General features: G+C 50.0%; 52 protein-coding genes and 1 pseudogene (1 of these 53 running past the window's edge). 41 read left to right on the forward strand and 12 right to left on the reverse strand.

The genetic code is table 11. The annotated features are described in order from the left end of the window. Nucleotides 1-132 precede the first annotated feature (132 nt). The 10 genes from GCU39_RS03920 to rsmB all read left to right on the forward strand — a co-directional run bounded on the left by GCU39_RS03920 (nucleotide 133) and on the right by rsmB (nucleotide 11061). Nucleotides 133-2007 (forward strand): bifunctional homocysteine S-methyltransferase/methylenetetrahydrofolate reductase, encoded by a 1875-nt coding sequence (locus tag GCU39_RS03920; protein ID WP_152392310.1) that lies wholly within the window; start codon nucleotides 133-135, stop codon nucleotides 2005-2007. A 203-nt stretch (nucleotides 2008-2210) separates the two neighbouring features. Continuing rightward, complete coding sequence (locus GCU39_RS03925) at nucleotides 2211-3095, forward strand: YicC/YloC family endoribonuclease (RefSeq protein ID WP_152392311.1); 885 nt, start codon at nucleotides 2211-2213, stop codon at nucleotides 3093-3095. 27 nt (nucleotides 3096-3122) lie between these two features. Beyond that, a complete protein-coding gene (gene remA, locus GCU39_RS03930) occupies nucleotides 3123-3383 on the forward strand; it encodes an extracellular matrix/biofilm regulator RemA (RefSeq protein WP_005548256.1) in 261 nt (86 codons plus the stop codon). Nucleotides 3384-3396: 13 nt separating this feature from the next. Continuing rightward, nucleotides 3397-3972 carry a guanylate kinase gene (gene gmk / locus GCU39_RS03935; RefSeq protein WP_152392312.1) on the forward strand — a complete coding sequence of 192 codons (576 nt, stop codon included), beginning with the start codon at nucleotides 3397-3399 and terminating at the stop codon, nucleotides 3970-3972. Between the two features lie 50 nt (nucleotides 3973-4022). Beyond that, nucleotides 4023-4232 carry a DNA-directed RNA polymerase subunit omega gene (gene rpoZ, locus GCU39_RS03940; protein ID WP_152392313.1) on the forward strand — a complete coding sequence of 70 codons (210 nt, stop codon included), beginning with the start codon at nucleotides 4023-4025 and terminating at the stop codon, nucleotides 4230-4232. A gap of 248 nt (nucleotides 4233-4480) precedes the next feature. Continuing rightward, nucleotides 4481-5710, forward strand: a complete 1230-nt coding sequence (gene coaBC, locus GCU39_RS03945; RefSeq protein WP_152392314.1) for a bifunctional phosphopantothenoylcysteine decarboxylase/phosphopantothenate--cysteine ligase CoaBC — start codon at nucleotides 4481-4483, stop codon at nucleotides 5708-5710. Continuing rightward, nucleotides 5707-8226: a primosomal protein N' gene (priA, locus tag GCU39_RS03950; protein ID WP_152392315.1), complete on the forward strand. Its 2520-nt coding sequence runs from the start codon at nucleotides 5707-5709 to the stop codon at nucleotides 8224-8226. Before coaBC ends, priA begins: the two co-directional genes overlap by 4 nt. 40 nt (nucleotides 8227-8266) lie before the next feature. Then, nucleotides 8267-8749 carry a peptide deformylase gene (def, locus tag GCU39_RS03955; protein ID WP_152392316.1) on the forward strand — a complete coding sequence of 161 codons (483 nt, stop codon included), beginning with the start codon at nucleotides 8267-8269 and terminating at the stop codon, nucleotides 8747-8749. Then, nucleotides 8750-9679: a methionyl-tRNA formyltransferase gene (gene fmt, locus GCU39_RS03960; protein ID WP_152392317.1), complete on the forward strand. Its 930-nt coding sequence runs from the start codon at nucleotides 8750-8752 to the stop codon at nucleotides 9677-9679. Beyond that, nucleotides 9676-11061 carry a 16S rRNA (cytosine(967)-C(5))-methyltransferase RsmB gene (rsmB, locus tag GCU39_RS03965; protein ID WP_152392318.1) on the forward strand — a complete coding sequence of 462 codons (1386 nt, stop codon included), beginning with the start codon at nucleotides 9676-9678 and terminating at the stop codon, nucleotides 11059-11061. Before fmt ends, rsmB begins: the two co-directional genes overlap by 4 nt. Nucleotides 11062-11154: 93 nt before the next feature. On the opposite strand, the gene gerQ is transcribed toward rsmB, so the two are convergent. Then, nucleotides 11155-11694 carry a spore coat protein GerQ gene (gene gerQ / locus GCU39_RS03970; protein WP_152392319.1) on the reverse strand — a complete coding sequence of 180 codons (540 nt, stop codon included), beginning with the start codon at nucleotides 11692-11694 and terminating at the stop codon, nucleotides 11155-11157. Nucleotides 11695-11741: 47 nt separating this feature from the next. Next, a complete protein-coding gene (locus GCU39_RS03975; RefSeq protein ID WP_152392320.1) occupies nucleotides 11742-12167 on the reverse strand; it encodes a cell wall hydrolase in 426 nt (141 codons plus the stop codon). A 187-nt stretch (nucleotides 12168-12354) separates the two neighbouring features. Here GCU39_RS03975 and rlmN point away from each other — a divergent pair, with 187 nt between their 5' ends. The 7 genes from rlmN to spoVM all read left to right on the forward strand — a co-directional run bounded on the left by rlmN (nucleotide 12355) and on the right by spoVM (nucleotide 18471). After that, nucleotides 12355-13398 (forward strand): dual-specificity RNA methyltransferase RlmN, encoded by a 1044-nt coding sequence (gene rlmN, locus GCU39_RS03980; protein ID WP_152392321.1) that lies wholly within the window; start codon nucleotides 12355-12357, stop codon nucleotides 13396-13398. Nucleotides 13399-13411: 13 nt separating this feature from the next. After that, nucleotides 13412-14185 (forward strand): Stp1/IreP family PP2C-type Ser/Thr phosphatase, encoded by a 774-nt coding sequence (locus GCU39_RS03985; protein ID WP_152392322.1) that lies wholly within the window; start codon nucleotides 13412-13414, stop codon nucleotides 14183-14185. Continuing rightward, nucleotides 14182-16356 (forward strand): Stk1 family PASTA domain-containing Ser/Thr kinase, encoded by a 2175-nt coding sequence (gene pknB / locus GCU39_RS03990; protein ID WP_152392323.1) that lies wholly within the window; start codon nucleotides 14182-14184, stop codon nucleotides 16354-16356. Before GCU39_RS03985 ends, pknB begins: the two co-directional genes overlap by 4 nt. Nucleotides 16357-16410: 54 nt before the next feature. Further along, on the forward strand, nucleotides 16411-17340 hold the full coding sequence (gene rsgA, locus GCU39_RS03995; protein ID WP_152392324.1) for a ribosome small subunit-dependent GTPase A: 930 nt from the start codon (nucleotides 16411-16413) through the stop codon (nucleotides 17338-17340). Between the two features lie 4 nt (nucleotides 17341-17344). Further along, the gene (gene rpe / locus GCU39_RS04000; protein WP_152392325.1) at nucleotides 17345-18007 is read left to right on the forward strand and encodes a ribulose-phosphate 3-epimerase; all 663 of its coding nucleotides are present in this window, start codon (nucleotides 17345-17347) and stop codon (nucleotides 18005-18007) included. 12 nt (nucleotides 18008-18019) lie between these two features. Continuing rightward, nucleotides 18020-18271: a hypothetical protein gene (locus tag GCU39_RS04005; protein ID WP_152392326.1), complete on the forward strand. Its 252-nt coding sequence runs from the start codon at nucleotides 18020-18022 to the stop codon at nucleotides 18269-18271. Between the two features lie 119 nt (nucleotides 18272-18390). Then, complete coding sequence (spoVM, locus tag GCU39_RS04010) at nucleotides 18391-18471, forward strand: stage V sporulation protein SpoVM (protein WP_018751565.1); 81 nt, start codon at nucleotides 18391-18393, stop codon at nucleotides 18469-18471. A 169-nt stretch (nucleotides 18472-18640) separates the two neighbouring features. Here spoVM and rpmB read toward each other — a convergent pair whose 3' ends face one another. Then, nucleotides 18641-18829, reverse strand: a complete 189-nt coding sequence (rpmB, locus tag GCU39_RS04015) for a 50S ribosomal protein L28 (RefSeq protein ID WP_018756532.1) — start codon at nucleotides 18827-18829, stop codon at nucleotides 18641-18643. Between the two features lie 166 nt (nucleotides 18830-18995). Between rpmB and GCU39_RS04020 the strand changes: the two genes are divergently transcribed. The 8 genes from GCU39_RS04020 (at nucleotide 18996) to GCU39_RS04055 (ending at nucleotide 28989) form a co-directional block, all read left to right on the forward strand. Next, entirely contained in the window at nucleotides 18996-19355 is a 360-nt protein-coding gene (locus GCU39_RS04020; protein ID WP_018756531.1) for an Asp23/Gls24 family envelope stress response protein, read from the forward strand. A 15-nt stretch (nucleotides 19356-19370) separates the two neighbouring features. Further along, a complete protein-coding gene (locus GCU39_RS04025; protein ID WP_193726758.1) occupies nucleotides 19371-21113 on the forward strand; it encodes a DAK2 domain-containing protein in 1743 nt (580 codons plus the stop codon). 55 nt (nucleotides 21114-21168) lie between these two features. Next, a complete protein-coding gene (locus GCU39_RS04030) occupies nucleotides 21169-22044 on the forward strand; it encodes a DegV family protein (RefSeq protein ID WP_152392327.1) in 876 nt (291 codons plus the stop codon). A 2-nt stretch (nucleotides 22045-22046) separates the two neighbouring features. Then, the gene (recG, locus tag GCU39_RS04035; RefSeq protein WP_152392328.1) at nucleotides 22047-24104 is read left to right on the forward strand and encodes an ATP-dependent DNA helicase RecG; all 2058 of its coding nucleotides are present in this window, start codon (nucleotides 22047-22049) and stop codon (nucleotides 24102-24104) included. 72 nt (nucleotides 24105-24176) lie between these two features. Further along, nucleotides 24177-24464, forward strand: a complete 288-nt coding sequence (locus GCU39_RS04040; protein ID WP_152392329.1) for a stage VI sporulation protein F — start codon at nucleotides 24177-24179, stop codon at nucleotides 24462-24464. 254 nt (nucleotides 24465-24718) lie between these two features. Beyond that, nucleotides 24719-25708 carry an NADPH:quinone oxidoreductase family protein gene (locus tag GCU39_RS04045; protein WP_152392330.1) on the forward strand — a complete coding sequence of 330 codons (990 nt, stop codon included), beginning with the start codon at nucleotides 24719-24721 and terminating at the stop codon, nucleotides 25706-25708. Nucleotides 25709-25868: 160 nt separating this feature from the next. Further along, nucleotides 25869-26069 (forward strand): hypothetical protein, encoded by a 201-nt coding sequence (locus GCU39_RS04050; RefSeq protein ID WP_152392331.1) that lies wholly within the window; start codon nucleotides 25869-25871, stop codon nucleotides 26067-26069. Nucleotides 26070-26322: 253 nt separating this feature from the next. After that, nucleotides 26323-28989, forward strand: coding sequence for a YhgE/Pip domain-containing protein (locus GCU39_RS04055; RefSeq protein ID WP_152392332.1), 2667 nt, complete (start codon nucleotides 26323-26325; stop codon nucleotides 28987-28989). 100 nt (nucleotides 28990-29089) lie between these two features. Here GCU39_RS04055 and nhaC read toward each other — a convergent pair whose 3' ends face one another. Beyond that, on the reverse strand, nucleotides 29090-30466 hold the full coding sequence (gene nhaC, locus GCU39_RS04060; protein ID WP_152392333.1) for a Na+/H+ antiporter NhaC: 1377 nt from the start codon (nucleotides 30464-30466) through the stop codon (nucleotides 29090-29092). Between the two features lie 358 nt (nucleotides 30467-30824). Between nhaC and GCU39_RS04065 the strand changes: the two genes are divergently transcribed. From GCU39_RS04065 to GCU39_RS04075, 3 genes are all read left to right on the forward strand, one after another. Continuing rightward, a complete protein-coding gene (locus GCU39_RS04065) occupies nucleotides 30825-32093 on the forward strand; it encodes a DNA polymerase IV (protein WP_152392334.1) in 1269 nt (422 codons plus the stop codon). Then, the gene (locus GCU39_RS04070; RefSeq protein WP_152392335.1) at nucleotides 32090-32572 is read left to right on the forward strand and encodes a YhjD family protein; all 483 of its coding nucleotides are present in this window, start codon (nucleotides 32090-32092) and stop codon (nucleotides 32570-32572) included. The genes GCU39_RS04065 and GCU39_RS04070 overlap by 4 nt, the downstream gene beginning before the upstream one ends. 282 nt (nucleotides 32573-32854) lie before the next feature. Further along, nucleotides 32855-36277 carry an S-layer homology domain-containing protein gene (locus tag GCU39_RS04075; protein ID WP_152397078.1) on the forward strand — a complete coding sequence of 1141 codons (3423 nt, stop codon included), beginning with the start codon at nucleotides 32855-32857 and terminating at the stop codon, nucleotides 36275-36277. 133 nt (nucleotides 36278-36410) lie between these two features. Here GCU39_RS04075 and GCU39_RS04080 read toward each other — a convergent pair whose 3' ends face one another. From GCU39_RS04080 to GCU39_RS04090, 3 genes are all read right to left on the reverse strand, one after another. Then, nucleotides 36411-37100, reverse strand: a complete 690-nt coding sequence (locus tag GCU39_RS04080) for a DNA alkylation repair protein (protein WP_152392336.1) — start codon at nucleotides 37098-37100, stop codon at nucleotides 36411-36413. A gap of 1 nt (nucleotide 37101) precedes the next feature. Further along, complete coding sequence (locus GCU39_RS04085; RefSeq protein ID WP_152397079.1) at nucleotides 37102-37734, reverse strand: DNA-3-methyladenine glycosylase family protein; 633 nt, start codon at nucleotides 37732-37734, stop codon at nucleotides 37102-37104. A 172-nt stretch (nucleotides 37735-37906) separates the two neighbouring features. Beyond that, nucleotides 37907-38476, reverse strand: a complete 570-nt coding sequence (locus tag GCU39_RS04090; protein WP_018756514.1) for a helix-turn-helix domain-containing protein — start codon at nucleotides 38474-38476, stop codon at nucleotides 37907-37909. Nucleotides 38477-38676: 200 nt separating this feature from the next. On the opposite strand from GCU39_RS04090, the gene tdh reads away from it, so the two are divergent. The 11 genes and pseudogenes from tdh to GCU39_RS04140 all read left to right on the forward strand — a co-directional run bounded on the left by tdh (nucleotide 38677) and on the right by GCU39_RS04140 (nucleotide 49435). Then, nucleotides 38677-39717: an L-threonine 3-dehydrogenase gene (tdh, locus tag GCU39_RS04095; RefSeq protein ID WP_407671636.1), complete on the forward strand. Its 1041-nt coding sequence runs from the start codon at nucleotides 38677-38679 to the stop codon at nucleotides 39715-39717. A gap of 43 nt (nucleotides 39718-39760) precedes the next feature. Further along, nucleotides 39761-40939 carry a glycine C-acetyltransferase gene (locus tag GCU39_RS04100; protein ID WP_152392338.1) on the forward strand — a complete coding sequence of 393 codons (1179 nt, stop codon included), beginning with the start codon at nucleotides 39761-39763 and terminating at the stop codon, nucleotides 40937-40939. Nucleotides 40940-41135: 196 nt separating this feature from the next. Next, entirely contained in the window at nucleotides 41136-41828 is a 693-nt protein-coding gene (locus tag GCU39_RS04105; protein WP_227793598.1) for an AAA family ATPase, read from the forward strand. Nucleotides 41829-41935: 107 nt separating this feature from the next. Beyond that, the gene (locus tag GCU39_RS04110; protein ID WP_152392340.1) at nucleotides 41936-42451 is read left to right on the forward strand and encodes a GNAT family N-acetyltransferase; all 516 of its coding nucleotides are present in this window, start codon (nucleotides 41936-41938) and stop codon (nucleotides 42449-42451) included. Between the two features lie 57 nt (nucleotides 42452-42508). Further along, nucleotides 42509-43093 (forward strand): DUF4269 domain-containing protein, encoded by a 585-nt coding sequence (locus GCU39_RS04115; RefSeq protein ID WP_152392341.1) that lies wholly within the window; start codon nucleotides 42509-42511, stop codon nucleotides 43091-43093. Nucleotides 43094-43342: 249 nt separating this feature from the next. After that, entirely contained in the window at nucleotides 43343-44638 is a 1296-nt protein-coding gene (locus GCU39_RS04120; protein WP_152392342.1) for an MDR family MFS transporter, read from the forward strand. Nucleotides 44639-44793: 155 nt separating this feature from the next. Next, nucleotides 44794-45486 carry an HAD family hydrolase gene (locus GCU39_RS04125; RefSeq protein ID WP_152392343.1) on the forward strand — a complete coding sequence of 231 codons (693 nt, stop codon included), beginning with the start codon at nucleotides 44794-44796 and terminating at the stop codon, nucleotides 45484-45486. Between the two features lie 143 nt (nucleotides 45487-45629). After that, nucleotides 45630-46115, forward strand: coding sequence for a DnaJ family domain-containing protein (locus GCU39_RS04130; protein ID WP_193726759.1), 486 nt, complete (start codon nucleotides 45630-45632; stop codon nucleotides 46113-46115). A 275-nt stretch (nucleotides 46116-46390) separates the two neighbouring features. Then, nucleotides 46391-47671, forward strand: a pseudogene (locus tag GCU39_RS31730) (glycosyl hydrolase family 8); the annotation flags it as partial. Between the two features lie 72 nt (nucleotides 47672-47743). After that, nucleotides 47744-48910, forward strand: a complete 1167-nt coding sequence (locus tag GCU39_RS31735; RefSeq protein WP_265333529.1) for a CBM96 family carbohydrate-binding protein — start codon at nucleotides 47744-47746, stop codon at nucleotides 48908-48910. Between the two features lie 201 nt (nucleotides 48911-49111). Continuing rightward, nucleotides 49112-49435, forward strand: a complete 324-nt coding sequence (locus tag GCU39_RS04140) for a hypothetical protein (RefSeq protein WP_152397080.1) — start codon at nucleotides 49112-49114, stop codon at nucleotides 49433-49435. A 75-nt stretch (nucleotides 49436-49510) separates the two neighbouring features. On the opposite strand, the gene GCU39_RS04145 is transcribed toward GCU39_RS04140, so the two are convergent. The 3 genes from GCU39_RS04145 to GCU39_RS04155 are packed head-to-tail and all read right to left on the reverse strand — an operon-like array spanning nucleotide 49511 to nucleotide 52085. Next, the gene (locus GCU39_RS04145; RefSeq protein ID WP_152392346.1) at nucleotides 49511-50293 is read right to left on the reverse strand and encodes an ABC transporter permease; all 783 of its coding nucleotides are present in this window, start codon (nucleotides 50291-50293) and stop codon (nucleotides 49511-49513) included. A gap of 5 nt (nucleotides 50294-50298) precedes the next feature. Beyond that, complete coding sequence (locus GCU39_RS04150; protein WP_152397081.1) at nucleotides 50299-51102, reverse strand: ABC transporter permease; 804 nt, start codon at nucleotides 51100-51102, stop codon at nucleotides 50299-50301. Further along, on the reverse strand, nucleotides 51102-52085 hold the full coding sequence (locus GCU39_RS04155; protein WP_193726760.1) for an ABC transporter ATP-binding protein: 984 nt from the start codon (nucleotides 52083-52085) through the stop codon (nucleotides 51102-51104). The genes GCU39_RS04150 and GCU39_RS04155 overlap by 1 nt, the downstream gene beginning before the upstream one ends. A 252-nt stretch (nucleotides 52086-52337) precedes the next feature. On the opposite strand from GCU39_RS04155, the gene GCU39_RS04160 reads away from it, so the two are divergent. Both GCU39_RS04160 and GCU39_RS04165 read left to right on the forward strand, forming a co-directional pair. Next, complete coding sequence (locus tag GCU39_RS04160; protein WP_152392348.1) at nucleotides 52338-53150, forward strand: class I SAM-dependent methyltransferase; 813 nt, start codon at nucleotides 52338-52340, stop codon at nucleotides 53148-53150. A gap of 157 nt (nucleotides 53151-53307) precedes the next feature. Beyond that, a complete protein-coding gene (locus GCU39_RS04165) occupies nucleotides 53308-55023 on the forward strand; it encodes an ABC transporter ATP-binding protein (RefSeq protein ID WP_152392349.1) in 1716 nt (571 codons plus the stop codon). 72 nt (nucleotides 55024-55095) lie between these two features. Here the strand turns inward: GCU39_RS04165 and GCU39_RS04170 are convergent, their stop codons facing one another. Both GCU39_RS04170 and GCU39_RS04175 read right to left on the reverse strand, forming a co-directional pair. Beyond that, the gene (locus GCU39_RS04170; RefSeq protein WP_227793433.1) at nucleotides 55096-56745 is read right to left on the reverse strand and encodes an AraC family transcriptional regulator; all 1650 of its coding nucleotides are present in this window, start codon (nucleotides 56743-56745) and stop codon (nucleotides 55096-55098) included. A gap of 123 nt (nucleotides 56746-56868) precedes the next feature. Next, nucleotides 56869-57671, reverse strand: partial view of an ABC transporter substrate-binding protein gene (locus GCU39_RS04175; RefSeq protein ID WP_407671695.1) — the 3' portion only. 142 nt of this gene lie beyond the right edge of the window; the window shows 803 of its 945 coding nt (coding positions 143-945); its start codon lies off the right edge, out of view; its stop codon occupies nucleotides 56869-56871.

Raw genomic sequence — 57671 nt, forward strand, 5'->3', positions numbered from 1 at the left:
GTGGGTAGGTCTCTGCTGCATGCTAGAATCGGCAGTGAAGTTAAGAGTCTACTGTGCGAGGGCATTTTGTGCTTATTTTTTCATATGAATTATGATACAGTTAGCTTACTTAATAATAATGGGGTGGAGTTCATGAAGATTGATTTACGTCAAGCATTACAGCAGCAAATTCTCGTAGGGGACGGAGCGATGGGAACCTACTTATACAATATGGGCTTTCCCGTGGGTATTTCCTATGAAGAGTTGAATTTGCTCCACCCGGACGTTATCGAGAATGTTCATCGGGAGTATGTTCAAGCAGGAGCACAGCTCGTAGAGACCAATACGTTCTCTGCGAATGCTGATAAGTTATCGAAGTATGGCCTCGAAGGTAAAGTCGAAGAAATCAATCGCGCCGGTGTGCGGATTGCGCGTCAAGCGGCAGGGGAGGCGGCTTATGTCGTTGGTGCTGTCGGTCCGATTCGCGCAGGTCGTCGTAAAAATATTTTGATAGATTATTTGCAAGATTGCTTCGAAGAGCAATTCCGCGCGCTGCTCGCGGAAGGTGTCGATGGGATTTTACTAGAGACGTTCTATGATGTAGAAGAAATGAAGATCGCGCTAGAGAAGTTACGAGAATTAAGCGATCTGCCTGTCATTTGTCAATTTGCTGTAGAAGCCGGCGGAACGACGATGGATGGGTTCACGTTAGAGGAAGCGTTCAAGATCATTGAAGATGCGGGTGCAGATGTGATCGGGTTTAACTGCCATACCGGCCCAAGAGGAATCCTCAACTCGGTTGAGAAAATTCAAGGATTTTATCATTTGCCTGTCTCCGTGTTCCCGAACGCAGGTATTCCTGACTATGTTGATGGAAAATATATGTATATGACTTCGCCGGAGTATTTTGGTGAATGCGCTATTAAATTTGCTAACATGGGCGTGAAGCTGATCGGCGGATGCTGCGGAACAACGCCTGCGCATGTCGAAGCAATGGCCAAAGCGCTTGTCGGCTACGTGCCGAACGCAGAAGGAACGGTACAGGTAAAGGAGTCGTCGAACTTAGGCGCGTCTGCGTCGAAATCAGCAGCAGCTGAACCGCCTGCCGGAACGACAGGGGGCCCTAGTATCGTAGATCTCGTCAAGCAGCGCCATACGGTCATTGTGGAGCTGGATCCTCCGCGTGACCTCGATATCACGAAATTTATGAAGGGTGCAGCAGCCTTGAAGGAAGCGAAGGTGGATGCCTTAACGCTGGCAGACAATTCACTTGCCGTTACACGTATGAGTAATATGGCGCTCGGCAATAAAGTTAAAGAAGAGACGGGATTGCGCCCGCTGATCCATATTGCTTGCCGCGATCGTAACCTGATCGGAACGCAGTCGCATCTGATGGGATTCGATGCATTGGATATCGACCATGTGCTCGCCGTTACTGGAGATCCTGCACGATTCGGCGATTTACCGGGTTCGAGCTCGGTCTATGATTTAACATCTTTCGAAATCATCCGCATGATCAAACAGTTAAATGAAGGCATTGCTTTTTCTGGGAAACCGCTGAAGCAGAAAGCGAATTTTATCATAGGCGCAGCGTTTAATCCGAATGTAAAATACTTGGACAAAGCTGTGCAGCGCCTCGAGAAGAAGATTGAGGCCGGCGCGGATTATATTATGACACAGCCTGTCTATGATCCAGCATTAATCGAACGAATCTATGAATCCACGAAACATCTGGATATCCCGATCTTTATTGGCATTATGCCGCTAGCAAGTGGCCGTAACGCCGAATACCTTCATAATGAAGTGCCAGGAATTCAGCTATCCGATGAGGTTCGCAAACGGATGGCTGGCTTGGAAGGGGAAGTAGGAAGGAAAATGGGTGTCGAGATTGCGAAGGAATTGCTCGATACGGCGATGCCGCGGTTTAATGGAATCTACTTCATGACACCGTTCATGTTCTATGAAATGAGCGTGACGCTCACATCGTACGTCTGGGAAAAAGCAGCAGTTCTTCATTCCCCCGTGTAGAAGAGATTCCAAAAGTTATCTTAGCGTTTTTCGAAGAAAACTCGCTGCGGAAGCGTATGCGCTTCGGCTATTCGCGACCTGAGCCTATGCTTACGTTGTAAGTTTACTTCGAACACGCTCAGGTGATTGTAAGTAGACTTTTTGAACGCATACTTGTAACGATTATTAGAATCAATTATTATAGTGTAATGGATGTGGTCCCCATGGTTTTCAGTATGACAGGATTTGGTCATTCCGCGAGACATTTTGGCGGCTATAGAGTGCAGATCGAGATTAAATCCGTTAATCACCGCTATTGTGAGACGGTTATCCGTCTTCCGCGGGAATGGACATGCTACGAAGATGTACTGAAACGTATCGTCCAGCATCGTCTTGGACGTGGACGAATTGATATTTTTATCAACAAAGAGAAAGAAGAGGATGCTCTCAATACACCGCATGTCAATTGGTCGGCAGCCCATTCTTATGTGCAAGCGGCCAGTGCGCTCAGAGAGCGGTTCGGATTCACGGATACGTTAACATTAAATCAACTGATGCAAATGCCCGACGTTCTCTCCTTGCGAGACGATTCAACTCTTGCAAATGAAGAAGTCGAGGAGCATTTGGTAGCTGGCTTACAAGAAGCACTGAACGGATTATGCGAGATGCGCGCCAGAGAGGGGTTCCATCTCGCAGAAGATACAGGATCTAGATTGACCACTTTAGAGGCAATTCATCAAGAACTTGTCCTCCTCGCCCCAACCGTCGTCTCTGAATACCGAGCGAAGTTAAGACAGCGGCTGGCGGATTTGCAGGATGCTACCTTCAAATTCGATGAGCATAAATTCGGTATGGAATTAGCCTTGTTCGCGGAACGTTGCAATATTGATGAAGAACTGACACGGCTTAAGAGCCACTTCGGACAGTGCCGTAATTTATTACAGATGCATGAGCCGGTAGGACGTAAGCTGGACTTTCTGATTCAAGAAATGAATCGTGAAGTGAATACGATTGGATCGAAAGCGAATCATCTAGCGCTTGTAAATCGTGTGGTTGACATGAAAGCCGAACTGGAGAAAATTCGTGAACAGGTCGCGAATATGGAATAATGCATTTATTATAGGGGGAAACCAGAAATGGCTATCAAACTGATTAACATCGGTTTCGGGAATATCGTATCCGCGAATCGAATTATCTCGATCGTAAGCCCAGAGTCCGCACCAATTAAGCGGATTATTCAAGAAGCGCGCGATAGGCATATGCTGATCGACGCAACCTATGGTCGCCGTACACGTGCGGTTATTATTACAGATAGCGATCATGTCATTCTATCTGCAGTACAACCTGAAACTGTCGCGCATCGGCTCTCAACCAAGGATGATGACAACGACGAATGAGATGGAGAATACTATGAGTAAAGGTTTATTAATTGTTTTATCCGGCCCTTCAGGCGTAGGTAAAGGTACAGTATGTACTGCCCTGCGCAAAAAGATGCCTAATCTAATCTATTCAGTGTCTGCCACGACACGTCAGCCGCGTATGGGCGAAGAAGAAGGCGTGAACTACTTCTATAAGAGCCGCGGACAATTTCTGGATATGATTGAGCATAACCAACTGCTCGAATATGCGGAATATGTGGGGAACTATTATGGGACGCCGCGCGATTTCGTAGAGCAGACCATCAATGAAGGCAAAGATATTATCCTTGAGATTGAAGTTCAAGGTGCTCTGCAAGTGAAAAAGTCTTTCCCGCAAGGGGTCTTCATCTTCTTATTGCCGCCTTCCTTGGATGAGCTCAAGGATCGCATCAAAGGCCGTGGCACGGAGAATGATACCGTGATTGATCATCGGATGTCTGTCGCAGAAGAAGAGATCAATATGATTGAGTATTATGATTATGCCGTTGTCAACGACGAGATCGAACATGCATGCAGACGGATTGAATCGATTATAACCGCTGAGCATTGTAAGATCCCTAAAGAATAACTTCACCAAGGCGTTATTGGATTTTTACTTGAATAGAATGAGGTGTTCAGATGCTATACCCTTCAATCGATGAAATGATGAACAAAGTAGACAGCAAATACTCCCTAGTCGTTGCAGCTTCGCGTCGCGCTAGACAATTAAGAGACGGTGCGAAATCCGATCTTCGCGCCCCAAAATCCCACAAATTTGTAGGCACAGCGCTTGAAGAAATCTATGGCGATTTCGTTCAAATTGAGCGCAACGCGCAACCGAGAGATTAAATTCTAATTATACAGATAAGGCTCGTTCTTCCTCGACAACCGCAAGGTTGTTATTTTTTTACCACAATAGTTTATAGACGTTACTTCGATGGAAACGTAAAATTCTATTTGGCGATAAAAACTACCTCTAAACGCGGTCGCTCATCTTTGAATGACTTCGATTAGGCTTTTTCTCACCACAATAGAATTTGTAGACGTTTCATCGTATCGAAATGCAATATTCTATGTAAATACAAGGGGGGATACCCATGTTGAACGGAAAGAATATTATTCTAGGGATTAGTGGAGGTATCGCAGCCTATAAGGCCATTACATTGTGCAGCAGACTCACGCAGCAGGGGGCAAATGTCCATGTCGTCTTGACGGAGTCCGCCAAGCATTTCGTGACGGAATTAACCTTACAGGCCATATCGCGCAATCCGGTGTATACCGGTACGTTCGATGAGCGCGATCCTTCGGTTGTCTCTCATATTCATCTAGCAGATGAAGCAGATCTTGTCCTTGTTGCACCTGCAACCGCGAATACATTGGCTAAAATGACGTACGGCCTGGCAGACGACATGTTAACGAATGTATTGCTTGCTACGACTGCTCCAATCGTCGTGGCGCCGGCGATGAACGTACATATGTATCAGCATCCGGCAACGGTTCATAACATGAAAGTGCTCGAGGAACGCGGCGTCCGATTCATTGAGCCAGGGACAGGCCAATTGGCTTGTGGATACGTTGGGCAGGGAAGACTTGCGGAGCCGGAAGAGATATTCTTATGGATCGAACGCTTCTTCGCAGAGCGAGACCAGCCAGGATCCCAGAAACCGGCGCCATTGGCAGGACGCACCGTGCTCGTGACAGCAGGTGGCACAGTCGAGCGGATTGACCCTGTTCGTTACATTACGAATGATTCCTCGGGCAAAATGGGATTTGCCATTGCTCGCGCAGCACAGGAATTGGGTGCGCACGTGCAGCTGATTGCGGCAAGTACGGACGGTCCTCCGCCAGATGGTGTCGAAGTCATACGGGCGATGTCCGCGCAGGAGATGTATGATCGCGTGATGGAACGGATGGATCAAGCGGATATCATTATCAAAGCAGCAGCTGTAGCAGATTACCGCCCTGCGAAGATTGAACCAAGCAAAATGAAGAAGACGCAGGAACGGCTGACGCTGGAGCTTGAACGAACGCAAGATATTTTGCAGGAGATTGGCAGACGCAAGACGCAGCAGCTCGTTGTGGGATTCGCGGCTGAGACGAACGATGTAGAGCGCTATGCGCTAGATAAACTATCGCGTAAAAATTGCGATCTGATGGTAGCAAATGATGTGACGGCCGAAGGCGCTGGATTCGGTGTGGATACGAATATTGTTCATATCTATGACCGACAGGGCCTTGTTGAAGCGCTGCCGCAGATGTCCAAGGAGCAAGTTGCTCACCGACTACTTGGTATTGTCTCTGAACGGTTGGCGGGTGGACACGCTTGACACGTTATGCCAGAGTAATTGTCGATGTGCCGAGTAAGCAGACCAATCGGCCATTTGATTATATGATTCCGGATGCCATGGAGCCTTGGATTGAGATCGGCAGCCGGGTAGGGGTGCCTTTTGGGCCAAGAACGGTACAAGGCTTCGTGGTAGGTTTCACATCGGATGAATCGTTAGAAGTGAATAAGAGTCGCATGAAATATATCCAAGAGCTCTTGGACCTTGTTCCGCCATTATCTCCCGATCTGATCGAGCTGGGGGCCTGGATGAGTGCGAAGTATGTATGTCACGATATTGCTGCGCTGCAATCGATGATTCCAACCGCGCTGAAGGGCAAAGTTGAGCGTGTGTTGCATGTCTCAGAGTCGTACCAGGACGAGGAATTGCTATGGCTTCCGGAGGAGCGCAGCGTGTTGGAGACCATGGAACGCTTAGGTCCGATGAAACTCGAGCAGGTGACCTCGATGTTCCCTGCGCATGAGAACTTGATTAAGCGGCTGCTGAAGCAAGGCTATCTTATCGAGACGCAATCGATTAAAGATCGTGTCGCGAAGAAGAAAGTGAAGACGGTGTTCTTAAGCATTGGGGAAGAAGAGGCGGATGCGGTGCTTGCTTCGTTCCCAGCCAAGGCGCGTCGGCAGAAGGAAGCGTTAGAGTTCCTCATGCAGACTTGGCAGCCGATTCTTATGACGGAGCTGCTCGCAGAGCTGCATACGACGAGTTCGACGATCAAAGGACTTGAAGATAAAGGGTATGTTGAAATTCGGGAGATGGAAGTGTTCCGCGATCCCTATGCGGACCGAAGGTTCAAAAAATCTGAACCAATGCAGTTCACCGAAGAGCAGCAACGCGTATACGATACGATAGAGGGGTCGTTAGACACGCGAGAGCATGATCTATTCTTACTGCACGGTGTGACAGGAAGCGGGAAGACAGAGGTTTACTTGCAGTCGATTCAACATTGTATCGCTCAGGGCCGGGAAGCGATCGTTCTGGTCCCGGAAATTTCGCTTACGCCGCAGATGGTGGAACGATTTAAGAGCCGTTTCGGCGCGCTCGTCGCCGTGCTGCACAGTCGATTGTCGCATGGTGAGCGTTATGATGAATGGCGCAAAATTCGTGAGCGCAAGGTGAAGGTCGCGATCGGTGCGCGTTCTGCCATTTTCGCGCCCTTCGAACAGCTTGGGCTTGTGATTATCGATGAAGAGCATGAGACGTCGTATAAGCAGGAAGAGAGTCCGAAGTATCACGCACGTGATGTAGCGGTGAAGCGGGCTGCGCAGCAGGGCGCAGTCGTCATCCTTGGTTCAGCCACGCCGTCGCTTGAGAGTTATCGCGCGGCGATAGAAGAGCAGCCGTTGCCAGGATTCGAGGACCAGGCTCCGATGCGCTTGTTGTCCATGCCGACGCGGGTCGGAGGACGGGAGCTCCCGCAAGTTCATATCGTTGATCTGCGGGAGGAGCTGAAGAACGGCAATCGTTCGATGTTCAGTCGACCGCTGTACCAAGCGATAGAAGATCGTCTGAAGAAACAGGAGCAGATGGTGCTGCTTCTGAATCGTCGTGGATACTCGACTTTCGTCATGTGCCGGACTTGCGGTTACGTCGCGCAGTGCCCGGAATGCGACATCGCCTTGACCTACCACCAGAAATCGAATCATTTACGCTGCCACTACTGCGGTCATGCCGAGAAGGCGCCGAAGACCTGTCCTTCCTGTGAGAGCGAGCATATTCGTTATTTTGGTACGGGTACGCAGCGTGTCGAAGAGGAGCTCTCTAAGCTGTTCCCAGGCATTCGCGTCATTCGCATGGACGTGGATACGACGACGGAGAAGGGCTCACATGAGAAGCTGCTCGGACAATTCAGGGATCGTCAGGCGGATGTACTCCTCGGGACGCAGATGGTCGCGAAGGGGCTCGATTTCCCTTATGTGACCTTAGTTGGCGTTATTACGGCAGACTCAGCGCTCAATATTCCGGATTTCCGTGCTGCGGAGCGTACGTTCCAGCTGCTCACGCAGGTCGCTGGCCGTGCTGGCCGCCATCATCTGCCAGGCGAAGTTTATATTCAGACCTATACACCGGAGCATTATTCCATTCAGCATGCATCGGAGCATCATTATGAGCCGTTTGCCCGGGATGAGTTGGAGCATCGCTGGAAAAGGGCCTATCCGCCATATTGCAATTTGATCCTGATTACGTTCTCGCATGAGCAGCTTCCGCTGCTCGTTCGGATGAGTGAGAATTTCGCGACTCGCGTCAGGGAGCAGGCGATTGCACGGGGGTGGAGCCAGGCGTTAGATCGTCCATCGGAGGATGCATTCGAGCTGCTTGGACCTGTTGCGTCGCCGATGCCGCGGATCAAGAATAGATACAGATTTCAATGTATGTTAAAATATCGTGGGAACGTTGATGCCGTGCAGCTCGTACGTGCGGTTAGCGCGGAGTTCGATGAACATGTGCGGGGACAACAGCTGCTTATTAGCGTGGATGTCGACCCCCAGATGTTAATGTAACGGATAAATAGAGAAAAAGTGAATAAAGGTGGGTGCTATCATGGCCATTCGAGTGATTGTACAAGAGCCGGATCCGGTTCTGCATAAACGTGCGAAAGAAGTAACGGAAATTACGCCTAAAATAACAAAATTGATCGATGATATGGCAGATACAATGTATGATGCGGAAGGTGTTGGTTTGGCGGCACCGCAGGTGGGTATCCTGAAGCGTATTATCGTTATTGATTGCGGAGATGAACACGGGTTAATCGAGATGATCAATCCGGAGATTATTTCCAAAGAAGGCGAGCAATTTGGTTCGGAGGGCTGCCTAAGTATTGCAGGAATCAGTGGCGACGTACGCCGTGCGATGACGGTGACGGTGAAGGGCTTGAATCGTCATGGCGAAGAAATTACAATTACGGGCTCTGAGCTGCTGGCACGTGCATTCCAGCACGAAGTTGATCATTTGAACGGCATCTTGTTCACAGAGCTTGCTGAGAAACTTTATGATGCTACCGAACGGAAAGGCAAGGAGAATTAAATGAAAATCGTATTTATGGGGACGCCGGAATTCGCTGTCCCATCACTGCAAATGTTACTAGCCGAAGGGTACGACGTGGCTGCTGTTGTCTCGCAGCCCGATCGCCCGAAAGGTCGCAAGAAGGTATTAACACCAACCCCTGTGAAAGAAGTAGCAGTTGAGAAGGGCATTCCGGTACTACAGCCGCTTAAACTGCGCAGTCCGGATTCGGTTGAGGAACTGGCGAAGCTGCAACCTGACTTAATCGTCACCGCTGCTTATGGGCAGATTCTGCCGAAGGCTGTATTGGATCTTCCGCGATTGGGCTGTATTAACGTGCATGGCTCGCTCTTGCCAGAGTATCGCGGAGGCGCACCAATTCAGCGTTCGATCATGAACGGTGAGACGGTTACGGGTGTAACGATTATGTATATGGCAGAAGGCCTCGATACAGGCGATATGATCTCGCGTGTTGAGGTGCCGATTACGGATGAAGATACAGCAGGCACCATGTTCGAGAAACTTAGCGTTGCCGGCGCCAATCTGCTGCGTGAGACGCTGCCTGAATTGATTGCAGGGCGGATTGAAGCCATGAAGCAGGATGATTCCCTCGCTACCTATTCGCCGAATTTGACGCGTGATGACGAACGCATTGACTGGACACGGAGCTCTAGAGAGATCTTTAATCAAGTGCGCGGTCTTGTCCCTTGGTCGGGTGGATTTACCCTTTGGCAGGAGGAAGTGTTCAAGGTATGGGCTTGCCGCATATCATCCAGCACTTCGGATGCTGCACCGGGAAAGGTCCTTGCCTGCGATTCGAATGGCATTGAAGTGAAGACGGGCGATGGCTCAATCATCCTGACGCAGGTACAGCCTGCCGGCAAAAAAGCGATGGATGCTGCGGAATTTGTTCGCGGCGGGAAAATGACGAAGGGAACGTTGTTCACGTGAGCGGGCCGGCGAAAAGAAAGCTGTCTGCGAGGGAAGTTGCTCTGGATGTCTTGACGCGTGTCGAGCAGGAGGGCGCATATAGCAACCTGCTCCTGAACCAATCACTTCAGAAATTGCAGCTCGATCGTACCGAGGCTGGATTTGCAACGGAGCTGGTCTATGGGACGATCCAACGCTTGAATACGATTGATTACTTCTTAAGTTCATTCGTGACCAAAGGGCTTGCAAAGCTGCAGCCTTGGGTACGAAATTTGCTGCGGTTAAGCTTCTACCAGATCTACTACCTGGATCGCATTCCGCCGCATGCAGCCGTGAACGAAGCGGTGAACATCGCCAAGCGGAAGGGTCATCAAGGGATATCCGGTATGGTAAACGGTGTGCTGCGGAATGTGCTGCGCAATAAAGAATCGCTTCACATTCCGGAATCGATGGATCGCATTGCGCGCATCGCGCTCACCTATTCGCACCCCGAATGGATGGTCGAACGCTGGGTTCGGCAGTACGGAGAAGAGGCTGCCATAGCGATGTGTGCCTCGAATAACGAAGCACCCCATGTCAGTGTCCGTGTGAATACGGTGAAGACGGATCGTGCTTCGATGATCCAGGACATGGTATCGGCCGGCATGGATGCTCGTCCATCAGAGCTATCGCCTGCAGGCGTTGTGGTTGATAGCGGCGGCAATATGGCACTTACCGATTGGTACAAAGACGGACTCTTCTCTGTGCAAGATGAGAGCTCGATGCTCGTTGCTGAAGCGCTGCGTCCTGAGCCAGGTATGCAGGTGTTGGACTGCTGCGCTGCTCCGGGAGGCAAGACGGCGCATATCGCCGAGCTGATGAACGATACAGGACATGTTCTTGCCAACGATGTGCACCCGCACAAGCAGAAGCTGATCGCAGAGCAGGCGTTCCGCCTGAAGCTGGGATCGATTGAGACGAGAGTAAGCGATGCCCTGACATTGGCCAAGCAGCTCAAGCCAGCTTCCTTCGACCGGATTCTGCTTGATGCGCCCTGCTCCGGCTTAGGCGTCATTCGGCGCAAACCGGACTTGAAATGGGCGAAACAGCCGGAGGAAGTCGAGCAGATTGCCGCACTGCAGTCGAAGCTGCTCGACGAGGTACAGTCCCTGCTGCGTCCGGGCGGCATTCTCGTCTACAGCACGTGCACAACCGAACCGGAGGAGAACGTGCGTATGGCAGAAGCCTTCCTTGCGCGGCATCCTGATTTTACTTGGGCGGGCGAAGCCTCCGCGAGTCCGGCATGGCTAGAGATTTGCAATAAGACAGAGGCATCGGAACATGCGAGTCTGATTCAAATCCTACCGCATCAGTATCATTCGGACGGATTTTTTATCGCAAGATTTATGAAGCGTCAAGCGTAATGGATCAAAGAACCTCCTATCCCACAGAAGTTAGTGGGATGGGAGGTTCTTGTTGTCCTTATCTTCTTCGCATGGTTAGACTTGATACCTAGATTAGCGAGGTTGAGGCGGGTTGCCAATAACGCCTGGATACGTATAGTTAAGTGGTTCGTCAAAAGTTATATAATCGAGGTTCACCATCAGCAGGAGGATACGTTGTCCTGTTGTTGTATCGCTAATAATAATGTGATCGCGCCCTGCTGCTTCGATGACACCGCGGAATATTTTGGCGTTCCATTCACAGTTATTCTCATATGTCATATAGAAGGTACCAACTTTGCCAAGGTTCAGGCGAAGGATATTCTCTACATAAGATTGCTCAAATTGAGGTGGGGATACGGTCGTCCCTGATGGTGTAATCAGGTCGCCGGTTGTGGCGGCCATAGGCCCGACGGGCGTGCCGGGTGCTACCCCTTGCATTTGCATACCAGGTGCTACCCCCTGCATTTGCATTTGCATGCCAGGGTTCATAGGAGCGGTAGGTGGATACCCAGGCATGGTGCTTTGCGGCATTGGGATTCCTGCTGGTGCTGGAGCGGGAGCTGGCATCATGTAGCCATAGTTACCTGTTGATCCTCGATAAACGTAATTCATTGCGTTCTATTCCTCCTCAAATATTATCTCTTTTTTAGGTATTGCCATTAACGATAGACTTGCGGGCAGTCTTCTCCCTTCGGGACATAGAAGCAATGTAATTTGAATCTGCCGCTGTGCTGTTGGTTATACCAAGTGGGCGGACAGTTTCCGACTGGACGGAAGTACCATAGCGCATTGCTTGCTGGCCATAACTGCTCACCGTTGACAGCTCTCTGGGCAAGTCGGATATCTCTGTCGCGTGCTTTTTGATAGAAATATCCTTTCTGCGTCGCTTCGAATCCGCCGGGACTCTGGAAGACCATATCATTGATACTGCGAATGTTCTTGAAATCAAGACAGTCGGCTAGAATCCGGTTAACGCCTACGTTGCCAACCATCAACATGCCTTGTTCGCCTTCCCCCTCTGCTTCAGCTCGCAGGAGCCGTGCTAGTAGCCTGATATCCCCTGAATTTGCTTTAACGACAGCCATAGTCTCTACACCCCTTCCGTCACTGACATGGTCATTCACCCATACCTATCATATTGAGCGAGGGGGTCAGAGGTGATTACTTTCTTGTGAAAAATTCCCCCCTCTTTAGCCAGGGTGTTATTTATGTTAAAATAGGACGAATGAGATAAACTAAGTAGAAAATGGACTGAATAGGTTGTGAGAAAAATTGGATAAGCCATTTATTTATGATTTTACACTGGAAGAACTACAAACATGGGCCAAGGAGAATGGTGAGTCTGCATTTCGTGCGGCTCAAATCTTCGATTGGATTTATGTGAAACGCGTCAATAGCTTTGAACAAATGAGTAATTTGTCCAAAGAACTTCGGCATAAACTAGAAGAGCAGTTTCAGTTTGTAACCTTAAAAGAAATTACGAAGTATGAATCCAAAGACGGAACGGTGAAATTCCTATTCGGCCTTCACGATGAGCATGCGATTGAGACGGTTGTCATGAAGCACAATTACGGGAATAGCGTATGCGTTACGACGCAAGTTGGCTGCCGTGTCGGCTGTACGTTCTGCGCTTCCACACTTGGCGGATTGAAACGGAATTTAACAGCGGGCGAGATCGTCGCACAGGTCGTTCAAGCGCAGAAGATTCTCGATACACGCGGTGAACGGGTAAGCAGTATTGTCATTATGGGAACGGGCGAACCTTTTGAGAATTATGATGAGACGATGAAATTCTTACGTCTGATGATTCATGAGAAAGGGCTGAATATTGGACAGCGCCACATCACCGTCTCGACGAGTGGTATTGTACCGAATATCTATAAATTTGCAGATGAGAATACACAGATTAATCTAGCGATTTCCATCCATGCACCGAATGATGCGCTTCGTTCGAAGTTGATGCCCGTGAATCGCAGATTCCCTTTCAACGATGTGATGGATGCGCTTCGTTATTACTTAGCGAAGACAGGACGCAGAATTACGTTCGAATACGCCCTCATTGGCGGCGTGAACGATCGGCCTGAACACGCGGAGGAACTTGCGGATGTCATTAAGGACATGCTCTGCCATGTGAACCTGATTCCAGTTAACCACGTCCCAGAGCGCAACTACGTTAGAACACCACGTAACGATATTTTCGAATTCCAACGGATTCTTGAGCGCAAAGGTATTAATGCGACGATTCGTCGCGAACAAGGTCATGATATTGCTGCTGCTTGCGGACAATTGCGGGCGAAGCATTTGGAAGCAAAATAGCGAGGTGAGAGCCATGAATATGGTACAGCGTTCTGATGTTGGGCGCGTTCGAACAGTCAATGAAGATCTATCTTGGGTACAAGCTCTTGACAGTGGGGTAACCCTTGCGATTGTTGCGGATGGTATGGGGGGGCATCAAGCGGGGGATACCGCGAGTCGGCTCGCCGTAGAGACCGTCTCTCAGCAATTGATGTCGATTGGTTCAGGGCTTTCTGCTGAAGAATTAGGCAATGCGCTAGCTGCAGCGATTTTGCGTGCGAACCGCGTGATTTACGAACTCGCTTCGCAAGACAGGAAGTATCATAATATGGGGACGACGATCGTTGCTGTCCTTCTCGATGGTCTGAAGGGGATGATCGGCCATATCGGAGATAGTCGCGTCTACAAAATTAATGAAGATGTGATTGAACAATTGACAGAGGATCATTCCCTCGTGAATGAACTGGTGAAGAAGGGTCAGATTAGCAGCGAAGAAGCACAGCATCATCCGATGAAAAATGTTGTGACTCGCGCATTAGGAACGGACCCGCATGTATCTGTGGAATTGATCCCAGTCGAACTGGCGCAGCACGACACACTCATGCTGTGCAGCGACGGGTTAAGTAATCGCGTTACGGAAGATGAAATGAAGCATACCGTCAATACCGTGCAGAACTCTCTTGCTGCGAGAGCAGATCAACTGCTTCAGTTAGCCCTTCAAGCGGGCGGGGAAGATAATATAACAGTTGTTCTATTAGAACAGACATCAAGAATTAACAACAATGCAGTAAGGGGGTGGGCGGAATGATTGGTCATGAACTAGGCGGACGTTATGAGATACTAACACGAATTGGCGGCGGCGGTATGGCGCTGGTCTACAAAGCCCAGGACCTGTTATTAGGTCGTAACGTAGCAGTCAAAATCTTGCGTCAAGAGTTCGTCCATGATGAGGAGTTTATTCGTCGTTTTCGCCGGGAGGCGCAGTCAGCTGCAGCCTTATCCCATCCGAATGTGGTAAGTATCTATGATGTAGGTCAAGAGGAAGATATTCATTACATTGTGATGGAATACGTCGAAGGACAGAATTTAAATGAGTATATTAAAGAGAAAGCGCCGTTGCAGGCCGAAGAAGCGATACATATTGCGATGCAAATCTGCGATGCGTTGGATCATGCGCACCAGAACGAGATTATTCACCGGGACATTAAGCCGCATAACATTCTTATCGGTAAAAATGGACGCGTGAAGGTAACGGATTTCGGGATTGCACGTGCTGTGACGTCGTCTACGATCACACAAGCAGGTTCGGTGTTGGGGTCCGTGCATTATTTCTCGCCAGAGCATGCGAAGGGTGTTGCTACGGGTGCAAAGTCAGATCTATATTCACTTGGCATTGTGTTGTATCAGATGCTTACAGCCCGTCTGCCTTTCCTTGGCGAGAGTCCAATCAGCGTTGCGCTGAAGCATCTGCAGGATGAGTTCGAGGAGCCGCGTGTGGTTAATCCGATGATTCCGCAGAGTGTGGAGAATATTATTCTGAAATCCATGCGTAAGAATCCGCAGGAACGCTATCAATCGGCCAAAGAGATGATGGCGGATTTGGATACATGTCTGTCGGCGAATCGGCTGCACGAGAAGAAGATTGATTTTATAGACGATGCATTCATCGATGAGCAGAAGACACGTGTGATCCCAGCGATTAAACCAGATCGTGTTCCGCCGAAGAAGACGGCTGCACCGAGTACTCGAGAAGTGAAAGATGAAGCGATAGAAGAGGAGTTCGAGACGAAAGAGCCCAAGAAGAAGTGGGTGAAACCAACCATTTGGGTCGGAGCGACACTCCTATTCCTAGCCGTCATGCTGGGCGTTGTGCTGTATGTGCAGAAGCTCGTCTATGTACCAGAAGTGACGGTACCAAACCTCGTGAAGCTCACGGAGGAAGAGGCGAGGAAGCAACTCACGGATCTCGGGATTAGTATTGAAGAGCCGGTGACTCGTGTGAATAAAGAAGGTTTTGCGAAGGGAATTGTATTCGAGCAGAGCAAGCCGGAAGGTACGAAGGTGAAGGAAGGTTCTTCGATCTCGATCTCAGTCAGTGAAGGTGTTCCAACCTTCAAAATGCCAGACGTGACGAATAAGTCGTATGCAGATGCACGTCAGATGCTAATTGATCTGAAGGTGCCAGAGAACCAGATTACGAAAGTGGAAGAAAATAATGATAATGTTGCTGCGGGCATCGTGTTCGCACAAACACCTGAGTTTGATACAGAAAGTGACCTCACGAAGCTGCAAGTACGTCTTACGGTAAGTAAGGGCAAATCAGCTATCCCGATGCCAAACTTAGTTGGCATAACAGAAGACGAAGCGAAGGCGCTGATTCAATCGAGCGGATTTAAGCTGGCAGCTGAATCGGGCGGCGTGAAGAGGGAGCCAAGCTACTTCCCGAAAGGTGAGGTATTCAAGCAATGGCCTTATGAACCGAAAGAGATGGCGGAACCGAATTCCGAGGTTATGATCTATGTAAGTTCGGGTTACCCGCCAGAAGCAATTGAATACACGTTCAATCTGCCAGTTGCGCCAGTTGAGGAGGGCAAGAAAAGCTCTATTCGGATTGTTTACTCCGATGCACGCGGAGAAAATATTGAATGGAGTGCCGCGCAGACCATCTCGCATGTACAGACCTTTGCAGTTGATCTTGTGCTTGCACCGAACAAAGATGGTGTCGTCAACGTCTATCGGAACAAAGAATTCCTCGATTCGTACCCTGTATCCTACTTCGATGCGAAGAATGGAACGGTTCAGATTCCGCAGATCGATGTCCCTGCAACAACGGACCCGACAACGGACGGAGGTACGACCGACGAATGGACTGATGGTACCGTTGATACAGGGAACAATGGAAATGGCAACGGAAACGGCAATGGCAATGGCCATGGTAATGGGAAAGATAAGAAAGATAAGCATAATGAAAATAATTAAGTCATATCAAACGAAGCGGAGGGATGCTGCCATTCGAAGAATAGGAGCGAGAATATGCCGCAAGGATTAATTGTTAAGGCATTAAGCGGTTACTACTATGTTGAAGCGTCAGGTGAGCTGATTCAATGCCGGGCGCGCGGAATTTTCAAGAAAAGAGGCGTGTCGCCGCTCGTGGGTGACTACGTTGAATTTACGGTTACCGAGAACGGGGAGGGGATGGTCGATGAGATCTCCCCTCGCTCTTCGGAGCTTATCCGTCCGCCGATCTCGAATGTGGAGCAAGCCATTCTTGTCTTCTCCGTTCAAGAACCAGAGCTCAATCTACAGCTGCTCGATAAATTCCTCGTTCATATTGAACATGCAGGACTCGATGTCGTAATCTGCTTCACCAAGGAAGATTTATTAGCAGAGTCGGTAGCGGAGAAGGAGGCATCGGTTCGTGCCGTATCTATGGAACAAGAGCTAACACGGATCGAGGATGCAGAAGCGTTGTACCAACAGATCGGCTACACCGTCATCCGTACAAGCTCTGTAACGGGTCTGGGCAAGGACGAGCTGATGGCGCAGCTGACAGGTAAAATCAGCGTCTTCGCTGGTCAATCGGGGGTTGGCAAGTCTTCGATGCTGAATGCGCTCTTGCCAGGGCTTGCGCTTGAGACGAATCAGATCAGCATGCGGCTGGGCCGCGGGAAACATACGACAAGACATGTGGAGTTGATCCCATTGCCAGATGGTGGATTTGTCGCGGATACGCCGGGATTCAGCCAGCTTGATTTCCTGGAACTGGGAGTTGAGGCTCTAGGCGATTGCTTCCGTGAGTTCCGGGAATATGCGGCAGGATGTAAGTTCCGAGGCTGTACACACATGCATGAGCCGGGCTGCAAAGTACTCGCTGCCAAAGAAGCAGGGGAGATTTCAGCGAGTCGGTATACGCATTACGAGCTGTTCTATAATGAAATGAAAGAAAAGAAGCGGAGGTACTAGAAGAATGAAACTTAAAATTGCTCCGTCCATTTTGTCTGCTGATTTTGCCAAACTGGGGGATGAAATTAAAGATGTTGAACGCGGAGGGGCTGACTGGATCCATGTCGATGTCATGGATGGCCATTTCGTGCCGAATATTACGATTGGTCCGTTGATTGTGGATGCCATTCGACCGCATACCACATTACCTCTTGATGTTCATCTCATGATCGAGAAGCCTGAACAGTATATTCCTGTATTCGCTAAGGCGGGGGCAGATTGGATTACCGTTCATGCTGAGGCATGTACGCATCTTCACCGTGTTATCCATATGATCAAAGAACTAGGGGTCAAGGCAGGGGTTGCTCTCAATCCAGCAACACCGTTGTCAGCGGTTGAGGAAATACTCGAAGATCTAGATATGGTCTTAATTATGACGGTGAATCCGGGTTTTGGCGGCCAGAGCTTCATCGAGAGCACGTTATCCAAAATTGCTAGACTGCGCAAAATGTTAGACGATCGCGGATTGCAGCATGTACATATCGAGGTCGATGGCGGTATTAACGAAGAGACCGTCGCGCGTGTGGTTCAAGCCGGAGCGGATGTGTTCGTTGCGGGCAGCGCGGTATTCGGACACCCAGATCGTAAAGCGGCAATGGACCGTATTCGTGATTGCATGACAACGTAGGGAGTGACTTTCGTGACAGCATTGTGGTTAATCGTAACCAGTCTTATCTCGGGTATATTGCTCGGGACGTATACGTTAATGGCGTCGCCTGCGAACTTAATCTGTTCCTTGCTGGCGCTTGTGATTACGATTTATTTCTTCCGTAAATATGAACGTCTTGCGATTCGGATTTGGTACGTGATTCTGTCGATTGTATTTTTTCTTCTCTTCATTGTGGTCATTACGATGATTCAGTTTGTGAAGGCGAATCCGATCCCTGCGTGAAAATTTAGTCTTCATTCTTACCACTCTTCTTTGGAATAGGGCATGCCGTTCCCGCATATGATGGTTACATAAGTGTGCGGGAGTGGGGGTTCTTTAGAAAATGTGTGGGAGGGTGGAGTATGAAATTTTATACATTCAAGTTACCGAAGTTTTTAGGAGGCTTTGTAAAGGCGATTCTGAATACGTTCCATAAGAACTAGCGCGTCATCGCGCGCTAACCCGCGGTATCGTCTTCTTCATCCTGTGGTGGAGACAAGGCTCTGCATAGACAAGGCAATTGGAATTATGCATGATGAAACTTATACAAGTTCTTTACATTTAAAAAAGCACCTGCGAACAGGTGCTTTTTGCTTATGAGTTTATCAGTTATTATACGCGAGCTACTTTACCGGATTTCAATGCGCGTGTGCTAACATAAACACGTTTTGGCTTGCCATCTACCAAAATACGAACTTTTTGAACGTTAACGCCCCAAGTGCGTTTGTTTTTGTTGTTTGCGTGGGAAACGTGGTTTCCTGTTTTTGGCGATTTGCCAGTTACGAAACATTTGCGAGACATTGAGTACACCCCCTTGTTCGAGACACCTGCATAAAACAATACTTATATATAATAGCATAGGCAAATTTACTACGTCAACTCACCAAAAAAACTTTATTTATTTATCTTATCTATTATAGTACAATGTTGATTAGTCCATAATACACAAAAAGGAGTGGAGAAGAGGATGACTATTCAACTCAGCATGGAAAGTGGAAAAGTGTACATATCTGATGATGTCGTAGCGATCATTGCAGGTTCTGCTGCTCTGGATTGTTATGGGCTGATAGGAATGGCTTCGCGCAAACAATTGAAGGATGGTATAGCTGAACTGCTCGGCCGCGAGAATTTGGCTCGTGGTGTTGAGATTCGTAAGGTGAATGACCAGGTTCAAATAGATTTATACATTATTGTCAGCTATGGCACGAAAATATCCGAAGTCGCTCATAATATTCAAGTTAAAGTGAAATATGTGCTGAATGAAATTGTCGGAATTCATGTCGATGTGGTGAATGTGTTTGTGCAAGGCGTACGTGTAATAAGTTAGGAAGGGGAATACACCTTGAGGAAGTTTTCATTGGATGGGGCAGATTTTACAAGCATGGTCTTGCGGGGTGCGAATCAATTGCATCAGTATTCCGATCATGTCAATTCATTAAATGTGTTTCCTGTCCCGGACGGAGATACAGGAACGAATATGAATTTAACGATGGCAGCGGGCGTGAATGCATTACGGGAGAAGAGCTCGCCGTCGTTAGGGAAGAGCGCTGAAGTGTTGTCCAAAGGACTTCTGATGGGCGCACGCGGAAATTCGGGGGTTATTCTCTCGCAATTATTCCGTGGATTCAGCAAGTCGGTCGCTTCGCTCGATTCCATCGATTCGAATCAATTTGCTGCCGCTCTGCAAAGCGGTGTGGATACAGCTTACAAGGCCGTCGTCAAACCTGTAGAAGGGACGATCTTGACGGTTGCCAAGGAGGCTGCCAAGCATGCGGTTCAAATGGCTCGCCGTATGACAGATATCGCGGAACTCATGCGTGAAGTGCTCCTGAAGGCAAACGAAGCTTTGGCGAACACGCCAAACCAACTGCCGGTACTGAAGCAAGTTGGCGTCGTGGATTCAGGAGGACAAGGACTTGTCTATATTTATGAAGGGTTCTTGCAAGCGATTGAAGCTGGCGAAGCAGCACATGCGGAAGTGCTGGCGCACCCTGCAACAGCAACATCAACTGTAGATCCGATGAAGAATATGGCGTCTGCGCAATCGCAATTATCGACAGAAGATATCGAATTTTTATATGATATGGAATTTTTCATTCAGTTAAATTTAGGAAAACCGCAAAAAGCATTCGACGAGCACCAATTCAGGAAAGCGCTTGCGAAGAACGGAGACTCGATCATCGTGATCGCGGATCAAGAGATTGTGAAGGTTCACGTACACTCCAAGACGCCGGGTGACGTCCTGACGGAAGCGCTGCAATACGGCGAACTGGTTAAGATCAACATTCTGAATATGCGTGAGCAGCACCGTGATCTATTAGCGGATGGTGGCGATGTGACACCGATGCCGGAGCTGTATCCTGCAATTGATCATGAAGAGGTAGGAACTGTTGAGACGGCTGTTGAGCCTCCGGCAGATGAGCTCGCAGCGTATGGCATGATCTCTGTCTCGATGGGACAAGGAATTTCTGACATCTTTACAAGTCTTGGCGTGGATGTCGTACTCTCAGGCGGTCAGACGATGAACCCAAGCACAGAGGATTTCGTGAAGGCGATTGAGTCCATTTCTGCGCAGCATATTTTGATTCTACCGAATAACTCGAACATTATTTTAGCGGCACAGCAAGCGAAGGAGCTTGTAACGGATCGCGAGGTGACGGTATTGCCTTCGAAGACGATTCCTCAAGGTCTTGCGGCAGCGTTTGCTTTCCAAGAAGACGAACCGGTTGAAGTGAATGTTGAAGCCATGGGACAAGCGATTTCACATGTTCAATCCGGTCAAGTTACGTATTCCATTCGGGATACGAGCCTAGACGGTCTTGAGATTAAGGCTGGCCACTATATCGGAATCCATAATTCCAAAATCGTCGCAACAACCGATTCCATTGTAGAGACATGTCAGGATTTGCTGCGTCAGATGATCGGCAGCGGCGATGAGATCGTCACGATCTTGGTCGGAGACGATGCAGAAGAGGAGACAACGGGGCAATTAACGTCATGGATGGCAGAGCAATTCCCAGATGCGGAAGTGGAGATTCATCCAGGCGGACAGCCAATCTATCATTATCTGTTCTCCGTAGAGTAGATCTTCGATCATTCGCATCGCGTATACCTAAGCCTTGATTAAGGAGGAATTAGATATGGGTCAAGTGCGTATTGTGACAGATAGTACCGGGGATATTCCCCGTGAGTTAAGAGAACAGTATCATATTCGAATGGTTCCGCTGAAAGTGCATTTTGGTGATGAGATGTACATGGATGCCGTGACGATTGAACCAGCACAATTCTATGATAAGCTTACGAGAGCGGAGAAGCTCCCGACGACGTCGCAGCCTTCTCCACTCGATTTTACCGAGGTCTATAAGCAATTGTTAATTGAACCGGAAACCGATATTATATCTATTCATTTATCTGCGGCGTTAAGCGGTACGTATCAATCAGCAGTCCTCGCGAAATCGATGGTGGAGGAAGAGGACACTGCTAATGTCGGACGTGTAACCGTTGTGAATTCCAGATCCGCCTCCTATGGGTTCGGACAGATGGTTGTCCAGGCGGCAAGACTGGCCGAACAAGGGAAGTCGAAGGATGAGATTCTAGCCATGATCGCGAAATTTCAGCAGGAGCGTAAACTATATTTCCTTCTCGATACGCTCGATTTCCTGCAGAAGGGCGGTCGGATTGGGAAAGCCTCTGCTGTACTTGGAACACTATTGAACATTAAACCGATTCTGTCGATTGATGAAGAAGGTGAAGTGCACGCTGTCGATAAGGTTCGCGGTCAGAAGAAAGCGATGGCGCGTGTCGTTGACATGTTCAAGAAGGATTTTGAAGGCAGACAAATACATATTGCTGCGGGGTATGCGACAGAGCGCGGCACGTTAGAAGAATTGATTGGTCTTATGCGTGAGCAATTCGATGTAGCTTCTGTGGAATATACAACGATTGGCTCGGTCATCGGAACCCATACGGGTCCAGGTGTGATCGCACTCTTCGTGACCCCGGTGAATGAGGGTTAGCCATGGAACAGTTAGATTTGAAACAAATTTCATTACGTAAAGTTAGTGGCGTGAGTGCTCCGAAGGAATTAGAGCTTCACGCCTTTGGCATTTTATCGGTAGCAGATTTGCTCGAATATTACCCCTACCGCTACGAGGACTATCGGCTAAGAGATTTAACCGAAGTGAAGGATGGCGAGAAAGTCACGGTGGAAGGGAAGGTTGCTAGCCCTCCCGTCGTATCTCGATTCGGCAAGAACAAGTCTCGCATGACTTGTAAAGTGATGATCGGTGATTTCCTAGTCACGGCAACGTGGTTCAATCGGCACTTCCTCCAGGAGCAGATCATTGCAGGTCGAGAGATTGTGCTTACGGGCAAGTGGGAGCAGAAACGGATGCAAATCACGGTCGCGGATTCGGAGTTCCCGGATCGCGGCGCCGGACGTAAGGGCACACTGCAGCCCGTCTATACGGTCGGCGGGAAGATCACGCAGACCTGGATGCGCAAGACGATGGTACAAGCTCTAACCCAGTTTGGGGCAATGATCGAAGAGGTGCTGCCTTATGATTTGGTTGAACGGTATCATTTCATGCCGCGTAAGCAAGCGATCGCGCTCATTCATCATCCGCAGAATACCGAAGAAGGGCAGCAGGCCCGCAAACGGATGGTCTATGAGGAACTATTCATGTTCCAATTAAAGCTGCAGGCATTCCGAACCTTGACGCGAGAGCGGATGGACGGGATTGCGCACCAAGTCGAAAATCGGACGGTTCGCGAATTCGTGCGCAGCTTGCCTTTCGAGCTAACCGATGCGCAAAAGCAGGTCGTTACCGAGATATTAAGCGATTTGCGCTCACCCAGCTGCATGAATAGGCTGTTGCAAGGAGATGTAGGGTCAGGGAAGACGGTCGTTGCTGCCATTGCCTTGTTCGCTACGGTGCGGGCAGGGTATCAGGGCGCGCTCATGGTGCCGACGGAGATTCTCGCTGAGCAGCATATGCGGTCGTTGCAGAAGCTGTTCGAGCCGCACGGCATTCAAGTCGGTTTGCTCACGGGCAGCGTGACGGGGCGCAAGCGGAAGGATTTGCTCGCATCGCTGCAGATGGGCATGATCGATATTGTAGTCGGCACGCATGCGCTGATTCAGGAGGATGTATTTTTCCGTCAGCTGGGTCTGGTTGTTACCGATGAGCAGCATCGATTCGGGGTCAATCAACGGAGTGTACTGAGACGTAAAGGCATGAATCCGGATGTGCTGACGATGACGGCGACACCGATTCCGCGAACGCTCGCCATCTCTGCTTTTGGCGATATGGATGTCTCGACGATCTCGGAGCGTCCGAAAGGGCGCAAGCCGATTCAGACCTTCTGGGTGAAGCACAGCATGCTAGAGCGTGTACTGGGCTTCATACGCAAAGAAGTGGATCAAGGCCGCCAAGCCTATATGATCTGTCCGTTGATCGAAGAGTCGGAGAAGATTGATGTGCAGAATGCCATCGATTTGCATGTTCAGATTCAGCAAGCGCTCCCTCACTACCTGGTAGGTCTTCTTCATGGTCGGATGAGCGCGCAGGAGAAGGAAGAGGTCATGCAGCGATTCAGTCGCAATGAAGTGCAGGTGCTGATCTCGACAACGGTCATTGAGGTTGGGGTCGATGTGCCGAACTCCACATTAATGATCGTGATGGATGCGGATCGGTTCGGCCTATCGCAGCTTCATCAGCTGCGTGGACGCGTCGGTCGAGGTGAACATCAATCCTACTGCATTCTGATCGCGGATCCGAAGTCGGAGGTCGGCCAGCAGCGTATGCAGGTCATGACGGAGACGGATGACGGGTTCGAGGTGTCGCGGCGCGATCTGGAGCTGCGGGGTCCGGGGGATTTCTTCGGGACGAAGCAGAGCGGCTTGCCGGAGTTCCGCCTCGCGGATATGGTGGCAGACTTCGCCGTGCTGGAGCAAGCGCGCGATGATGCAGCGAAACTCGTTAATGATGCGGATTTCTGGACGTCAGCGGCTTATATCGGGCTTCGCAAGTTCCTGCAGCGCGAACAAATTTTCCAAGGAGATTTGTTAGATTAGTTCAATTGACAAGCTGCCTCCGCATATACTGGGGAATATTGCAGAAGTTGGTTCCTCAGGAGGTGTCTATTCGTGAGCTATGTCAAGTATGGGATTAGCCCGGATTTCGTAGAGCGGGTCAAGACCAAGACGAAAAATCCGCAAGTGAAGGACAAATTGAAGAAAATGCTGGACGGCGTGAACAAACATGATCTTCAGGATCGGACGAAGGTTCGTCGACTCGTCAAATCAGCTGCGGTCATCCTGAATGAGAAAATATCAGGGACGCAGGAAGACCAGATTGTTGCATTCGTTCTGGCACAGAAAATTGATCCGAATAATACGTTTCATCTCATTAAGCTGTGGGGGATGTTCCGTTAGGTTTGCTATACCCCGTTCTAGGGAATGCCCGTACTTCGATTCTGGAAGGCGGGCTTTTTTTACCACTTCAGAAAGTTTAGTTTTTGTCATGCAACAACTTATACTTTCTGATTGGCGGTCGCTCATCTTCGAAAAGCCTCGATAGAGGGTTTCTCATAAATATAAGGCTGGAGACGTTTTTCGCGATTTGGGCAACATATGCTACAATAGGAAGCGCGGATACATGATGTACGTACATACGGGAGGGATTTGACGTGACAAGATTTCAAGCTTTTGTGATCGATCAACAAGATGAGGAAGTCATTACGCAAGTCAAGACGTTAACGATGGAAGATCTACCTGCTGGGGATGTCACCATTCGTGCTGCATATTCCAGTGTGAACTATAAAGACGGTCTGGCAACGCTGCCGGGCGGCGGCATTGTGAATCAATATCCCTTTATTCCGGGGATTGATGTTGCAGGGACGGTTGTCGAATCGAAGGACGAGCGGTTTGAAGAAGGCGATTTCGTATTGGTGACAGGATACGGGCTGGGTGTGTCCCATTTTGGTGGGTACAGTGAATATGTCCGAGTGCCCGGGGATTGGGTTGTGCATCTTCCTGAAGGCATTACCCTGAAGGAGTCGATGGCGCTCGGTACAGCTGGGTTTACTGCTGCATTATCTGTACATAAGTTAGAGCAACAGGGTCTGAGGCCGGATCAGGGCGAGGTATTAGTGACAGGTGCTTCTGGCGGCGTAGGCAGCCTTGCCGTGGCGATGTTATCGAAGCTCGGTTATCATGTGGTAGCTAGTACGGGCAAGTCGGAGGAGCATGACTTCCTGCGAAAATTAGGAGTGAAGGAGATCCTCTCACGAGAAGATGTATCGCCTGAGCAGATTAGACCGCTTAACAAAGCGCGCTGGGCGGCTGTTGTCGATCCTGTCGGTGGGAACACTCTTGCGCATGCGCTCAGTACGACCAAGTACGGCGGGGCTGTTGCGGTGAGCGGGATGACCGGGGGGGCAGGATTCCCAGGCAATGTATATCCGTTTATTTTGCGCGGAGTACAGCTCATTGGGATCGATTCTGTCTATTGTCCGATGGAGGAACGACTGGCGATCTGGAGACGGTTAGGATCGGATCTGAAGCCGGATTTGCTGCTCGAGGAGATCGGACGTGTTACGACGCTTGCGCATTTGTCGCATGAGCTGCAGATGATTCTGCAAGGAAAGCAGCGTGGACGGCTTATCGTAGCTTTATAACTGACAGAAATCGACATGATATGGTGGACGGTCGACGGTTGTTCTGATACAATAGAGGTAATTGGAAAATATTACGTTTGCGAAGAACGCAAGCTGAGGAGAAGGCTCCCGGTTTGCGTTCTTTTTTGTTGTCATCAGTATATAGGAAGGTGGATTCGTTATGAGAGTAAGACTGTCATCGCATTTGGACCGTGGCTTGAAGCATCGAAATACGGACCTATTCGGAAGGGAAGTTTGTGATGCGAAGGGGTCATTACAGAAGGACAGAGCTTGGATCGGAGCGCGTAAAGTCGATGGCGTGATTCATCAGCCTTGGTTCAAGCGACTACAGGAGCACCGTCAAGGACGAGATTTCACGTAAAGAGAGATGAGAATTGCAATAATGTAGGTGGAGGGGTAAAAAGGATGCCAGCTCAATCCGATAAGGTAAGAGCGGGGTATCCTTTTTTTTAGAGGCGGGTGACTTGATCAATCGGATCGATAGGTTTATAAGTACAACAGTCTAAATTTTTACGAATGACCAAAATGGTTATACAGTCAGTTCAAGTGCTATAACAGGTGAAAACATCAAAACAGAATGAGTACACCTATAGCAGGCTATAGGAGGGAGAACGATGAAGGTATTTGGTTTTTTGGGTTCTGAGATTCGGAGTATGCTGCGGAATAAATCCGTGCTGATCCCGGTCCTCGGTGTCCTGGTAATCCCTCTGCTCTATTCAGGGATCTATTTGATTGCCAATTGGGATCCTTACGGAAATGTCAAGAATATGCCCGTTGCGGTTGTTAACCAGGACAAACCCGTCATTTACGAAGGGAAGGAAATTGCAGTAGGACGCGAGCTGGTCAAGAAGCTGCATGAGAATCCGACCGTCGATTTTCATTATGTGACGAAGGATGAGGCGCAGAAGGGGCTCGATAATCACGATTTCTATCTGATGATTGAGATTCCTGAGCAAATGTCGCAGAGTGCAACGACGATTCTGGATCCCGTCCCACAGACGATGAAGCTGATCTATAAGGAAAATAGCAGTTATAATTTCTTATCTGGTCAAATCTCCGATAAAATCGTAGAGAAGCTGAAGAATGAAATCTCAAAGACGATGACGGAGACGTATGTGGAACAAATGTTCGGTGCGATTAACACGGTATCGGATGGGCTTAGCACGGCAAGCAAAGGCGCTGGTCAGATTGAAGACGGTCTTGCTCAGCTCGGGGACGGCATAACCGATTTCAAGCATCAAGTGAATTCACTCATCGATGGCAAACTGGCTTCAGCGGATGGCATGATGGATGAGTACATTCAAAAGTACGGCCAAGATTTACAGGCGAAGCTGCATGACCAGATTGATCAAGAAATTGCGAAGAATGAAGGTCCGATCAATGATAAAATTCATCAGGAAATCGATAAGACCGTCAATCTGAAGAATGATGCGTTGAAAGAAAAGCTGCATGAGCAAATCGATCAGTATGCCGATCAATACAGCAGTGTGATCAACGAGAAGCTCCATGATGAGATTGATCGGACGATGACGCAATATAATGATGCGGTTCGCCAGACGATGCATCAGCAGATTGATGCAACGATGGCCCAATATAATGATGCAATCAAGCAGATGATGCATTCGAAATTAAACGATGAGCTCAGCCAATACAGCGAGCCGATTCGGCAAATGCTTCATGCGCAGGTCGAATCGGAAGTGAACCAGCACAGCCAAGAGATTAAGGCGAATATCATTGCGGCGATCGATCAGGAGCTGAATGCCCAATTCCAGAAGTTCGTTGCGGATGCGAAGAAGCAGGCAGGACAGGTGGATGAAGTCATTCAACAGTTCCTGAAGGACGTGCAGCCGATCATCGACAAGCTGCCGCCAGATCAACAGGCGAAGCTGCAAGAGCAGCTTAAGAAGCTCGAAGAATTGAAGGGGTCGCTCGGCAAGTGGATCGATGACCAGATTCCTGTGTTGCAGCAGAAGATTCAGTCGCAGGTCAATGCGCTTGTGAGTCAGAAGCTGGATGAAATGCAGCCGAAGTTGGTCGCGAAGCTGCACGCGCTCGTGGATCAGAAATTCAAGGAGCTGGAACCGGCTGTGAATTCGATGCTGAATTCGATGCTTGATTCGAAATATGAAGCGTTAAAGCCGGAATTGATAGCCAAGATTCACGCCGCTGCGGATTCGAAATATGATGCGATGCAGCCGGAAGTGAACGAAAAGCTGCATGAGGCTGCTGACATGAAGTTCAATCAAATGAAGCCTGAGCTTGTCAGCGATATTCATAGCGCTGTCGAGGATAAATACAATGAGCTCGAACCGGAGTTCTTGAAGAAATTCCACAGCGCGGTCGATGAGAAGTACTTCATGATCTTGCCGAAGCTGGCAACTCAGCTGCATGAGATGGCGGATGTGAAATATAAAGCAGGCAAAGAAAAAGTGGATCAGCTCGCGCATGAGAAGCTGTCTGAGGTGAAAGGCAAGGTTGCCGATGCGAAGCATACGGTGAACGGGGCGTTCGATCAGCTTCTTGAAGGCCAGCAGAAATTAATTGCTGGGGAGCGGGAACTGAAGGATAAGCTTCGTGAAGGCGCTGAGAAGGCGACACAAGATCCTACAGCGTCCACGTACGAATATTTTGCCAACCCGGTTGCGAGCGATAAAGAGAGCAATCATGACGTGACGAATTATGGCCTCGGTATGGCGCCATACTTCCTTGCTCTTGGATTATTCGTAGGGGCCCTGATGTTCTCGATTATCTTCCCATTGTCGGAGACTTCGTCCAGACCGCCGTCAGCGCTTGCGTGGCTCGTGAGCAAATTCGGCATTATGTCGCTCGAAGGCTTCATCCAAATGCTGATCGTCGGACTGTTCGTGCTCTATGGACTTGACATTGAGGTGACGAACACGCCTCTATTCTTCATCGTATGTATGGTGACGAGCCTCACTTTCTTTGCGCTCGTCCAGTTCTTCACGACGTCGTTCGGCAATGTGGGACGTTTCATCGTGATTCTCCTGCTCGTATTCCAATTGTCGGCGTCTGCAGGGACATTCCCGATCGAATTAGCGCCTGATTTCTTCCAGGCGATTCATCCATTCTTGCCGATGACGTATGCGATCCGCGCTTTCCGTGGTGTGGTATCGAGTGGTAATTTCGCGGATGTCTGGACGAATATTGGTATGATGGGGATCTTCCTTGGAAGCTGCCTCTTCGGAAGCTATTGTTACTTCCGCCTTCGGTTCTTTAAGCTTCAAAAATCGGAGCGGCGGGAGCAGTCGGTGTCTGTGTAATGGATTGATACTAAAATCGTGAATAGAGAGATGAAGAAAAGGGAGCGCTGAGGCGCTCCCTTTTTGCGTTAATCAATGGAGGGATGATGTTCGTAATGGGTTATTCGCTGTCTTCGAGCGCGTTCTTCTGTAACGGCTTGATGATCGCATAGGCGAAGGTGAAGAAGGGGCTGGCCCATAGGAACACCGCATATGGCAAGTATTCAACGACCGGGACACCGAGCGTCGAAGCGAAGAAGGCGCCGCTGACCCCCCATGGGATCAAGGGGTTCACGAGCGTTCCACAGTCTTCGAGCGTCCGGGAGAGCGTTCTCGCCGGAATATGGCGCCGCGCATACTCGTCCTTGAACATCTGGCCCGGCAGCAGGATCGATAAATATTGCTCCCCTGTCATGCCGTTAACGGCAATGGAAGAAGCGCCGGTCATCAGTACGATGCTGCTCTTCCGCTTCAGCGGTTGAATGACGGTGCGGAAGAAAGCTTCGATGACGCCGCAATGCTGCAGCAGGCCGCCCAGCGATAAGGCGATCAAGATGAGCGATACGGACCACATCATCGACTGCAAGCCGCCGCGATTGACGATCGCAGCGACGGTCTCGTTCGCAATCGTACTCTTGTAGCCGCTCTGCATCACTTGGAACCACACGTCAATGGCGCCCTGATGCTGCACGAATGCAGTGATCAGGAGGCCGGTGACGATCCCTACGATTAGCGTCGGCAAGATGGGTACACGTCTGACGGAGCAAATGACGACAGCTAACGGCGACAGTAAGGTGAGCCAGTGGATATTGAAGCCTTCCTGCAGTGCAAGCTTGATCTGTTCCATCGAACTTAAATCGATCGTGTCGGTCTTCGTCGCGAATAGGAAGAAGATCGTCGTCACGATGAGAGCAGGAACGGTCGTATAGAGCATATGGCGGATATGCGTGAATAGCGTCGTACCTGCGACAGCGGGTGCGAAGTTCGTCGTATCGGATAGCGGTGACATTTTGTCGCCGAAGCAAGCGCCGCAAATGACGGCTCCCGCTGCTAGCGTTGGCGAGACGCCTGTCGTTGCCGCAATCCCCATAAAGGCGACGCCGACGGTACTCACAGTAGTGAACGAGCTGCCCGTAAATAACGAGATCATGATGGTCACATAGAGCGCACTCACGGCAAAATAATTCGGTTGAATATAATCCATGCCATAGTAGAGGATGGTTGGTACGGTACCGCTCATCATCCAGACGGCAATGAGTATCCCGATCAGGGAAAGGATCAGAATGGGCATGATCGCGGTCTGAATACCGCGAAGGATCGCCGATTCGATGCTTGTCCAAGAGATGCCGAATATCCATAAGAGCGTTGCGGTGCCGACTGTCGTCGCGAGAAGCGGGAGATGCGGCTCTGCCTTTAAGAGGAAGATCGAGATGAATAGCAGGGCGAGAATAAAGACAATGAGCAGCATGCTCTTGGAGAAACTGAGTTGTTTATTCATGATGTATTGCTCCTTCGTTGGTGTTCCTTGTGATTGCGCATTTATGCTTTTTAGCTTTTATGCGTTAAAGTATACGGGATATGCAGGGTTAACGTCAATGTTATCAACATACAGAACAGGATGATTTTAGGGAAGATGAGGGTGTGTCGGTTGCTTCAGTGTTCTGTCGGTTATGCAGCCTTATCCGGCATTATCTTCGGCGAGTTGTATCATCCTGCACAAGTCGATTCAAATTTAGGCACCGATTTCCATAAAATTCACTTGCATAACGAACACCTGTTTGGTATATAATAAATAACAATACGAATGTTTGTTCGTGGTGATTGAGAGTTAGGAATACGACTTGGAGGGTGTTAAATTGAGTCAACCAAGCGAAAGGGTCATCTTTTTAGCGGACTGTCAGAGTTTTTATGCGAGCGTAGAGAAAGCAGATCATCCAGAATATTACAACAAGCCGGTAGCTGTGGCAGGGGACCCTGCGCGAAGGTCAGGCATTATTCTGGCGGCCTGTCCCCTTGCGAAGAGCTTCGGTGTCACGACAGCGGAGCGTCTCGGGGAGGCGCTCAGGAAATGCCCGGATCTCGTGATTATGCGCCCTCGGATGCAGCACTACATCGATGTCTCCTTGCAGATCACACAAATCTACGAACAATTTACGGATCTGGTCGAAGTATTCAGCATTGACGAACAGTTCCTGGATATTACGGCAAGCCAGTCGCTGCTGGGGGATCCGGTCACGATTGCCCGAGCCATCCAGGACAGAGTGATGTATGAGACCGGCATACGTGTACGCGTCGGGATCAGCTCGAATAAGGTGCTCGCCAAGATCGCGACCGATATCTGGGCGAAGAAGAATAAGACGGGGATCTTCACGCTGTCGCGTTCCGATCTGGAGCGTACGTTATGGGAAGAGCCAGTTCATAAGATGTATGGCGTTGGCTCCCGAATGACCGCGCACTTCACGAAGCTCGGGATGATGAAGATCGGGGATATCGCCAGAACGCCGCTGCCGGAATTGAAGGAGAAATTCCGTGCGCGCTTCGGCAAGCAGTCCGACATTCACGCCGAGGTCATGTGGCGTACGGCGAACGGTCTGGATGACAGCCCGGTGTCGCCAGGCACCTTCCATGTCGCACCCAAGTCGGTCGGACACATGATGACGCTGCCCCGGGATTATGCGGACGCTTCGGAGGTCGACACGATCCTGCTCGAGCTGACGGAGGAGGTCTGCCGCGATTGCCGGCAGAAGGGCTATATGGGCTCGGTCGTGACGGTGAGTTGCATGTGCAGCCCGTATGAGGCGCCGACAGGCTTCTCCCGCCAGATGAAGATGCCTGATCCGACGAACAATACGAACAAAGTATTCGAGGCCGTGAAGACGATCTTCTACAAGTATTGGGATCAGATGCCTGTGCGGCGTGCCGGCGTCATGCTCAGTGCGCTTACCGACGACGATGCGTATCAGCTGACGTTGTTCGAGGATCAAGAACGGATGCGAGCGCTCGACCGGGCAACGGATCGAATTAAGGAACGATACGGCAGTGCGGCCATCATGCGGGCTTCGTCTGCCACGAAGGCAGGGCAAGCGGCGGAACGGTCGATGAAAATTGGGGGGCATTATAAATGAGTAAGAAGCTGGAGAATAACGGTCTATGGGAGTCGAGTCGTATGATGCTGCCACAGCATCGAGAAGCTTTACTCAGCAGGCATCATGACCGTCGGGGCGTGAGGTCGGATCCTCCCAAGCGGGAAGACATGGAATTAATACGTGATTATATTCTGCTTCCCATCATGCACACGCTAGTTATCAAGAAAGTCTCAGAAGCGAAGGTCTCCACCGAGACGCTAAAATCATTATATGCCATGGCAGCCCAAGTTCTCGCCGCCAATATATACAAAGATCTATCCAAGGTAAAACAAGAAATGATGGAAAAAGAAATCCGCGTTGTCAATGAGGAAAAGCATGAGGATGTATTGAAGCTGCATTATGCCTATCATGATTTTGAAGATCGGTTGATTATAACCAAAGAATACATGAAGGCGGAAATAAGCAAGAGATTAGCCCGATATACGGATAGTCTCATCATAAAATTAAGTAGACTCTAAATGTCATTTCGTAGAACAAAGAGGAGCATTTGCCGCGGCGAATGCTCCTCTTTGTTAATGAAACCAAGGATAATGAATGTTTTTCTTATTGTTTGTAAAGGGGATGTAATGATAATGTTGAGAGTTTGTAAATCTATATACATGGTACATGCAATTTTATTATAGTTACGGTGTGGTCAGAAATATCTCCGTCAGAGATCCAGCCACAATTCAACCAAGGCGGTGCAGACACACGTGTTAAAGAACAAATGGGCACGACTATTTTTAACGATTCCTTTATCCATGAGTTTCATTGGATCAGCGATTCCTATGGCTTCGGTTCGTGCGGAGGCAACAGAAGTTCCGACCCAAGCCGTTCTATCGAAGGCGACAGGACAATGGATGTCGGGAGAATTCCATGTGCACACCTATGAATCGGATGATGCACAAATTTCGTTAGAGGATGCATTGGACCATGCATTTGATACCTACGGATTTGATTGGATCGCAACGGCGAACCATTTGAGATCTTCCAAACGAGACGATACGGGCGTAGACATTCCGGGCGGTCCGATTCCGTTCTCCAAAGGCGCCATGGAATACGAGGTTCCGAAAATCAAACAACTGCAAGCCCAGGGGAAATATGCAGGAAAGACGATTTTCTCCGGCTTCGAATGGGACATGCCTTCGCATGAGCACGTATCTGTTGGCATTTTGGGCGATCAACCGAACTCGGAAGCGACGCTCAGAGCAGCGAACCAATTCGAATATTTGTTCACAAATCGAGATAAAACGTGGTTCGATCCAGCCGACGTTGCGATGTGGGACCAACAGGGAAAGCGTGCGTATACCACGCATGCGGACGCATTGACTGCGGTACAATGGCTCAAAGATCGTTATGCTGAGACGAGCTATATGATACTGAATCATCCTTCTCGAATCGTAGGTAAATACACGATTGCGGACATTCGTGATCTAAATAATGCAGCGCCAGACATCGTATTCGGCATGGAAGGTATGATCGGCGGACAGATGGAACCTGACCGCGGCGGCTATAATACAACGTATAATACCGCGAATCCTACCGCGAACACGAATTACAAGAACCGGTCCTATGGCGGGACGGATTACATGGTTGCCAAAGTTGGCGGCGTATGGGATGCCTTGTTAGGCGAAGGCCGGCGGTTCTGGAATTTTGCGAATTCAGATTTTCACTTCAAAATTAGAGGTCCATACTCCAGCGGCTATTGGCCAGGGGAATATTCGAAGAATTACACGTGGACGGAAGGCCGCGATATGCAATCCATATTGAATGGCATGCGTTCTGGTAAATCGTTCTCTGTCTACGGCGATTTGATTAATGCCTTAGATTTCAACGCAGCAAGCAACGGCGTGAAGGAAGAGATGGGTGGCGAATTAAAAGTAACCGAAGGCGACGATCTTCAGCTTACGATCCGCTTCAAGAGTCCAAATAAGAACAACTACGAGTCTCCCGTAGACAGCGGTATTTCTGCGAATGTGACGCCGCAAGTGGACCACATCGATCTGATCGCAGGGGATGTCACGGGAAAGGCGGAGCCTGGAACCGCGGCATACAACAAAGATATGAACGATTCCACGAAGGTGATTGCGACCTTTACAAGCAAGGATTGGACGCTAGATAGCGAAGGCTATAATGTTATTCACTATAATCTAAAATCCGTCGATAAAAATCAGTATTTCCGCTTACGTGGCACAAACTTGGGCATGAATGTGGAAGGGGAAACGCAGAACGGGGACCCGCTGCTGGATCCAATTACGAATCAAGCGGACAATAACACGCGCTTCAATGCCATCAACGATCGGAACTATAGGGATTTATGGTTCTATTCCAATCCGGTATTTGTTACGGTGACCCAAGATGATGAGCGAGCTGTTCACGATACGCTTCAAGCGCTGGATTTAGGCGATTTAAGCAACGTGACTTCAGACATTGCATTGCCGACGAATGGGGAGCGCGGAACGCGCATTGATTGGACAAGCTCAGACCGGGAGATCATCGCGAACGATGGGAAATGGGTGGGGCAGCCGACGAATAATCGCTTGGTGACGCTGACTGCAACAGCCACACGTGGTAAGGCACAGCAAACAAAGGTCTTCTTGGCGTTAGTGCGTGGGGCTGATGCTTCGACGGTACAACTACGCCATACCATGATGACCGCTGACGGATTGTCCTACACGAACGGTACATGGACGAATCAGAACGTGACGGCAAGCGTGTACGCGGATGTCTATGCGCCAAGTACATCTGCTGTGATCGAATTGTCTGTAGACGGCGGTGTAAGCTATCAGCCATATGCAAGTCATAAGGCACTGGAACTAGCGGAAGAAGGGGAGCATGCGCTCCTGTTCCGGGCAACGGATGATTCGGGCGCCGAAGCGGTGCTGCCGCTCAGCGTGAAAATCGATAAGACCTTGCCCGTCGTTAGCCTAGTAGGATCTCCTTCTATGACATTGACGGTAGGGGATACGTACCAGGAGCCGGGTGCGAAGGTGACGGATAAGCTAGGTGTTCCTGGCGAGGCTGTCATCACGGGCGAGGTGAATACGTCTGTAGTCGGTACATATATCGTGCGATATCATGCAGTGGATGCTGCAGGGAATCAGGCGATTGAGGTACTGCGTACGATTCATGTGGTATCCCCATCAGATAAGCCGAATCCGCCGACAGGTGGAGGCTTGAGCCCTGGTGGTACGACCCCTACGGCGCCAACACCGGAAGTGGCGCAGCCATTACCATCCGCGCAAGTGGAAGTATCCGCTGTCGCAGGAGCGAAGGGTAGTCTCCAACTTGTCGTGCAATGGATGATTCCGCAAGGAGCGGTAGCAACCGATGGTAAGATGAACATTGCAGTTCTGGGTGAGAAGCAAGCACCATCGACAGGAACGCATACCGTTCTGAGCCCGGTGATCGCGCTGACAAGTACGGTGCACACTACCTTGGCCAAACCGATGACACTAACGTTCGATTATAATGTGGATATGCTCGGCAAGAGACAGAAGCCGGCTGTATATTATTACGATGCAGATCAACAAAGATGGATATATGTCGGTGGTTCACTGAATGGTGACGGTACGATTACTGTAGAGCGGAAGAAGCTGGAGACCTATGCCGTGTTCGGTTATGAACAGACGGTATTTGCAGATATGAATGAACATTGGGCCACAGCGTCGATCGATCGTCTCACGGGCATGCAAGCGATCCGTGGCTACGAGGATCACTTGTTCCATCCGAACGGCCAAGTAACGAGAGCGCAGTTCGCGAGTATTCTCGCCAAAGCCTTTGGGCTTCAAGCGAGCGGGAATGTCCCGGCATTTAACGATGCGAACGATATTCCGGCTTGGGCGAAGTCAGATATCGCTGCCCTTGTCCAGGCCGGATGGATTAGCGGATACATGGAGAATGGACAACTGAGCTTCAAGCCGGATCAAGCGATTACAAGAGCGGAGATCGCGGTGCTGTTGAATCGGGTATTGCGTCGAGATTCGCAGCCGATTGGCGAAACGGCAAGCTCATTCACGGACGCGTCGCATATTCCAAGCTGGGCACAGGCATCGGTGAATGCCCTCGTCCAATCGGGTATGCTTCAAGGCTACGAGGATCAGACCTTCCGTGCAGATCGCCATGCGACGAGAGCAGAAGCTGTAGTGATGATCCATAAGTTGTTGGATGTGTTGAATAGGTAATACGATCTAGGTGATTAAGGGGACTTGCAGATGCATGGTCCCCTTTTCTTTGGCGTTGAAGGGTGGTGTACAAGTATCCGTTCATCGATCTTTCGAGTGAATGAGTCGTCTTTTGCGTTATGACTCGGCAAGGCTATTTTCGTTTCATTTTACGGATCATTTGTTTGGTCTCCGTATCGACACGATGCGATTCCGTCATTTTCTGCAGCGCTTTGTTGAACGTGAAATCGTCGAGCTCAAGCGCAGGATCAGTCAAGTAAGTCATCGTCAGCGCAGGAAACTTCACGTAGCAGATGGAGACGGCCCACGCAACGGCCATTTTGACGTAATATCCTTCATGGTGAATGACGCTGAGTCGCTGCAGAACTTGGAAGACAGCGTCTTCTTCGACGTAATAGGTAAGCAGCATGACGACGGCGAAGCGAATGTCATATTCTTGATCCGACGCGAGATAAGGCTGCAAGAAATCCCACATCTGCTGCCTGTGCGTCTTGGTGATTTTCAGGCCGGCACAGAAGCTGTCGCAGACCGACCAATTATTGATTTTGGGGACGAAATTGGCGATATGGCGCAAAATCTCCTCGATGTCCAGGTCCAGATATCCAATCACCATGCCCTGCAGCATGATGTCTTCGAAGTAATCGTTGTCCGCATGGTCTAAATAAGCACGCCAGTCTTCCCGAACGATGCGACGAGCGATCTTGCGCAGCTCAGGCAGTCGAACGCCAAGCACGTTATCGATGTTAGGAAGGAGTGCTGACGCAAACTGTCGATACGGTTCCTCCGCCAAGGCCAGCAATTGTTGTCTAATCGTCTGCGCCATGTTACAACACCTTGTTGGATTCGGATGAAATGGCCCATAAATAAATGGAAGCAACCGAACCAAGCGGGGAATACTTAAGGCGATATTGCTCGAATTGATCCTGCGTCAGGGTAGGTAAGCCATACAGCTTCATCATCCCGCGGCGAATGGCGACATCGCCCCAGCTGATGACATCCGGACGCTCCAAAGCGTGAATCAAGATCATGTCAGCCGTCCATCGGCCGACACCCTTCAGCATCGTTAACCTGCGGATGACGTCTTCATCGGGTAAGGCATGCAGATCATCTAGACGATACGCGCCTGCTGCAATCGACTGTGAAATTTGATGGATCGTAACGGCCTTTTTCATCGTTATTCCGCACTTTTGAATCTCTTCCGCAGTTTGCCTGGATAAATGCGTCGGAGTCATTTCTTCGAATCGAGCTTGCATTCTTTCCCATAGCACATGAGCTGCCTTAGCAGATATGAGCTGGCCTATAATGGCATGGATGAGCGCGGTGAAGACATCCGGCATGACAATACGCTCAACCTTGCCTAGCCGCGTGATCGCTGCCCCGAGCACGGCATCCTTCCGCGTAAGCTCATCCATTTCTTTTTGACCGTAATCAAAATATTTCGTATATACAGCAACCAAATGGTGTCCCTCCATCATGAAAGAAGTTGAAGTGATATATATCTACTATAACGTAATCAATCATCCGATGTATGGAGGATGGAATAGAACAGCAAGATTGTGAAATAGAAAAAAGGAGCGTACCTGCTAGATGATGCGAGGCTGCTCCTTACTTGTATGTATGGCGATCCGTCTATCTGCGGTTCGAGGAAGGGTAATGAATAAGCGTCGTATATCGAATGGCCTTATCGGTATCATTATAATACGTGTGCGGCTGATCCGCGGCGAATCGGATCGCGAGGCTAGGCTTCAAGGTATAGGTCTCGCCGCCGACTTCAACGCGCAGCTCGCCTTCCATCACCATAATGAACTCCTCAACTCCTTCATAGTGCGCTTCGGACGTATGTGAATTACCGGGTTCAATAACAACATTATAGACTTCAAATCCGCGGTCTTGTTCAAAGGGGAAGATCGGGTACGCACGATACGCGCCATCTTCTTCCACGAGCGGTGTTGTATCCTCCATCTTCACCAGTGTGACCTGCGGCGTGGAATCTTCCATCAACGTTGCGAAGGAGATGCGAAGGCCGTTGACGATTTTCCATAGAATCGAAATGGTCGGATTCGTCTCTCCGCGTTCAATCTGCCCGAGCATGCCTTTGCTGACCCCGCTTAATTCTGCGACGGCATCCAGGCTAAGCTTTCGTGATTTGCGTATATCTTGTAAGTTTTTACCGATTTTCTGATGAATTTGTTCCTGCATGATTGTCTCCTCTCGATCTCTTTTGGCGCACCACAAAAAAACATCCAAAATCTATGCAAAATAATAGTGCAAAATAACATACAAATGTGTAATATATTATACATAGGAAAGTTGTTAAGTATAGGATGAATCGGTGAAGCCGTATTTACTCTATTTTATGAGAAAAGATGGAGAGGGGCAATCAAATGTTAAGCGGAAATATGATGGGGTTAGTAAAAGATGAGCGGAAGCCCGGTGCCGTATACAAAGAAGTACCTATTCCTAGCTGTGGCCCCCATGATGTGCTTGTGCGTGTCAAGACATCGTCCATCTGTGGGACAGACGTCCACATTTACAAATGGGATGAATGGGCTTCGAAGACGGTCGTCACACCGAACGTATTCGGACATGAATTCGCCGGAATCGTGGAAGCGGTCGGGGAAGAAGTCACGAATGTAAAAATCGGGGATTATGTGTCGGGCGAAGGACATGTCGTATGCGGTCTCTGCAAGGCATGTCGAACAGGCAATGCGCATGTCTGCAGACATACGAAGAGCTTCGGGATTACGATTCCAGGCTGCTTCGCGGAATATGCGATCGTGCGGGCGAGCAACGTGATTCACAATGATCCGACGCTGCCGTATGAAATCGCATGTCTGCAAGATCCGCTAGGCAATGCCGTTCAGACAGTGCTTAGTGGGGATATCGTAGGGAAGAGTGTAGCGATTATCGGTGTAGGTCCGATTGGTCTCATGGCTGTTGCAGTTGCGAGAGCATGTGGCAGCGGTAAGATTATGGCGGTCGACATCAATCCATATCGCTTGGAAATGGCCAAGACGATGGGTGCGGATGTGCTCATTAACAGCAGCGAAGTTTCCGCGATGGAAGCGATCATGGATGCAACACATGGGGAAGGCGTCGAAGTGATTCTCGAGATGTCCGGTCATCCGCAGGCCATTCGGGACGCTTTGAAAGCGGCTTCACCCGCAGCGCGCGTATCATTGTTAGGGATTCCTACACGAGAGGTGTCCATAGACCTAGCGGAGGATATTATATTTAAGGGGCTGCAGGTGCATGGCATTACAGGCCGCCGGATGTATGATACATGGTATCAGGTGAAAGGGTTGCTCGAGAATGGACGGATTGATCTGAAGCCGCTCATTACGCATTATTTCACACTGGACCAATATGAAGAAGCATTTGAATTGATGACATCCGGTCAATGCGGGAAAATTGTATTCAAACATGATTCCGCGTTGTAAGACACGGTAAGTAACGTTGAACATAAATGAGGAGGTACTTCCGATGAACGGATTTGAAGTGATTGCTGCACAGCTGCAGAGCTTGAAGGATGAGGGACGGTTCCGTCCGCTCACCGTGTGGGAGGATGGATCGGATGCATGGATGACATTACAAGGCGGCAAACGCGTGCTGCAGATGTCCTCCAACAATTATTTGGGCTTGACGCATCATCCGAAGCTGAAGCAAGCAGCGCTTGAGGCTACGGAGAAATATGGAGTAGGTGCAGGGTCGGTACGCACGATTACAGGAACGCTTGCGATTCATGATGAATTGGAGCAGAAGCTTGCGGCATTCAAAGGGACGGAAGCGGCACTGGTCTTCCAGTCCGGATTTACGACGAACCAAGGGGTGCTGGGTACGATTCTTGGGGCTGACGATGTCGTTATTAGCGATGAGCTCAATCATGCGAGCATTATTGACGGCATTCGCTTGACGAAGGCCAATCGCCGGATTTTCGCGCACAAAGATATGAATCAGTTGGAGGCGGTATTGAAAGAATGCGGATCCTTCCGTCAGAAGGTCGTCGTGACCGACGGGGTATTCAGCATGGATGGCGATATTGCCCCATTGCCTGCGATTGTCGAGCTGGCGGAGCGATACGGCGCGTTGGTCTATGTGGATGATGCGCATGCAAGTGGTGTGTTAGGCAAGTACGGCAAAGGCTCGACGGATCATTTTGGCTTGCACGGACGCGTTCATTTCCAGATCGGCACCTTGTCGAAGGCGATTGGTGCTGTGGGAGGTTATGTGGCAACCGCGCAGGTAGCGAAGGAGTATATGATTAACAGCGCCCGCGCCTTCTTGTTCAGCACGGCTCTGCCGCCATCGGTAGCAGCGACATGTATCGCAGCGATTGACGTGTTGAAAGGGGAGCCTGATTTAACCGAACGCTTGTGGTCGAACGCTAATGGCTTCCGTACGAAGCTGCAGCAGCTTGGATTCGATACGGGTGACAGCGAGACACCGATCATTCCGATCATTGTGGGAGAATCGGCACGGGCGATTGCGTTCTCGAAGCGGCTGCTCGAAGAGGGCGTATGTGCGCAAGGCATTGTCTATCCGACGGTAGCGTTGGACAAAGGCCGGGTACGACTCATTGTTACTGCGCAGCATACGGAAGAAGATCTGACGTTCGCAGCCGATGTACTGGAGCGTGTAGGGCGCGAGTTTGGGTTAATTTAATTTGTTATTGGAGAGGCCGAGTGCGGATAGCGCTTGGCCTCTTTGCTGTTTCGAATCGAAGGATTATGCCTCATTTTGAGGGGAAAAACCAATATGCTATGATAGAGAAATGATAGAGAGGAGGGAATCGATGCGTAGTTCTGCGCGTGACGCTTATCTCAGAGATATCGTATTTCAACGGCAGGGGATTCCGCCCATGGACCATTACCCGTTCAACCTGCCGGCATTGAAGAAGCTGAACGGGCTTCCGTTTCATCCGAAGGTGACCTACATCGTCGGCGAGAACGGCATGGGCAAATCCACCTTAATGGAGGCGATCGCGGTCGCTTGGGGATTCAATCCCGAAGGGGGGACGCTGAATTTCACGTTCTCTACTCGTGCCACCCACTCCAGCCTGTATGAATATATTCGGCCCGTGCGAGGCTTGCGCAGGCCGCGCGACGGTTTCTTCTTCCGGGCGGAGAGTTACTATAATCTAGCGACGAATATCGATGAATTGGACGCAGAGGAGAGCCCAAGTCCGCCGATAAGAGATTCCTATGGCGGCAAATCACTGCATGAACAGTCGCATGGTGAATCGTTCTTCGCGACGTTCATCCATCGATTCGGCGGGAATGGACTGTATATTCTGGACGAGCCGGAAGCCGCGTTGTCCCCGCTGCGGCAGATGTCGATGCTATCCCGCATGCATGAGCTCGTACAGGCGAACTCGCAATTCATCATCGCGACGCACTCTCCGATTCTGATGGCTTATCCCGACAGCGTGATCTATCAGTTGACACCGGATGGGATTGAACGGACGACGCTCGAAGAGACGGAGCATTTCATCATCATGAAGCAGTTCGTTAACAACAAGGAGCGGATGCTGGACGAGCTGTTCCGCGATTGAGCCGAGCCGGATGAGGGTATAAGGAAATGGTGATAGAGCGCTGAAGGAATTTCTGGTATACTATGGAAATCCTATGACGATCGAATGTGAGGAAGGTCGGTGAACGTATGCGAGACGAGAGCATCACGTATAGAAACCTGTTGGAACAAGATGTAGAGCATATATGTGCTTTTCCACAAAATGAGGTTGAATCGTTCTACGCAGCACCTAAAATTCGTTATCCTTGGCTGCCTGAGCAAATGATGAGCGTCGCGATGCAGCGCCGAAGCTTGACGGTTGTCGTCGATGCGGTGGACCGGCCGATCGCGTATGCGAACTTGTACGATTTTGAGCTGGAAGCAGGCTGCTGCTGGCTCGGGAATGTGCTCGTCTCACCTGCGTATCGTGGGCAAGCGGTCGCATCTTATTTAGTTGAAGTGATGATGAACAGGGCGAAGGACGAACATGGTTGTACACGATTGAAGCTGTACTGCCATAATACGAATACCAGGGCATTGCTGCTGTACAGCAAGCTAGGGTTCAGACCATGCGGCTCCAAAACCGTCACGAATCATGAAGGACAGCGCATCGTGGCGATCGAAATGGAGAAGAATTTGATGGAAAGTCCAGTTGCGTCCTCTTAAAGAGGACGTTTTTTATTCGGTAATGATAGGGACGATAGTAGAATAGGGAGGTACGCTATGCAGGGTCATTTTACGAGGCTCGATTATTTAGCTCAAGGGAATGCAAGACAACGTGATGCCTATCGGATGTTGATAGAGCTCGGAATATTCCATACGCTAGAGCGTTATGATCCGCTGCTCGTAGGAACGATCCCCATCGATATCGATCTGCCTGAGAGTGATCTGGATATCATTTGCGAAGTGCATGATTTGGAGGCGTTCGAGAAGCTTATCAATCATACCTATGGGCAGATGGCGTCGTACAGCGCCCGTCAACGGGAGGTCGGCGGCATTTCGAGATTCGTCGCGAATTTTACGTATCGAGGCTGGCCGATCGAGATCTTCGCTGAGCCGATCCCTACCGCGGAGCAGAATGGCTACAGGCATATGATCGTAGAACATCGCATTCTGCAGCTGATCAGGGAGGAAGGGAAGCGGAAGATTCGAGCGTTGAAGCAGGCTGGCCTAAAGACAGAACCGGCCTTCGCGCAACATCTGCATATGGCGGGCGATCCATACGCAGGCTTGCTCGCGATGTATGATTGGCCGGACGAGAAGCTCCGGCAGCGGGTGACGCTGGCGCAGTCGGACGAGAGGAAATAAGCGCAAGACATGAGAAAAAGACGCTCTTCGCGAAGAGCGTCTTTTTAGTGATCAAACAAATGTTCGATTTCTGGAGCAGTTGAATCAAAATCCCGTATCCTCGATTTTCATATTATTAGTATAACTTACGCTTAATTATAAGTCTATACTTCATTTTCCAGATCCTTTATCATGGGAATACCTGGCCGGGGAGTATGGTGAATATTCGTTGATCTGTACGGATGTTTGCATGAGGGAGTGGGAGATTCGTTGAAATTGCGCGTGTGGGATGTCAATTTGAAAATTCGCCTATTCGGCGAGGGACTGTTCAATTTATTGTTTTGGATGTACTTCCCCTTCATTACCGTCTACTTTAGCGAGGCGTTAGGCACACAGACAGCAGGCATGCTAATGGCGGTTCCGCCTCTTATTCGTATATTTGGCAACATGGTTGGAGGGAGTTTAGCGGACCGTTTGGGACGTCGCCCCGTCATGTTGGCAGGCGCTTTCCTTCAAGCATGCATGTTCGGAGTGTTTGCGATGTCCGGTTCGCATTGGGTTAATTATTTCGCCTATGTAGGCGTTGGATTGGGAGGCGCCCTCTACGGGCCCGCAAGCAATGCGATGGTAGCGGACCTGGTTCCCGCTCAGGACCGGCGGCAGGTGTTCGCCACATTTACGACGGTAACGAATATCGGCGCTGTATTAGGACCCGCTTTGGGGTCGATTTTATTCTTTCAATATCGCAGTGAACTGCTGTGGACTTGTACAATCATCTTGCTGCTCTATGCGATGGCCATCTTTATGCGCGTTCATGAGAGCATGCCGAATCCGGCGAATAGGATTCCAATCCATGAAATTTCAACTTCGCTGCGGGAGCAATGGAAAGGTTACGGCATCATCTTTCGAGATAAAGTTTTTGTCATTTATATTCTGGCGGGCGTCTTCTCCACGATCACGATTATGCAATTGGATTTGTATTTAGCGATCTATGTCACCCAAGATGTCCCCTCGCAATCTTTGTTCACTTGGCAGGGATGGTCGTTCCGGCTTAGCAGCACAGAAATATTAGGATGGATACTCGGGTTAAACGGGCTGCTCTTCGTTTTCTTTGTCTTGCCCGCGACCAAATGGCTCCGTCGCTTCAAGGACCGCGACGTGTTCATTCTGTCATCGGCCTTGGCTGGGGTAGGGATGTTTGCCGTCGGATTAACGACGCATATCTGGGTGTTATTCCTCTTCACGATCATATTTACGTTAGGAGAAATCGTACGATCTCCGGTGTCGAGCAACTTTGTTAGTCAATACGCGCCCGCGACCGCGAGAGGTCAATATATGGGCGCATCGAACCTGCAATATACGGTTGGGAGATTCGCGGCGCCCCTGACGGTCTTTCTATCCGGATGGTGGCCGCCAATCAGCGTGTTTGCTGTCATCCTAGTCTGCGCCATCATCAGTATCGTTCTATATTGGAAGCTGTTCAAGCTTTACGCATATGACGATCCGGCATCGGCAGGGCAGTCGGCAGAAAATGATAAGAACGCTTGTGCGCAAGTGGAAGGATAGGTAAAATAGAGAAACCAATATTATCTTGGGTGGGCGGGGTTCCTAACCAGTGGTAGGATAGCCCACCCGAAGATTCAGAGCCGAATATGGATGGTCTGTCGAGCACGAATGAGCCGTCAGGAACCTATGATTTTTCTAAGAGGGAGGATGACATCATGTACAAAGCGATTATTTTTGATATCGATAATACGTTGTTGAATTATTCTCGAAGCGAGTTGGACGCGATGAAAAGGACCGTTCGCGAACATCGGTTGTTCGGTGACGAAGAGGCGGAGTGGGAAGCGTTCTGGTCGACATATACACAGCATAACTTCCGGCATTGGATGGATTTCGTCAATAAAACCGGCAGCCATCGATCGATCGAGGACGTCTTGATCAGCTCGTTCCAGGATACCTTGAATGCAAGTCCGGCGCAGCATGAAATGCTATCGCATACGTATTGGAGCCATTTCTGCAATACCTGCTATTTCGAAGGGGGAGCGGAGGAAGTGCTCCATGCCTTGAAGACCGAGTATAAGCTCGGCATCATCTCGAACGGCATTGGGGATGCTCAGCGCAAAAGACTGACCGTAGGGAATGTCCGTAACTTATTCGAATCGGTTATTGTGTCGGATGAAGTGGGCGTGAAGAAGCCAAGAAAAGAAATTTTCGAGCTGTCCCTCCATGAGCTTCAGTTGTCCAATCATGAAGTGTTGTTCATCGGGGATTCGTTGACGGATGACTATCATGGGGCGCGGAATGCAGGTATCGATTTCTGCTTCTATAATCGTGACGACATTCAGATGTCGAGTGACTATAAGCCGAAGTACGTCGTCAGTGCATTGGAAGAGTTGCTGAAGGTGGTTTAATGTGCGAAATGTCATAGGATTGACATATACGTCCGTGAATCGCATCTCCCGGAAGAACGTCCGCATCATATAATAGATTGTAGATTCCATAATATGGAATACTCTTTGTGCGAATGGAAGCGAATGAACGGGGGCGTGAGTGCATGTTCTGGAAAAAGCGGAAGTCGCGTCAAGAAGCATCAGAGAATATCAGCATACCAAGGACTGAGGTGCAAGAGCCGATTGTACCGAAAGAAGCAGCTGGCATCGAAATTGATGTTGGGAAGAAGGAGCCGCGTGAGGAGATCGAGACCATGTCGGTGGCGGAGCAGGCCATCCGGGATTTCGAGCGGAAGGGCGGATTTCAAGATCTACCGGGGATGCATAAGCCGATTGAAGTAACGCAAGGCGACCCATTGCATGCGGTCCTGAAAAATGCGCATGTCCTTCCCGCGTGGCTTGAATTGCAGCATGAGATTCGCGATGAGATTGGACGGCTGTTGGCACGGCAGGCGGTGCAGGAACCGGAACAGATCGATGCGCTTAATCAGAAAATCGACAAATATAATCGACTTGTCCCGAGCAGCTTGTTCCAGAAGCGGAGAGTATCCGCGGCAATGCTGCAAGAGCACTATGAACAGTGGTCGTGAGGAGAAAGCGAGGCATAGGTACAGAGAGGGGCAGAACAGATTCTGCTCCTGATTCGCGTTGCTGGATTGGTTACATGCGGAATTTGTCGAAGATTTTTATCCTAATTTTTACAAAAATATTACTTTGAATTTGGAAAAAGGTGTGTTACCTTAGTAACGAATAGATGTCTATTTCGTCCCAAAAGTTAAAGCGCTTTAATTTTTGGAGAACACAATGAAGGTGAGATTCGCCGCTTTATTTCGTTTTCCATTCTATGAAATGAAGGAGAGTTGTGATGGACATGACAAGAAGGCAGTACAGGAAACCGAGGACATTGTTTTTAAGTTTGCTTTGCATGGCGATGGTGGCTGCATCCCTGATCGTCCCAGCCGGACAGCGGACGGCGCATGCGGCGGGAGAAATGAAACCGTTCCCACAGCAGCTGAGCTATCCGGGAATTATTAAGCCGAACCATGTCACGCAGGCATCGATGAACGCTGCGGTAACGGCGTATTATGACTATTGGAAAGCCAAATATCTGAAGAATAACTTGTCCTCGCTGCCAGGCGGATATTACGTGAAGGGTGAGGCTACGGGAGAAGAGGGTGATTTCGAAGAGCTCGGGACATCCGAAGGCCAAGGTTACGGTATGGTCATCACGGCGCTAATGGCCGGCTATGACCCGAATGCACAGACGATCTATAACGGGCTCTTCAAAACTGCAAGAGCATTCAAGAGCAAAAACAATTCCAATCTGATGGGCTGGATTGTCGCGGATCATATCAATGCGCAAGGACATTACTCTTCGGCGACGGATGGGGATTTGGATATTGCGTATTCGCTCCTGCTGGCGGATCGTCAATGGGGATCGAACGGCTCTGTGAATTATTTAGCTGAAGCAAAAAAGATGATTACGAATGGGATCAAAGCCAGCTATGTGACGACCAACAACCGATTGAACTTAGGCGATTGGGATGAGAAAAATGCGCTGAACACGCGCCCATCCGACTGGATGCTCTCGCATCTGCGGGCATTCTACGAGTTCACGGGCGACCAGACGTGGTTGAATGTCATCAATAATCTGTACAGCGTCTATACGCAGTTCAGCAATACGTATTCGCCGAGTACGGGGTTGATCTCGGATTTCATCGTGAAGAATCCACCAGAGCCTGCACCCGAAGATTATCTGAATGAGTTTAAAGAAACGAACCAGTACTTCTGGAATGCGTCGCGCGTGCCGCTTCGTATCGTCATGGATTATGCCTTGTACGGGGATACGCGCGGTAAGACCATCTCCGATAAGATCGCCACATGGATCAAAGGCAAGACATCCGGCCAGCCTTCGAACGTGAAGGACGGATACAAGTTGAACGGTACGGCGATCGGAAGCTATGCTTCGGCGGTCTTCGTCTCGCCGTTCATCGCGGCAGCAACGACGAATACGAGCCATCAGGCTTGGGTCAACGCCGGCTGGGACTGGATGAAGAACAAGAAGGAGAGTTATTACAGCGATACGTTTAACCTCTTGACGATGCTGTTCATTACAGGCAACTGGTGGAAGCCGACGCCTGGCGACACTACGGATACGCAGCCGCCGACTGCGCCGGCGAATCTCACTGCCACGGCGGCGTCGAGCAGCCAGATCAACCTGACATGGTCCGCTTCCACGGATAATGTCGGCGTTACGGGATATCGCATTCTAAGAGGCGGTACGCAAGTAGGCACATCGACCGGAACGTCTTACAGCGACACGGGATTGGCCGCGAACACGCCGTATAGTTATGTGGTACAGGCGGTGGATGCCGCGGGGAACGTGTCTCCGAACAGCAATACGGCGACGGCCACGACACAAGCCGGGACGCCGGGGAACGGAACGAATCTGGCGTTAGGGAAGGCAGGCACGGCCAGCTCCATCGAAGGTGCCGGATTTGAAGCAGCCAAAGCGTTCGACGGGAATACGGCAACACGTTGGGCGAGTCTGGAAGGCGTCGATCCGCAATGGATCTATGTCAATCTAGGTTCCGTGCAATCGATCAATAAAGTACGGTTGAATTGGGAAGCGGCTTATGCTTCGACCTATAAAGTTCAAGTCTCAACAGACAGCGGATCGCCTACGAACTGGACGGACGTCTATTCGACGACATCGGGCAAAGCGGGCGTTCAGGAGATTACCTTCGCGGCACGGGATGCGAAGTATGTGCGTGTATACGGGACAGCACGCGGCACGGCTTATGGCTACTCCCTGTACGAGTTCGAAGTGTATGGCCCGGGGGCGGCTAGTGTAGATCCGGGCGTGCCGCAGGTGCAGATCCCTGTCACGCTGTCGGTGACCCAAGATACCTATTCGCGCGGCGGTGCTTACAGCAACGATAATTACGGCGCGGAGACCTCCTTGGGAGTGAAGAAGAGATCGACGAATCAGGACGTGAATCGCGAAGCGTATTTGAAATTCGATACCTCCTCGTTAACGGGAACGGTGAATTCGGCGATTCTGAAGGTGTATCTCGTTAACTTCCATAGCAATACGACGTCGCAAGTGCTCCAAGTGCAGGGAATCAACAGCGATATGTGGGATGAATTGACCCTTACGGCAAGCAATCAGCCGACGGAAGCGGGCGCGCTGCTCAGCTCCGAGACGTTGACTGCGGCAGGTGCGTATGTGAGCTTCGATGTTACCGCGTTCGTGAAAGCTCAGACGGACGGCGTTGTCAGCTTCCGACTCGTTGGAGGCGATGAGGACACCGGGGCGAATTATGCGTCCAAGGAGCATACGAATGCTGCGTTCCGGCCGGTGTTGGTGATTAACGGCGGCTAGGTACCTCGTAGGACAATAATAAGTATGACAAAATACAGGCATCTTCGTGATGTCCTGTATTTTTTTGATTGTTTTATATATCTTAGAAGGTGAATTTTTATGAAATCGAAATTTTTGTCGTTTGCTGACAAAAATTGTCTATCCTATATTTGTCTATTTTGTTACAATGGTTAGGAAAAACGGCCTAAGGAGGTGTAAATGTTGTCTGGTTCTAGAATACTAAAATGGATTACAGGTTCATTAGAGATTTTGTTGGCAATTCCTGTTCTAGGTGCTGCCATCGTCATGGGGAGTTATTATACGTTTTTGGGGATAATGTTGATCTTACATATCATCACGCTTGTGCTGTCAGCAACGAACAAAGAACCTAAATACGGTTCGATTCTAGGAATAATTACTTCGTTACTGGCATGGATTCCATTCGTTGGATGGGTATTGCACTTGCTATCAGGCATTTTCTTGATGGTAACTGCAGCACAGAAAGCAAGACCAAACGTGAATGTGCATCAATCCACACATATGTAAGCTAAGTATCAGCACAAAAACAACCGTCCTTAGGGGCGGTTGTTTTTGTGTTGTGATTAGAAGAGATAGCATACCTCAAGACCCCGTCGAACGATAGTGCCTGACCCCGATCCGCCAGACAAGCAGGCAGGGAATCAGGAATAGCACTCCTGCGAGCGGGATCAGCGCGTAGAGCGGGCTGTCGCTGCCTTCGCGGCCAACAATGTAGGTGAGTGGCAAGTAGTTAAAACAGGCAAAAGGGATGACGAAGGTAAAGAACCGCTTCACCCATGTCTGATAGATGCTCAGCGGATATTGCGTCATTTCACGACCGCCATCGGTGAAGATGTTGGCAATCTCCAGACCTTGCACAGTCCAGAAGCTGATCGAAGCTGCGAGGATGAAGATGCCAGTGAAGATGAACACGCCGCTGACACACATGAGTACGAGAGTCAAGATCTTGAGCAGCGTCCAATCGACTTCCATCTGTACCGCAGACCAGACGAGTACGACGATGCTGAGGATGAGCCGCCCGATCCGAGCGAATTCGAAGCGCGTGCCGAGCACCTGTATGACGGTATTGCGCGGACGCACGAGTAAGCGATCGAAGTTGCCGCTGACGACCAGACTAGAGAACGTATCGAATCCCCGTGCGAAGCATTCCGTCACTGAGAAGGCCACATAGGTGACCGCAAAGGTTAAAGTAGCTTCATAGAAGCTCCAGCCCTGAATTTGTCCGAACCGATCGAACAGGAAGTAGAGCGCGGCGAACGAGGTAAAAGGCGTCAAGCACTGTCCCAGCATCAGTAGCAAAAACGAAGCCCGGTACTGCATCTGTGATTTGAATTCGAGCCCCATATATTTGAAGAATAGTCTCATCTTAATCAACCTCCTTGTACAACAACGCGTCGGAGTGCTCGACTCATTGTGAATTGGCCGAATAAGACAAGAGCAGCTAGCCAGAGACATTGTGCTAGGATGCCGGTAAGCGCGTCTGCGGGTGATATATTACCCGTGAATACGCGGAATGGAAAATCGGCCGTCCAGTGAAAAGGCAATACGTAGACAATGCGCTGCATCCAATCCGGCATAAGTGGCACGGGGATGATCAGCCCAGCGAAAAATTCCCCGAATATACTAAACAACAAGAGCGATCCGGCGGGAGACATCGTCACAAAGACGGAAATATAGATAAGCATCGAGAGTGCGACGATCATCAGCAGACCAATCAAGAGCGTAGCGAGAAACAGCAGTCCGGAGAGGAGATCCGGGGGCAGATGAAGACGATAGGGCTCGGGTAAAAAGGAGACGATGATGAGAATGGGAAAGCACCTGAGCAAGGCACTGGACAGTCGTTGCGCTAGCAGCTTTGCATACCAGAGACCATAGATTCCGCTGGGTCTGCACAGCTCGTAGGCGATATTGCCGCTTGTAATAAGCTGGAACAATTCATTGTCTCGCAGCCATAGGACGATCAAGGCAAGAAAGGCTTGCTTCAGCCAGGTATAGGTAATGACTTGCGAGAGCGTCATCGATGGCTCGGCGCTAACATGCGTATAGAAAGCTTGGAAGATCATGATGAAGATAAAACCGAAGAAAAATTGTGTACCGACACCGGCCAGAGCTGCTGCGCGGTACTGCAGACCGTTGCTGATACGTAAGCGGAATACGGAGAGATAAGGCTTCATCATAGCTCATACTCCTTATACATCTGCACGATGATATCTTCAATCGGCTGCGTGTCGATCGTGACATCGAGCAGTTCCACTTGAGCGGATAATTGCGTAACGGCTTCCGAGATAAGAATTTGTTCTGTATCAACACTTAGCACAGCACGATCGGGGGTCCAGGAGAGGAGCGATGCACCGGGGATATCGAGAGGGTTCGCATTCTCGCGATATTCAGCCGTGATGGTCCTTCGCGTTCCGAATTGACTGCGTAGGCCTTGGACACTGCCATCGTAGAGGAGTGTGCCTTTGCCGATGAGCAGGATCCGATCCGCTAGCGCTTCGATGTCGTTCATATCATGCGTGGTGAGAATGACAGTGACGCCTTTCTCTTTATTGATCGTCTTGATAAAATGTCGGACAGCGATTTTGGAGACGGCATCGAGGCCGATCGTTGGTTCGTCGAGGAACAGAATGCTCGGACTATGCAGGAGCGAAGCGGCAATCTCGCAGCGCATTCGCTGCCCAAGGCTCAGCTGCCGCACCGGCGTATGGATGATGCTGCCGAGGTCCAACGTATCGACGAGCAGGTCGAGGTTGCTGTGGTATTCGGCTTGCGGGATATTGTAGATGTCACGCAGCAGCTCGAACGAATCCAACACAGGCACGTCCCACCAGAGCTGCGAGCGTTGCCCAAACACGACGCCGATGTTCTTGACGTAAGGCACGCGATCCAGCCAAGGGGTGTACCCGTGGATTGTGCAGGTGCCTTGATCCGGTACGAGGATACCGCTCATAATTTTGATTGTCGTCGATTTGCCGGCGCCGTTCGGTCCGATATAGCCGACGATCTCCCCGGGTGCAATCGAGAAAGAAATGTCCTTCAGCGCTTCCACGGTCGTGTATTCGCGATGGAATAACGATTTGACCGCATGCTTAATGCCTGATGGGCGCTTCGCCACCAGGAATGATTTTCCGATTCCGTTTAATGTGATCACTTCCATAACCCTCCATTCTTGGTCAAGTGACAGGAAGAAGATATTACCATTTCCAGTTGCGGGATGTCAATAATAAAAATCTCGAGCTGAAATTGGCTTTACACCTGACTTTTTGGCGGCTTCGACCGTCTTCTGTATCAGAGGCTTGATCATCCGCATGATGAAATTGCGATCTAATGATATTTGCTATTTTAAACTTGCCAGAGAAGGGGGGCGAGGATATAATAGATAAAATTTTCCAAATAAGGAGGACTTGCGATGAATGACGTGATTCGGTATTATTCGGCATTTGATGAGTGGGGAAGGCTGGATCGCGAGCCGCTCGAATATTTGGTGAATTGGCATTATATCCGGAAGCATCTGCCGAAGGCAGGCCGCGTGCTTGATAACGGTGCGGGGCCAGGTAAATATGCGATGGCGCTGGCGAGTGAGGGTTATCGCATGACATTGACGGATCTGACACCGCGGCTCGTTGAACAGGCTGAAGTGAAGGCGAAGGAGCTTGCGCTCCATGACCGATTCGAAGGATTCTATGCACGCGATGCGAGACAACTGGAAGGGATTCCGTCCTCCCATTATGATGCAGCCCTGATGCTTGGACCCCTGTATCATTTGCAGACGGAAGAGGATCGCACGGCAGCGATGCAAGAGTTGTATCGTGTGACGAAGCCTGGCGGCGTTGTATGTATTGCGCTGATGACTCGCATTCGCAAGCTGCAGACGGCGCTCCAATACCCCGAAGTATGGAGGCCGCTTGATCATATGGCATCGATCGACGCATTTTTGGAGAATGGAGTGTTCGATCACCAAGACGCAGGGCGCTTCACTGGCGCATATTTCTATCCACTCGAAGAGATTAAGCCATTCATGGCATTGAACGGGTTCGAGACGATTGAGTTGATCGGCTCATCTAGCATTGCTGGACGGTTCTCAGAAGAGAACTGGAATTATTGGCGCGGCCGCGGCGAAGATGAATTTGAGCGGATGATGGAGCTCATCTATCACTATGCGGCGGACCCATCGATTCTAGGTGTGTCATCGCATTTACTCTATATTGGACGGAAGCGTTAATCGGTTCATTTGGAAAAATTATCGTAAATTATTTAAATAAATGGTACCCACGGCCCCTATTCTATGATACACTCAACTCCGAAGGGGTAATGAGAATCAATCTCAATTAGATCCTTTCATAAGAGGATGCTGCTAGAGAAGGAGTTGAGATCGTACCATGATTCGCCGGTTTTTCTCGTATTATTCGCCATACAAGCAGTTGTTTTTGCTTGATTTTGGCTGCGCGGTTCTCGCAGGATTGATGGAGCTTGCTTTCCCGTTGGTCGTGAACCGATTCGTTGATGATCTGCTCCCGGGTGGGAAATGGTCATTAATTATTTGGGCTTCCGCAGGACTGCTTGCCCTGTATATTTTAAATACATTCCTGCAATATATCGTCAACTATTGGGGACACATGCTCGGAATCAATATCGAGACGGACATGCGCAGGAAGCTGTTCGATCATATTCAGAAGCTGTCCTTCCGGTTCTTCGATAATACGAAGACAGGGCATCTCATGTCCCGTCTTACGAACGATATGATGCAGATCGGCGAGATGGCTCACCATGGGCCAGAAGATTTATTCATCGCGATTATGACATTGGCCGGTTCGTTCACGTTGATGATGTTTATCAACTGGAAGCTGGCGGTGTTGACGTTCATCGTGGTTCCTGCGATTATCTGGCTCGTCGTCTACTTCAATGGCAAAATGACGAAGGCGATCGACCAGTTGTACGATGATATTGGTGATTTCAATGCGCGGGTGGAAGATAATGTCGGAGGGATTCGTGTCGTGCAGGCGTTCTCCAATGAGGAGCACGAGAAGGCGCAATTCGAGGTCAATAATGGAAGATTCCGCAAAGCCAAGTTGGTGTCTTACAAGCTCATCGCTAAGAATGGTTCAATTAGCTACATGATGATGCGGTTCGTGACGTTGTTCGTGATGGTGTGCGGTACATGGTTCGTCATTCAGAAGGAATTGAGTTATGGGGAATTTATCGGGTTCCTACTGCTCTCGAATGTGTTCTTCCGTCCGATTGAGAAGATCAACGCGATTATCGAGAGTTATCCGCAAGGCTTCGCAGGCTTCAAGCGATATGCGGAGCTTTTGGACACGGAGCCAGATGTGGCGGATGCGCCGGATGCGCAAGAAATGAGACCGTTGCAGCATACGATCCAGTTCGAGCGCGTCACCTTCGGTTACGATCATGATGAACATGTGCTGAAGGACATCGATCTGACGATTCGCAAAGGGGAGACTGTCGCTTTCGTCGGGCCATCGGGCGCAGGGAAGACGACGTTATGCAGCTTGCTGCCGAGGTTCTACGAAGTCATCTCGGGATCGATTAAGATCGACGGGGTGGATATTCGCGAGGTGACGATGCGTTCGCTTCGTCAGCAGATCGGGATCGTGCAGCAGGATGTCTTCTTATTCGCAGGCACGATTCGCGAAAATATTCTATACGGCAAGCTCGGCGCGACGGAGGACGAAATCTGGGAAGCGGCACGCCGTGCACGTCTGGATGAATTTATCCGATCCCAACTAAACGGAATGGATACCGTCATCGGGGAGCGCGGAGTGAAGCTGTCAGGCGGTCAGAAGCAGCGTCTCTCGATTGCGCGGATGTTCCTGAAGAACCCGCCGATCTTGATCTTAGATGAAGCGACGTCGGCGCTCGATACCGAGACCGAGATGATTATTCAGCAATCGCTGGCTGAACTCTCCAAAGGTCGTACGACGCTGGTCATTGCGCATCGTCTCGCGACGATCAAAAATGCCGACCGCATTGTCGTGGTGACGGAAGAAGGCATCAAAGAACAAGGGCATCACCAAGAGCTCGTTGCGGCCGGCGGTGTATACAGCAGACTGCACCAGGCGCAATTCGGTACTTAATACAATAGGATTCGCGAGAATAAGCCGCATCCCTACGAGGGGATGCGGCTTATTTGCGTTTTGCAGGTATGGTCAGGCGAGTATCGGGGGAAGCACCTCCAGCAGCTTCTCTCTTGTGAAGGCATCGCCATAGTTCCACGAATCCGCTTCGATCGTATAGACATAGCCGTTCTGCACGGCTGGGAGACGCTGCCATAGACGCGATGCCATCATCGCTTCGGCAGCCAGTCTGGAGGCCGGATGGGAAGGAAGCAGCATGAAGATGCGGTCGCCTGCGTAATCCGGCAACGAGGCCGGAGGGATCTCTGCGAATCCAAGTCCGGCATCGAGTATCGCTTGCACGCGATCGACGGCTTGGAACCCGTACGGATGATACAACGAAGACGAGAATCCGGACGTTCCCATCACATATAAGTGATTGCCGTGATCATAGATCAATACGGTAGCCGTCTCGCCTGGTCTAATATCGGACTGGAGCATTCGCCACATCGCCTCGGCCTTGGCGTTATAGGCTTCAAGCCAGTGCGCGGCTTCCCGCTGTTTGCCAAGGATATTGCCTAACGTCTGGAGTCGCTGGTCGAGCGGCGCAAAAGTATTGAATGTCACGGTTGGGGCAATTCGGGAGACTCGGGCATATTGCTGTTCGTCGGCATTGGCGAAAATAATCAGATCCGGCTTCAGCTTCATGGCCGTCTTCAGATCCAGCGGACAACCGGTATCCTGGATCTCTCGAACGAGATGAGCGTAGAGCGTATGTCTTGTCACCTGATGGATGCCGCCGACGGCTTCGATGCCAAGCGCGATCAAGTCGCCGAATGTCTCGCCATAATAAATAATACGCTGCGGTTCTGCAGGCACGTCGACCTCATGCCCGGTCCAATCGCGAATACGCGTACTTCGTCTCATACTTGTGGCATATTGCTTGGGTGCAATGCCCGTCATTTGGCGGAAACGGCGATTGAAATAATATTCGTCCGTGAACCCGACTTGATGAGCGATCTCGCGCAAAGGTGCTGTCGTGCTTAGCAGCAGCTCTTTGGACCGCTTAATGCGAAGCTCCGTTAGAAAATCCAGCGGCTTCTTGCCCGTTAGCTCTTGAAAGATCGGCGTATACTTCCACGGTGAGATTTCGGCGAGTTCAGCTAGCTGTCTAACCGTAATGTTCGTCATGTAATGGTGATGCATATAACGTATGGTTTTCTCCACGGCTTGGGTCGAACTAGGCCTTGCATCGGCGTGAAGGTTATGCTCGAACAGAAACCCAACCAGCTCCTGGAAGCGCAATTGGCTATGGAACAGTTCGATTTCTGAATGATGTTCATGCATCCTGCCGAGCATCTCGACCATTCGCATTAAACGAGAGAAGGGATAAGCCGTCAATTCGTTGCGGTGGGGCAGCAGGTTCCCGTGGAACGTGATTGGTGCGCCTTGATGGAGTTGGATGGCTGTAAAGGTTATCCGGTAGACGCATACGCTAGAATCGTACCTGTTAACGATGCGGCAAGGCGTCCGGGGTGGCACATAGTAGCACTTGTCGGCCGAATAATAGTAAGAATAATCGCTTATAGCAAGTTCACCTTGCCCTTGGGTAAAGATGAGCAGGGTATGTAGATTTGCGTTCAGTTGCATAGATTCCCATCCGACGGGTTTATCCATCCACTCAATCTTCGAGAGATGGAACATGAGGGAATGAAGCGGAGGTACAGTGTTCGATGGCAGCAAGGGTCCCTCCTCCTTTTTAATTGATAATGATTATCAATGATTATAACCAAAAAAAAGAAGCTGATCAACCGAAGTCGAAGCTTCTTTCTGGATTAGGCAGGGATGGTCAGGGATCCCCGTTGTTTATTTCGCTAAGAGCTTAGGCAGTTCTTGTATCAGCCATTCGCGCGATAAGGCATCGCTGCCGGACTTTAAGATATCGATGGTATAGACATGGCCATTCTGCACGGCAGGCAAGTTCTTCCATATTTGACTCTGCATCATGTCCGTCGTCGATTGCTTCGCTTCCGAATCGACAGGAGTCAGGATGAATACACGATCGCCGACGAATTCAGGCAAGACCTCCATCGAGATTTGCTTGAATCCGACATTCTCATCGAGCACGGATTGCACTTGCGCAGTAGGTTTTAAGCCATCCGGTTGGTATAGCACTTGGGACAGGCCCGTCTTCGCCATGACGAACAAGCGATCTCCCGGGTAATAGGTTAGGACCGTTGCAGTCTCACCAGGCTTCATGCCACTCTCCGCAAGCGATTTCCACATCGCCTCTGCTTGTGCCTTATAGTCTGCGAGCCATTGCTCGGCTTCTTGCTTCTTCCCAAGAATATCGCCGAGCAGTGGAATCCGGTCTTCGAGCGGGGCGAACGTGTCGAACATGATGGTCGGTGCAATCTTGGTCAGTTGTTCATATTCCTTCTCATCCGTATTCCCAGTAATGATCAAATCCGGCTTCAAGCTCAGCGCTTTCTCGAGATTGACAGGGAAACTAATATCATCCGCATTCTTCATCCGTTCTTCATAGACGGTGCCTTCCGCCCAGTTCTTCGGAACGCCTACAGGCTCTGTCTTCAGCGCGATCATGTCACTCGTCGTTTCGCCGATGAATATGACGCGTTCAGGGTTAGCGGGCAGCTCAACTTGATGTT

It is taken from the genome of Paenibacillus guangzhouensis (assembly GCF_009363075.1).
GTDB classification, from domain to species: Bacteria; Bacillota; Bacilli; order Paenibacillales; family Paenibacillaceae; genus Paenibacillus_K; species Paenibacillus_K guangzhouensis.

What these genes read in the sequence shown, in the direction of transcription:
- GCU39_RS03920 (WP_152392310.1), top strand. Translation starts at nt 133, where the DNA reads ATGAAGATTGATTTACGTCAAGCATTACAGCAGCAAATTCTCGTAGGG.
- GCU39_RS03925 (WP_152392311.1), top strand. Translation starts at nt 2,211, where the DNA reads ATGGTTTTCAGTATGACAGGATTTGGTCATTCCGCGAGACATTTTGGC.
- remA (WP_005548256.1), top strand. Translation starts at nt 3,123, where the DNA reads ATGGCTATCAAACTGATTAACATCGGTTTCGGGAATATCGTATCCGCG.
- gmk (WP_152392312.1), top strand. Translation starts at nt 3,397, where the DNA reads ATGAGTAAAGGTTTATTAATTGTTTTATCCGGCCCTTCAGGCGTAGGT.
- rpoZ (WP_152392313.1), top strand. Translation starts at nt 4,023, where the DNA reads ATGCTATACCCTTCAATCGATGAAATGATGAACAAAGTAGACAGCAAA.
- coaBC (WP_152392314.1), top strand. Translation starts at nt 4,481, where the DNA reads ATGTTGAACGGAAAGAATATTATTCTAGGGATTAGTGGAGGTATCGCA.
- def (WP_152392316.1), top strand. Translation starts at nt 8,267, where the DNA reads ATGGCCATTCGAGTGATTGTACAAGAGCCGGATCCGGTTCTGCATAAA.
- fmt (WP_152392317.1), top strand. Translation starts at nt 8,750, where the DNA reads ATGAAAATCGTATTTATGGGGACGCCGGAATTCGCTGTCCCATCACTG.
- gerQ (WP_152392319.1), bottom strand. Translation starts at nt 11,694, where the DNA reads ATGAATTACGTTTATCGAGGATCAACAGGTAACTATGGCTACATGATG.
- GCU39_RS03975 (WP_152392320.1), bottom strand. Translation starts at nt 12,167, where the DNA reads ATGGCTGTCGTTAAAGCAAATTCAGGGGATATCAGGCTACTAGCACGG.
- GCU39_RS03985 (WP_152392322.1), top strand. Translation starts at nt 13,412, where the DNA reads ATGAATATGGTACAGCGTTCTGATGTTGGGCGCGTTCGAACAGTCAAT.
- pknB (WP_152392323.1), top strand. Translation starts at nt 14,182, where the DNA reads ATGATTGGTCATGAACTAGGCGGACGTTATGAGATACTAACACGAATT.
- rsgA (WP_152392324.1), top strand. Translation starts at nt 16,411, where the DNA reads ATGCCGCAAGGATTAATTGTTAAGGCATTAAGCGGTTACTACTATGTT.
- rpe (WP_152392325.1), top strand. Translation starts at nt 17,345, where the DNA reads ATGAAACTTAAAATTGCTCCGTCCATTTTGTCTGCTGATTTTGCCAAA.
- spoVM (WP_018751565.1), top strand. Translation starts at nt 18,391, where the DNA reads ATGAAATTTTATACATTCAAGTTACCGAAGTTTTTAGGAGGCTTTGTA.
- rpmB (WP_018756532.1), bottom strand. Translation starts at nt 18,829, where the DNA reads ATGTCTCGCAAATGTTTCGTAACTGGCAAATCGCCAAAAACAGGAAAC.
- GCU39_RS04020 (WP_018756531.1), top strand. Translation starts at nt 18,996, where the DNA reads ATGACTATTCAACTCAGCATGGAAAGTGGAAAAGTGTACATATCTGAT.
- GCU39_RS04030 (WP_152392327.1), top strand. Translation starts at nt 21,169, where the DNA reads ATGGGTCAAGTGCGTATTGTGACAGATAGTACCGGGGATATTCCCCGT.
- recG (WP_152392328.1), top strand. Translation starts at nt 22,047, where the DNA reads ATGGAACAGTTAGATTTGAAACAAATTTCATTACGTAAAGTTAGTGGC.
- GCU39_RS04050 (WP_152392331.1), top strand. Translation starts at nt 25,869, where the DNA reads ATGAGAGTAAGACTGTCATCGCATTTGGACCGTGGCTTGAAGCATCGA.
- GCU39_RS04055 (WP_152392332.1), top strand. Translation starts at nt 26,323, where the DNA reads ATGAAGGTATTTGGTTTTTTGGGTTCTGAGATTCGGAGTATGCTGCGG.
- nhaC (WP_152392333.1), bottom strand. Translation starts at nt 30,466, where the DNA reads ATGAATAAACAACTCAGTTTCTCCAAGAGCATGCTGCTCATTGTCTTT.
- GCU39_RS04070 (WP_152392335.1), top strand. Translation starts at nt 32,090, where the DNA reads ATGAGTAAGAAGCTGGAGAATAACGGTCTATGGGAGTCGAGTCGTATG.
- GCU39_RS04075 (WP_152397078.1), top strand. Translation starts at nt 32,855, where the DNA reads ATGAGTTTCATTGGATCAGCGATTCCTATGGCTTCGGTTCGTGCGGAG.
- GCU39_RS04080 (WP_152392336.1), bottom strand. Translation starts at nt 37,100, where the DNA reads ATGGCGCAGACGATTAGACAACAATTGCTGGCCTTGGCGGAGGAACCG.
- GCU39_RS04090 (WP_018756514.1), bottom strand. Translation starts at nt 38,476, where the DNA reads ATGCAGGAACAAATTCATCAGAAAATCGGTAAAAACTTACAAGATATA.
- tdh (WP_407671636.1), top strand. Translation starts at nt 38,677, where the DNA reads ATGATGGGGTTAGTAAAAGATGAGCGGAAGCCCGGTGCCGTATACAAA.
- GCU39_RS04100 (WP_152392338.1), top strand. Translation starts at nt 39,761, where the DNA reads ATGAACGGATTTGAAGTGATTGCTGCACAGCTGCAGAGCTTGAAGGAT.
- GCU39_RS04105 (WP_227793598.1), top strand. Translation starts at nt 41,136, where the DNA reads ATGGACCATTACCCGTTCAACCTGCCGGCATTGAAGAAGCTGAACGGG.
- GCU39_RS04110 (WP_152392340.1), top strand. Translation starts at nt 41,936, where the DNA reads ATGCGAGACGAGAGCATCACGTATAGAAACCTGTTGGAACAAGATGTA.
- GCU39_RS04115 (WP_152392341.1), top strand. Translation starts at nt 42,509, where the DNA reads ATGCAGGGTCATTTTACGAGGCTCGATTATTTAGCTCAAGGGAATGCA.
- GCU39_RS04125 (WP_152392343.1), top strand. Translation starts at nt 44,794, where the DNA reads ATGTACAAAGCGATTATTTTTGATATCGATAATACGTTGTTGAATTAT.
- GCU39_RS04130 (WP_193726759.1), top strand. Translation starts at nt 45,630, where the DNA reads ATGTTCTGGAAAAAGCGGAAGTCGCGTCAAGAAGCATCAGAGAATATC.
- GCU39_RS04145 (WP_152392346.1), bottom strand. Translation starts at nt 50,293, where the DNA reads ATGAGACTATTCTTCAAATATATGGGGCTCGAATTCAAATCACAGATG.
- GCU39_RS04150 (WP_152397081.1), bottom strand. Translation starts at nt 51,102, where the DNA reads ATGAAGCCTTATCTCTCCGTATTCCGCTTACGTATCAGCAACGGTCTG.
- GCU39_RS04155 (WP_193726760.1), bottom strand. Translation starts at nt 52,085, where the DNA reads ATGGAAGTGATCACATTAAACGGAATCGGAAAATCATTCCTGGTGGCG.
- GCU39_RS04160 (WP_152392348.1), top strand. Translation starts at nt 52,338, where the DNA reads ATGAATGACGTGATTCGGTATTATTCGGCATTTGATGAGTGGGGAAGG.
- GCU39_RS04165 (WP_152392349.1), top strand. Translation starts at nt 53,308, where the DNA reads ATGATTCGCCGGTTTTTCTCGTATTATTCGCCATACAAGCAGTTGTTT.